This is a genomic window from Neobacillus niacini (genome assembly GCF_000759675.1).
GTDB classification, from domain to species: domain Bacteria; phylum Bacillota; class Bacilli; order Bacillales; family Cytobacillaceae; genus Neobacillus; species Neobacillus niacini_A.
Genome location: NZ_BAWM01000098.1, coordinates 115,344 through 173,014, shown reverse-complemented (window position 1 = coordinate 173,014; position 57,671 = coordinate 115,344). Strand labels below are relative to the sequence as shown.

Below are 57,671 nucleotides of genomic sequence, written 5' to 3'. Positions count from 1 at the left end.
TATTATCAGCTGGTAATTCTAGTTTATATGCTTCAACCCGGATGTTGTATTCGATGGCGAAGTCGGGACAAGCACCACTGATTTTTGGAAAACTTAACAATCGTGGAGTTCCGGTTGCAGGGATGATTCTAACCTGTGCTATAGGTGCGCTTGCCTTTTTGGCTTCCTTTTTTGGTGATGGTATGGTCTATATTTGGTTAATGAACGCGATCAGTATAACTGGATTTATCTTCTGGCTCGGTATTTCCATCAGTCATTATCGGTTCCGAAAAGCCCTTATCGCTCAAGGGCATTCATTGGACAAGTTACCGTATAAGGCAAAATGGTTTCCGATTGGGCCAATTTTCGCTATTGCTTGTGGAATTATCGTAATATTAGCTCAAAATTTCCAAGCCTTTCTTGCCGACCAGATTGATTGGGGCGGTGTTGTAGCAGCTTACTTAGGTATTCCGTTTTTCCTTTGTTTATATTTTGGATATAAACTGATTAAGAAAACGAAAGTGGTTAAACTTGAGGAAGTTGAGTTTGACTTTGACAAAAAATATAATTAATCGAAAACGGTTTTTTTGTTGAAGATGGAGAAGATTTCAGGCTCTTAGGAATGATCCCTAGAGCCTGTTTTTTATCTGAAAGAATTTTTAGGAAATAGTTTGTTGTTGCTGTTGGCGGAGTTTTCGTGCAGCTTTCACCATATTTTTTAATGATGCAATGGTTTCATCTTCATGACGTGTTTTTAACCCACAATCTGGATTCACCCAGAACTGTTCCTTTGAAAGAATGTCTAAGCTATCTTTTAATATGGTGTCGATTTCTTCTACACTTGGGACTCGTGGGCTATGTATATCATACACACCTAAACCTATACCAAGTTCATATGGATTTTGTTTTAGTGATTGAATCAATTCCCCGTGACTTCTAGACGTTTCTATTGAAATTACATCTGCGTCAAGGGCACGAATCGGCTCTATAAAGTTATTAAACTCGCAATAGCACATATGTGTATGAATTTGTGTTTCATTTCTGACACTTGAAGTAGCCAGCTTGAATGCATTTACTGCCCATGTTAAATATTCATTCCAGTCTTCTTTCCTAAGTGGCAAGCCTTCACGTAGTGCAGGTTCATCCACTTGAATAATTGAGATGCCTGCATTTTCTAGTGCTTGAATCTCTTCCTTGAGGGCTAAGGCAATTTGGTTGGCAACATGTTCACGAGAAAGATCATCACGGACAAAAGACCAATTTAAGATGGTGACTGGACCTGTTAACATCCCTTTAACATACTTAGACGTTAATCGCTGTGCCTCTACTACTTCCTTCACTGTCATTGGGGATGTCCACTCGACGTCACCATAAATAATGGGAGGTTTAACACAGCGTGACCCATATGATACCACCCAGGCTTTTTCCGTAAAAGCAAAACCTTTCAGCTTTTCACCAAAGAACTCGACCATATCTGTTCGCTCAAATTCACCATGTACGAAAACATCAAGGCCAATTTCTTCCTGGATTTGAATCCAGCGAGCAGTTTCATTTTTTAAAAACTCAGCATATTTAGTGTCCGTAATTTCTTTTTTACGCCATGCGGTACGTGTTCGTTTTACTTGCTCAGATTGAGGGAAGCTGCCAATCGTTGTTGTTGGGAAATCCGGTAAATGTAACGCAGCTTGCTGTAAAGATTGACGTTCATTAAAAGGCATTGGACGTGTAAAATGCTCTGGCTTGACTTGTAATAAAAGCTCCTTCACACGTGTATTTTTCCTCGCCTCATGCTGCTCTATTGCCTGAATTGCTACCATACTTTGTGACACACTTTTACTTCCTGACCAGTTCTCGTCTGAAACAAAGGATGTTATATGTGTTAACTCAACGATTTTCTCATCGGCAAAGGATAATGCATTTAGTATTGTAGCATCCAGCGTCTTCTCAGATTTAGTTGTTACAGGTACATGCTGTAAACTGCAAGAAGATTGAACCCAGGCTTCATTTACACCGCTTAAGGATAAAATAGCTTTTGTCATCATTGCTTTTTCAGCCAAATTTGCCCGCCAAATATCACGCCCATTGATGATACCAATCCCTAATACTTTATCTTGTGGGAAACCATATTTACGGAGTGAAGCCATATTCTCATCTGCACCATGAATAAAATCAAGTCCAATCCCTGCAACAGGTAATTGAATGAGCTCTTCATATGCTGATAGTTCTTCAAAATATGTTTGTAACATCAGTTTAGCTGCTGGTACTTCTTCTGCTAATTGTTTGTAAACTTGTTGTACTAGTTTTATATCTTCTGTTGTTAGTGAAAGGACTAATGCTGGTTCCTCCACTTGAATCCACTGTGCCCCTGCATCTACAAGTTGTTGAAGTACTTGAGCATATAGAGGTAAGAGTCTTAAAATAAAGGATGCTTTGGATATGGAATCGTAGCCTTTAGATAATTGCACAAAAGTATATGGACCAATAATGGTAGGCTTTGTAATTAGACCTAATTCTTCTTTCGCCTCTAAAAAATAGTCTAAAATGTAGTTTTGGGTTAATTGTAGTGATTTTCCTTCATACTCAGGTACGATGTAGTGATAGTTGGTATTAAACCATTTTGTCATCTCAGAAGCCACAACATCGTTTGCCCCACGTGCCATTGCGTAATAAGTTGTTAGATCTACCTTTTCACCTGCCCACTTATAACGGGCGGGAATTAAACCGAACATTGTCGCAAGGTCCAGCATACGGTCATAAAAAGTAAAATCTCCCACCGTAAGTATGTCTAATCCTAATGATTGCTGGTGCTTCAAATGATTCAAGCGAATTGTCTTCAACTCAAAGATGAACTCTTCCTCTGATTTCTCACCCTTCCAAAAAGATTCAACACAACGTTTCCACTCTCGATTACCACCAATGTATGGGTAACCAATGGCTGTACTAGCTAGTTTCATTTTCGATTCCTCCTTTTCATTTACATATTTCCAAATACAAAAAAGCCATCTCCGTGAAACGGAAATGGCTATACAATCAAGTTAAAGGTATGTTTAAAAAACAGGCATAAACAATACTACTCATAACTCGTTTGTCGTACAAATGAATGTCACCACCTATTTCCACGTAGGTATCTGGTGTGTACTAGAAATTGGCAGGTCTCCTGGCTTATCATCAATGATCCTCACACCTTCCCGTCAAAAGACAGTGGTATTTGTGATTCACTCCGAATTACAGTTGCGGGACAGCGACGGAATTACACCGTTCTTCCCTTTTAAGCCAAGCGTTAACTTGGCACCAATTTTTACACGATATGTAATTGCCAATTAATATAACATATAAAAAATCACAAGTACATAATTTTCTGAGAATTAATTTTGTTATTGTCAAAGTGAATTTTGTATATTATATTTGTTCATATACAATATTTAGTGTTGTTTGTGTAAATAGATACTAAATATAGATAATGACCAATTTAAATGATGTCTGTATAGACTTAATAGGGAATCTGGTGAAAATCCAGAACTGTACCCGCAACTGTAAGTGCTGACGAAATAATCATATCCACTGTCTTCGGACGGGAAGGGATTAGAGTAGGGAAGAAGCACAAGTCAGGAGACCTGTCATTTTTATTACGTATTATCTTCTTCGGGAGCTGGGAAGATATAACGAGGGTATTCCTACTATTACAGTGAGTTAGCTGTATTATAGATTATTCCACGTTATCAAACCCATCTTCATAGATGGGTTTTTTTGTTGTTTCACTCGCGAAGACTTATAGCTTTCATTACGAAAAGAAATGAGGAAATTGGTATGGTAGTAAATAATATTTATTCAGAAAAAGATACAGTTTTAGCAGCAGTGATAAGAGGCTCTGAAAAATATAATCTGGACACAACTGAATTAGTTGAAAAGATCAATAATCTTGAAGATTCTTCAATATATGAACAATCCCTTTTTTATGCATTAAATCAAATTTCAATGAGTGACCCAAACTGGACCTTTTTAGCAGCAAATCTCTATCTACAGGAACTTTATCGGAATGCTTCAAGCAGCAGGGGGTACAAACCGGAAAAAAAATATGGGGACTTTTACTCTCTGATTGCGGAATTAACCAAAATAGGGATCTATTCTGAGGATCTATTACAAGATTATACAAAAGAAGAGATTCAAATATTAGGCGCAGAAATAACGTCTGAAAGGGACCATTTGTTTAATTATATAGGGTTGTTTTTACTAGCAGATCGTTATTTGGCAAAAGATTACGAAGGAAATCTATACGAATTGCCTCAAGAACGGTTTATGATCATCGCCATGACATTAATGAGAAAAGAACAAAAGGGAACAAGGTTAAACTATGTAAAAGAAGCATACTGGGCACTAAGCAACTTGTATATGACCGTTGCTACCCCAACTCTATCAAATGCCGGAAAAAGTTTTGGGCAGCTCTCTTCCTGTTTTATTGATACAGTAGATGATTCACTAGATGGAATTTATATGAATAATTGGGATATTGCTAGATTAAGTAAAGACGGTGGCGGGCTAGGTGTTTATCTAGGTAAGGTACGTGCCTTAGGTTCAGATATCAAGAAGTTCAAGGGCAATTCTTCTGGGGTGGTACCTTGGATTCGTCTTATTAATGATACGGCTGTGAGTGTAGATCAATTGGGCCAAAGGCAAGGAGCGATCGCCGTTTATTTAGATGTATTTCATAAAGATATTATGAATGGCTTTTTAGACTTAAAAACAAATAACGGAGATGAAAGGCGAAAGGCTCATGATATCTTTACTGGTATTTCGATACCTGACTTGTTTATGAAGAAATTAGAAGAAGTAGATGAAAACGGCAGAAGTGTTGGAGAATGGCATACCTTTTGTCCTCATCAAGTAAAACAAATAATGGGATGGAATGATCAAGACGGGAATCCCCTTGGCTTGGAAGATTTTTATGATGAGTGTGATGAAAAGTTCTTTACAGAAAAATATGAAGAAGCAGTAAAGCACCCTCTTCTTCCGCGAAAAATATATCGAGCAATGGATATTATGGCAAGGATTATGATTTCTCAATTAGAAACAGGAACTCCATATATGTTTTATCGAGATGAAGTAAATCGTCAAAATCCAAACAAACATGTAAGAGGAAAGGGACGCGCGTCGATTTTTTGCAGTAATTTGTGTACAGAGATTACACAAAATATGTCTGCCACAACGATTGTTAAAGAATTTAAGGATGAAGAAGGAAATATTGTTATTGTTCGAAAACCTGGGGACTTTGTTGTCTGTAATTTATCATCTATTAATCTGCCGAAAGCTGTAAAAGGGAATGTACTAGAAAGATTAATTCCTATTCAAATGAGAATGCTAGACAATGTTATTGATCTGAATACCATTTCAGTCGGACAAGCCGAAGTGACAAATAAGAAATATCGACCAGTCGGATTAGGTACTTTTGGTTGGCATCACCTTCTAGCATTAGAAGGGATCTACTGGGAATCTGATAGAGCCGTTGAATATGCAGATCTACTATATGAGGAAATTGCTTATCTTACGATTCGTTCATCTATGGAATTAGCTAAGGAAAAGGGTGCCTATAATAAGTTTGAAGGTTCAGAATGGCAATCAGGCAAGTACTTTGAACGAAAAGGGTATAAATCAGACCGATGGAACCAATTGATGGGGGAGATTGCGAAGTATGGGGTTCGAAATGGCTGGATGATGGCAATTGCTCCAAACTCTTCCACCGCAAAGATTGGTGGTTCAACAGATGGGATCGATCCTTTATATGCTGTCGAATACGCAGAGGAGAAGAAAAATTTCAAGTTTAAAGTAACGGCACCTGATTTGGACCATAACAGTTACAACTTTTATCGACGTACCAGGCATGTTTTGGATCAGAATTGGAGTATTTTGCAAAACGCAGCTCGACAGCGCCATATTGACCAATCGATTAGCTTTAATCTCTATGTTCGTCATGATATTAAAGCAATAGAGTTATTAAATCTTCATATGCAAGCATGGAAGCAAGGCTTAAAAACAACCTATTACGTAAGAAGCACTTCACAAACTGAGATAGAAGAATGTGAAGCATGTCAAAGTTAGAAGAGATGATTGAGGAGGTTTGAATTTGATGATACATACACCATTAACCAAAATTAAATTACTAAATCCTGACTTTCCAAACAAATCCACTGGAATCATAAATGGAAAGTCATCGGGCATTCTTAACTGGAATGATATTGCCTACCCAAAAATGTACGACTTATATCAAACTCTATTATCAAACTTTTGGAAACCACAAGAAATTAATATGCAGGATGATATAAAACAATGGGATTCCCTTACTAATATAGAAAAGGATGTGTTTCTGCGTATTAATACGCAGCTTGCTTCACTTGATAGCTTGCAGACACCAACCATGACTCAAGTAATGGATTATGTGAGTGACTCTAGTTTCAAAGCCATCTTTGCGGTTATTTCACAACAAGAAGCCGTTCATAATGAATCGTATTCTTATATACTAAGCTCGCTTATTCCCATTGGCGAACAAAATGAACGATTTAATCAAGCGAAAAGTGATCACATTGTACGAAAACGAAATCAACTTATACTAGATGCTTATGAGGAGTTTAGACAAAATCCAACGCCACAATCTTTATTTAAGTTATGTGTAAACTCAATCAACCTGGAAGGTATCTATTTTTACGCAGGTTTTGCCTTTTTCTATCACTTAGCACGTCAGCAAAAAATGCTGAAAACAAGTACGATGATTAGTTATATTCAACGGGATGAAATGCAGCATGCCTACTTTATTGCTCAATTCATTCGAATTCTTTTAACAGAAAATCCTGAGCTTCATACAGATGAAAATATTAAATATGTCTATCAAACAGTTAGTGAAGCTGTTGAGCTGGAAAAAGAGTGGGCTCAATATATTTTAGCTGAAATAAAAGGAATCGATTTAGAGGAATTCGAAGGGTATGTAGAATATTTAGCAAATAAACGATTGAGACAGATTGGCTTGAACAATCTTTATGAAGAAAGAAGTAATCCGATGCCGTGGATTCAAATATTTGGAGATGAAATGATGAATGAGACAAAGTCGGATTTCTTTGAACAAAAGTCAAGAACCTATTCAAAGGTCTCACAGTCCAATGGATTTGACGAACTGTAAAATGAAAGTTGCCATTGTTTATGCGTCTGTATCAGGAAACACAAAAGAATTGGCTGAAGAGCTTTATCAAATCTTGTTAACGAAGTCAGTCCATTTATCAATTTATAGTATAGAAGAGTTTTCATTAGCTGATTTATGCCAATATAATGCAGTAGCTATCGGAACGTATACGTGGGGAAATGGTGAAATTCCAAAGGAAATGAGGCGACTCTATCAAGCGTTTGAATCACTTAATAGGAAAGAAATTACTACTGCCGTTTTTGGAACTGGAGATAGCTTTTATCCCATGTTTTGTGGAGCAGTCGATCAATTTCGAGACATGCTATACGTTCATACAAACTTAGCTGCGACCCTAAAGGTTGAACTTCGGCCACAAGAACAGGATTTTCATCGTTGTGACAAGTTTGCTGAAGCGCTGCTGTTGCGTGCAAGTATGGGAATTCCGGTATCGTAGTTTATAAACAAAAGTAAGGTTTAACTTCAAACGTAATTAATATGTAAACAACCAGCAAAACCCACTAAGTTAAATCCTAACGGGTTCACTTCAGAGGTGCAAACAAACAATTCTCAAGACAAAACACACTGTATTTCACATAAGAAATCACAGTGTGTTTTTTTGTTATCATATAAGGTTTGATGGTGTATTTGTGTCTTATTCTCATCAGAATTAGCAAGGTAACCCTAAAGAAGGAAATAATTATTAAAGTGTATGCGAATTTGGTGTGATTTATGGTGAATATGTATTGAAGTTTTATAGTACATCAAGAAAAATGTCCTTTATAGAGCCAATGAAGGACAAAACCCCGAAGGAAATCAAGAGAAATGTCCTTCATAAAGCCGATGAAGGACAAAACCCCGTAGGAAATCAAGAGAAATGTCCTTCATAAAGCCGATGAAGGACAAAACCCCGTAGGAATACAGGAGAAATGTCCTTCATAAAGCCAATGAAGGACAAAACCCCGTAGGAATACAGGAGAAATGTCCTTCATAAAGCCGATGAAGGACAAAACTCGGTAGGAGTACAGGAGAAATGTCCTTCATAAAGTTGATGGAGGGCAAAAACCACAGGATAGTAAGTTGGAAAAACATATATGAATTGTCCCACGAATTAGGTGGTGAAAAACTGGTGAATGAGCCATTGTTTTGACTTGTTATTTCCATTTTTGCACCCCACAAGTGAACCCGTTAGTTAAATCTTAGGGGGTTTGTTTTTTGGTCAACACTTTATAAAATAAAATTAGCAAAAATATATAAAATAACAATACTAATAAAAATCGTTATATTTGACATAGTGGCTATAAAACGGGTGCTGTTGGTACTATATTTAAATTCAACTGCAAATGTTAAGGCGGATGCTGCAACAGGCAGTAACAGTCCAATCAGAATGGTATATCGAAACATAATATCGAATGGAAGGATAAAGTATAAAACTAAACCCACGATAAGTCCTAAACCATATCGGAAGGTTAAGAATTTCACCATAGGCTTAATAAATTGTCTATCAAATTTAAAATTTAGGAAGAGTCCTAATAACAATAAAGACAACGGCATGTTAGCTCCAGAGATTTTACTTGCAACATTAATGATCGTGTCAGGTAATTGGATTTGACTAAGATTTAAAATACTAGCAATGATATAAGTCATTAACGGAATAGACTTCCCCAGTTTTTTTAGAATTTCCACTATGTTAAGTCGTAGACCTTCTTCTGAAAAATAACTTCCTAATATGTAGCTAATTCCAAAGACTACAAATGAGGCTCCAACATCAAACATACTAAAATATGTTAATCCATCTATCCCCCATATCGCATAAACCAAAGGAAATGCAAATAAGCCTACATTAAACCCGGAAGATAGCATTAGAAGAGAACCCTTTAATTCTCTATCCTCGTTTTTAAACACTAATAAGCCTAAAAATGCTGTTATGATTCCATAAACGAGTACAATAACGGGTAACAAAATTAAAGAAGTTTCTATCTTTACGGAATCGAATGTTACAAGAACTAAGGCGGGAAGGGTAATTTTAAAGATAATTTTTGAAATGACTTCTCCATCTTTTTCTTGTAAAATATTTATCCTTTTTAATAGATAGCCAAAGGCAATGATGATTATAATGTAAATAAATTCCTGATTCATAAAAAAATCTCCTCTAAGGTGTACATTCATTTATGTTTTTCTATGGATATAAATGTGATGAAATCTCATTAATATCCATAGAACTCATTATATATTAAAAAAGGATATTTAACCCGGCTGCTGGTCTAAATATCCTTGTATTATTATCTGAATTTATCCTAATTGATAATCCAGATAGCGGCAATAGTTCTTCTCAAATGCTAGATTAATAACACCTACTTCCTTCCGCGTCAAACGGATTTTCTTGGTGAATATTCGGCTAGCCAGGCAGGTAGTGGTCCTCGTTTGTTTGATTTATGATCGCATTCAATTCTCTCCCGTCCTTCCTTCATCCATTCCTGTAACGTGGCAGGAAAATGATTTTCTTCAAAGTTGAATACAGCAATATCACCAATCGCAGGAGGAAAGGGACTTTTCCGAATATGGTTTTTCAGATTCGTTAATATCTTCTCATAATCCATCTCAGAACAAAATTGAAACCATTGCTGAACCGTTTCGTCTTTAAATATGCAATTGAAATAAACCGATTCAATCAGTACTAAAAGTTTGACTACCTCTTCCTTGGTCATTAGATTTCCTCCTGTAACATAATTTTCCCTTCGTGAATCAACCGTTCAACCCGATCAGACAGGGATTCTTTCTTAGATTTTTTCTGCTGGTTGGCGTACTTCTACGCTTCTAGTTTTGTCCCAATAACCTTTTCACAATACGATACGCTGCTAATTTTCCCGTTTGGATACTTAGATGGTTATTTCTACACACTTTTGGAATATATCTACATATTCCTGTTCGGTATCTACACAAAATCCTAAGATATATACACACTTCTTGAGGATATCTACAAATACCAAGTAAAAAGGCAGCCTACCATTCAAAATTGAACGATAGGCTGCCCATTTTATTGACAAAATAAGCATAAAACAATATATTATCTAATAGTATTAGATAATTTCTTGAAGGAGTTTAGTTATGGATTACAAATTGTTAGCGGAAGAACTGTTTCATATTTTGACTAGGACAGCTAAACTGCCGTTTCAGAAAAAAGTTGACGACCTATCTCATGGAGAAAGGAGAATATTAGGGTATCTTACTTTTGGAAAAAACGGGGTTCCATCAGGTGACCTCAGTGATAAACTCGATCTCACCACCCCTCGTGTTGCATCCGCACTCAATAGTTTAGCTAAAAAAGGATTTATTGAGCGAAATAAGGATGAGATTGACAAACGAATGGTTATTGTTACGATAACTGAACCGGGTAAAAGCTTTATCATGGAAGAATATAATAAACTGATTTCGATGATGCAGCAAACACTTCAGAAACTTGGTGAAAAAGATGCACAAGAATTAATTCGAATTATTAAACGGATTAAGGAAATTACCAATGAAATGAATGATCAAGAATGCAGGCAGGAGTAGTGGATCTGCTTAATTTTTCAAAAGTATCTAACACTATTAGGTTTATTGCAAATGGTTCTCAGGAGGGATAAAACATGTTGCAAATTTTTAAATATTTACAGAAAAAAGAATACCTGTTAATTATGTTTAGTTTGGTATTCATTGTGACACAGGTGTATCTTGATTTAAAACTTCCTGATTATATGCATGAAATCACCATGCTGGTTCAGACAGAAGGAAGTAAGATGAGCGATGTTCTCCTTCAAGGTGGATATATGCTATTGTGTGCAATTGGTAGTATGATCGCTTCTATCATTGTTGGTTTCTTTGCAGCCAAAGTTGCTGCCGGTTTTTCTGTTCGTCTTCGAGCGATGGTGTTCGAGAAGACGATGTCTTTTTCTATTGAAGAAATCAACGGATTTTCAACAGCAAGTCTGATTACGCGATCAACGAATGATATCACTCAGATTCAATTACTTATTGCAATGGGACTTCAAGTAATCGTAAAGGCCCCGATTTTAGCTGTTTGGGCAGTCATTAAAATGATGGGAAAAAGCTGGCAATGGACAGCCGCTACTGGATTTGCGGTTTTATTCCTTATATTGATGCTCTGTATTCTTATTTTTGTTGCGATGCCAAAGTTCAAAATGATTCAGAGTTTAACAGATAACTTGAACCGTGTAACAAGGGAAAACTTGACGGGCATTCGTGTTGTGCATGCCTACAACGCTGGTGGTTATCAGGAAAAGAAATTTGAAGAAGCCAACAACATGCTTACAAATACAAATCTTTTCACCAGCCGAGCGATGGCGTTTATGATGCCGACTATGGGAATCATCATGTCAGGTATGGGTCTAGCAATCTATTGGATTGGTGCCTTCTTAATTAACGCTGCTGCACTGCCTGACCGATTATCCTTGTTCTCGGACATGGTTGTTTTCTCGTCTTATGCCATGCAGGTTATTATGGCATTTATGATGCTTTCATTTGTGTTTTTCATGCTTCCACGTGCATCCGTTTCTGCAAAACGTATTAAAGAAGTGCTTGATACCGAAGCAAAAATCATTGATGGAAACGTAACAGAAGGGAAAAATGGTCTTTCTGGAGAAATCGAATTCCGAAATGTAAGTTTTAAATATCCTGATGCAGCCGAGTATATCCTACGAAATGTAAGTTTCACAGCAAGTAAAGGAGAAACGGTGGCATTGATCGGCTCAACTGGCAGTGGTAAGAGTACACTACTCAACCTTATTCCACGCTATTTTGATGCAACAGAAGGAGAAGTGTTGGTAGATGGTGTGAATGTTAAACAATATACTCAGGAGTCGTTACGCAAAAGAATCGGTTATGTATCGCAAAAAGCAGTGTTGTTCAGCGGTACAGTTACTTCCAATGTTGCTTATGGGGACAATGGGGAAATTTCAGAACATGAATCAGTTGTCAAAAAGGCCATTGATATTGCACAGGGAACCGAATTTGTTGAAAAGATGGAAGACCAGTATAATGCGGCTATTGCTCAAGGCGGTACCAATATTTCTGGCGGCCAGAAACAAAGATTATCTATCGCTAGGGCAGTTTATAGAGAACCAGAAATTTATATTTTCGATGATTCATTCTCAGCGCTTGATTATAAGACCGATCGAGTACTGCGGTCAAAACTCAAAAAAGAAACACAAGATGCCACTACATTAATTGTGGGGCAGCGTATCGGTACCATTAAGGATGCTGACCGGATCGTGGTCCTGGACGAAGGGGAAGTAGTTGGCATTGGTACACATGAAGAGTTAATGCAAAATTGCAGTGTTTATCAGGAAATAGCTTATTCTCAGTTGTCAAAGGAGGAGCTTGAAATTGGGTAAGAAAAAAAGTGGCAATCACATGAAATCCCCACGAGGAAATGGAGGACCTGGTGGAAAAACCAAAGATTTCAAGAAAACGATCAGGCAGCTCATCTCCTATTGTAAGGTATATTTACCAGCTATCATCATTGCATTGATCCTTGCAATGGCAGGTGCTGTTTTCAATATTATTGGGCCGGATCTACTTAGTGAGATTACGGATTTGATTACAGAAGGAATGATGACGAGCATTGATCTTGACGCTGTTGTCAATGTCGCAACTGTATTGGCAATCCTTTATGGCCTAGGATTTATATTTAACTATATACAAGGGTTCATTATGGCTACGGTCACTCAGCGTGTTTCAAAGAACTTACGAAGGGATCTATCAACCAAAATAAACCGTTTACCTTTAAAATACTTTGATTCAACAAGTACTGGGGATGTCCTTAGTCGTGTTACGAATGATGTAGATATGATTGGCCAAACAATGAACCAGAGCTTAAGTACTCTAGTTTCAGCCATAACCATGTTTCTTGGGACGCTCATCATGATGTTCTACACAAATTGGATCATGGCCATTGCTGCAATATTGTCTACTATAGTAGGGTTTGGTTTTATGACATTCATTATCTCCAAATCACAAAGATACTTTGCTCAGCAGCAAAAAGAGCTAGGAAAATTGAATGGTCATATTGAAGAAATTTATTCAGGACACAATGTAGTGAAAGTTTATAACGGAGAGAAAGAAGCACGAGAAACTTTCCATGAGATTAACACTAGACTATATACAAGCGCATGGAAATCTCAATTCATGTCAGGGCTTATGATGCCGTTAATGATGTTTGTTGGTAATTTTGGCTATGTCGTTGTTTGTATCGTTGGGGCAGTTCTTGCCGTGAATAATATGATTTCATTTGGTGTGATTGTTGCCTTTATGCTTTATATCCGTCTGTTTACCCAGCCGCTTACCCAACTTGCTCAAGCAGCTACCAACCTCCAGTCTACAGCAGCTGCTAGTGAACGTGTTTTTGAATTTCTCGCTGAAGAAGAAGTTGCAAATGAAAGTGATAAAAAAGAGAAGCTTGAAACGGCAATCGGTGATGTCGAGTTTAAGAATGTACACTTTGGCTATAGTGAAGATAAAATGGTCATCAAAAACTTTTCGGCAATGGCAAAAGCAGGAGAAAAAGTGGCGATTGTCGGGCCTACAGGTGCTGGGAAAACAACATTGGTCAACTTGCTGATGCGTTTCTATGAATACAACGGTGGTGAAATATTGATTGACGGTGTTCCTATCAATAAATTAACTCGGGAAAACATTCATGAACTTTTCAGTATGGTTCTACAAGACACATGGCTGTTTGAAGGAAGTATTCGCGAAAATATTGTCTATTCCAGAAATGGCATAACGGATGAAGAGGTAGTGGCTGCATCCAAATCAGTTGGGCTGCACCACTTTATTAAAACTCTGCCAATGGGATATGACACGATTCTCGACGATAAAGCAAATCTTTCAGCTGGGCAAAAACAGCTTATTACCATTGCACGGGCGATGGTTGATAATAAACCATTACTGATTTTAGACGAGGCGACAAGTTCGGTGGATACTCGAACAGAAGTATTGATTCAACAGGCAATGGATAAATTGACTGTCGGAAAAACTTCATTCGTAATTGCCCATAGACTTTCTACAATTAAAAATGCGGACTTAATCCTTGTTATGAAGGATGGAGACATAATAGAAAGTGGAAATCACGAAGAATTACTTTCGAAAAATGGTTTCTATGCGGAGCTTTATAATAGTCAGTTTGAAAATGCATCATAGCAAGACCTCTCAATAAATAACAAAATTTATAAAAACTTATTAGTGAATATGTCAAAAAGTAATTTAAGTGACGAATTAATGACTACCATTGTTTATTAAAAAATAGTGGTAAAAATGAAAACCTAAGTGATGATTTCTGTATTAGCAGAGGTCATCTTTTCTATAAATGGGTTTCAAAAAATTATAAATATCTAAAGCACCATCCCACCCCCGCCAGCCAAAGTTAATAAAAGCCTTCGTGGTTAGGTTCAGAATTCATTATAGAAACTTGAATAAGTGTGTAACCGGTAGTAAAGATTTCCTAAATGTTAAAACTTTGTGATAATTATGATTTTCTTTGTAAGTTTAAGTAATAGCTTAGTAGAATATAAATAGAATAATTATAGACATCCAGTTTTATGTTCTCACCACTAGAAGAATAATTATTAATTTCATAGAAAGGGGACAAATTTATGGACGCTAAAAACAATGCTAATACTGGAGCATGCCCGTTTGGGCACGGAGGCGCTACTAGTAACACATCTAGTGGTACATCAAACCGAGACTGGTGGCCAAATCAGTTGAACTTGAACATTCTTTATCAGCATGACAGAAAATCTAACCCCATGGGAGAAGACTTTGATTATGCAGAAGAATTTAAAAGCTTAGACTACTATGCTCTTAAGCAGGATCTTCGTGATCTAATGACAAATAGTCAAGATTGGTGGCCTGCTGACTATGGACATTATGGTCCATTTTTTATCCGTATGTCTTGGCACGCAGCAGGTACATATCGGATAGGTGACGGCCGAGGTGGTGCTGGAACTGGTGCACAGCGTTTTGCTCCACTTAACAGCTGGCCAGACAACGGCAACCTGGATAAAGCTCGCAGATTACTATGGCCGATTAAGCAAAAATATGGCAACAAGATCTCATGGGCTGACTTGCTTGTTCTAGCAGGCAATGTTGCCATTGAATCAATGGGTGGCAAGACTTTTGGCTTTGGAGCAGGACGCCCAGACATTTGGCATCCAGAAGAAGACATCAACTGGGGGACCGAAGCGGAATGGCTAGGAGACAATCGGTACACAGGTGATCGTGAGCTTGAAAATCCACTAGCTGCTGTTCAGATGGGTCTTATTTATGTTAACCCAGAAGGTCCAAACGGTAAACCCGATCCTGTTGCTAGTGCTCGTGACATTCGCGAAACCTTTGCACGGATGGGAATGAACGATGAAGAAACTGTAGCACTAATAGCAGGCGGTCATACTTTTGGTAAGGCACATGGTGCAGGAGATGTTGCTCTTGTTGGTCCAGAACCAGAAGCTGCTCCAATTGAAGCACAAGGCTTAGGTTGGTTAAGCACTCACGGCAGCGGTAAGGGTCGTGACACAATCACCAGCGGTATTGATGGTGCTTGGACTGCTAATCCAACACAGTGGGACAATGGTTACTTTGATCTATTGTTTAAATATCAATGGTGGCTTACAAAGAGTCCTGCAGGTGCCTATCAGTGGCTTGCTGTTGATCCGGATGTGAATGATCTTGCACCGGATGCAGAAGATCCTTCCATTAAAGTTCCAACGATGATGACCACCGCGGATATGGCATTACGTTACGATCCCGAATACGAAAAAATATCTCGGCGTTTCCATCAGAATCCAGAAGAATTTGCCGATGTGTTTGCCCGTGCATGGTTCAAACTTCTTCACCGTGACATGGGGCCTAAAGAAAGATATTTAGGACCTGAGGTTCCTGAAGAGGATCTAATCTGGCAAGATCCTGTACCAACTGTTGATTATGAATTAACAGATGCGGAAGTAGAAGAGCTTAAAGGAAGGATTATAAACTCAGGACTTACAGTCAGCGAGTTAGTAACAACTGCTTGGGCTTCCGCTAGTACTTTCCGTGGCTCAGATATGCGTGGCGGCACTAATGGTGCACGCATCCGTCTTGCTCCACAGAAGGATTGGGAAGTGAATCAGCCGGAGCTTCTTGCCAAAGTGCTTCATGTACTTGAAGACATTCAAAGTAAATCAGATAAGCGGGTTAGCCTTGCTGATTTGATTGTATTAGGTGGTAGTGCGGCTGTAGAAAAGGCAGCGCGTGAAGCTGGCTTTGATGTGACTGTTCCTTTTGCTCCCGGACGCGGTGATGCAACAGAAGAGCAAACGGATATAGAAGGCTTTGCAGTACTAGAGCCTATCGCTGATGGTTTCCGCAACTATCAGAAAAAGCAATATAGTGTAAGTCCAGAGGAGCTCCTAGTAGACAAGGCACAACTTCTAAACCTTACTGCACCAGAAATGACTGTACTTATTGGCGGTATGCGTGTTCTAGGTACAAATCATGGTGGCACAGAACACGGTGTATTCACTGATCGTATAGGAACCCTCACTAACGACTTCTTTGTTAATTTGCTTGACATGGGAGTAGAGTGGAAGCCTGTAGAAGAAAACATATATGTAGGGCGTGATCGGAATACAGGTAAAGTAGTGCGTACAGCAACTAGAGTCGACCTCGTGTTTGGCTCAAACTCTGTTCTACGTGCGCTAGCAGAAGTTTATGCTCAAGATGATAACAAAGAGAAGTTTGTACGTGACTTTATAGCAGCCTGGGTCAAAGTAATGAATGCAGATCGCTTCGACCTTAAGTTGAAGAAAGCTCAATTAACAAGGAATTAAAGTAATAAATCAGAGTGGGTTAAAAAAGCGAATCAATAAAAGAAAAACTAATCGGAAAAAACTTCCGATTAGTTTTTTTGTGAGAATAGCAACTTAGGAATTAAATATATATAACCTTCCCACTACATATTATTTAACTAGATACCTGATGTGGGGTAGTTAACAGCTTTGCTGTTACAAGCCTTTTATAGACCGTGATACCAATCCATGATGCTAAAAATGCTTTAATTAAACCAACGATAATAAATGGTAAAACTCCAGAAGCAAATGCTGCGGTCCACGTCATATCAACCGCAAATTTCAGCCAAACGGTCCCAAAGATCAAGGTAACAAGCATACCGATTGTATTTGCAATCATAGCTTTCATGACAGTGAAGCCTGATTTTTCTAAAATAACACCAATTAAAAATGCTGCAGGAATGAATCCAACAATATAACCGCCAGTAGGACCAACAATCACCCCGAGTCCACCCGACATTTCACTAAAAACGGGAATACCTATAGCTCCAATTAAGGCATATAAAATAACGGCAAAAGTGCCATATCTAGAGCCTAAAATTGTCGCTGCTAAACCAACTGCAAGTGTTTGCCCTGTAATCGGAACAAGTGGCAATGGGATTGTAACTTGAGCCAAAATTCCGATAATAGCAGCAAATAAAGCACTCAAAATCCACATTTTTAATTGATATTGTGACGTAAACATCATATCCCCCCATATCGTTCGTGTTAACTTATATTATGTATTGGTTAACAATTAAAGTATAAAGTGCTCATTTTAGTTTTGTCAATCGTATTTTTTAGATTATAAGAGAATTGAATGCCTTTGAAAACAACGTACTAAATTAACTAATAGTTAATAATGGTTGATTATTATGTAATTTTCATAATGAAAATTCTAGAATTCTACTATAATAGTAGGATTAGGTAAAAAGGAACATTAAATAAAAAAGACTTAACACATTGGTTAAGTCTTTTTAATAAATTTCGCTGCTAATTTTTCCCTTTCCTAATTATTTTCAAATCTATTCAATCGAGAAGGATTATCTATTAATCCTTTTGTTTCGATTAGCTTCCTAGTATGAAATTGTGTATTCCTTTTTGGGCAAGCGCCTTTACCCTCCCCTCATGATAAAAATGGTTTGGTTGCGATCACCTGGACCGATAAAATCTAATGCGGCAGGAGAGAATACCATAACTTTTCTCTTGACGCCCTCCAAATACATTCGGATTGGATCTATAACTTCATTATCTTGAAAGACAAAGCCTCCAAAGAATACCTTATTTTTGGCCCTCCTTCCGAAGACAATCATTTTTTTCTTCCTAACAGTTTTAATTATGACACTTTCTTTCGACTCCTCATAAAGTTGCAATGATACTTTCTCTGTTTGTAAAACTTCTTCTTCAATCGAAGCGACTATTCCAATTTCACGTTTATTTAAAACTAAGATGAAGTCATATCCTGTTTCCGTTTTCTTTTGCACAACAGCCACTTCATCTGTAATAAACGTGACAAAATCATCGGACTCCTTCGTGAGTGAGTCTGGAGAGGTTTCTTTTTTCTTGATGACTCGAAAAAATGCTTTTGCGCCAATTTCTTCATCAGAGAAGTCAAACGGTTTTATACTCTGTGTGCGTACAAGGTATAAATTATTAACCTTCTCTTTGTTACTTAATTGGACACATAAAGCAACATCTTCATTCACCACCTTTCCCTCATTGTTGGAGAGCAAAGGGACATTCATTTTCATTCCTGGAAATTGAACGAAGATGTAGCTAAAGTTCTTCTTAGGCTGTACATCTAGAAGTCTCATAAACTCAATCACAACCTTTCCGATTAATATAAGGTTATTTACCTTGTAAATGTATAATTCAATACTCTTTCTTTCTTTCCTGTTTGAGTATGATGAGTTTTCATCGTCACTTTCTTATGAAATACGATGGATCCTCCCTATAATTGAGTAATTATGAGCAATTCTACTATCGAAAAACAAAGATAGACTAGTTTTTTGTCGTTTCAATCACCGATTTCCCTTTTACTTTTCTAACTGGTGGCAATAACCCCAATGATAATAGTGTTGGTTAAAATAAATGTTTTCCTTGTTGTTTTTAGTAAAGTGAAACCAAAACGCAAATGGATATCACAAGGTGAAAGTGAAGTTATTACTCCAAATATTCTTAAACGCGATTTTAATGCAAGTAAACCAAATGCAGTATGTAATAAACTATACAGGTATTCGAAAAGCCAGGCTATGAGCCTGGCTTTCATTTTAGGAACATTGTCCTTAGTTTATTTTTTCACCATATGTACTTTAGAAAGCAATGGTCGATCGTTATTCCAAATTACGCTAACTGGAAGCTCGAAAAACTGGGAAAGCCGTTCACTTGTTATCAACTCATTTGTGTCTCCAGAGGCAAAAACTTGTCCCTCTTTCAGTAGTAAAGTTTTATTGAAGACTGGCAAGATTTCTTCTACATGATGGGTGACATAAATCATGGTGGGTGCATTCGGGCTTTTCGCAATTTCTTCAATGGATTCTAACAATTTTTCACGGGCGATAAAATCCAATCCATATGTAGGTTCGTCGAGAATTAGCAAAGGGGGATCCGCCATTAATGCACGGGCAATCAGCACACGTTGTTTCTCCCCTTGGGAAAGTGTTTCATAATTCCGATTCGCATAATCGATGCATCCCAGGTTCTCGAGTAACGTAACGGCCTTTTTTCTCATTTCATCCGAGGGTGTTTCGTAAAGACCTATGGAAGCAAATGCACCACTTAAAACTACTTCAAATGCGTTATCCCCTTGATGAAATTTTTGTTGAAGGGAAGAGGAAACAAAGCCAATTTGTTTACGAAGTCGTTCAGCAAGATATTGTTTTCCAAATTCCATTCCCAAAACACTAATTTTTCCCTTTGTGGGGAAGTAGTAAGCATTAAGTAAATTTAAAATTGATGTTTTCCCAGCTCCGTTTAGTCCGAATAATATCCAGTTTTGTCCTTTTTCAATTTGCCAATTAAGATCCTTTAAAATCCATTTTTCTCCCCGTCTCAAAGAGAGATTTTCTAATTGAAGAACCAAATTTTATTACCCCCTATGAATTCTTTTACCAGATTCCCCTTATAATCAAATTGTGGTAGATAGTTATCTTAATAATAACATAATTCACCAATTCGCCTGTTAGTCAGACTGTCTGGCATAATAGGAGAGGTACATTCTATAAAAATCTTAAGAAATTCTTCATTTTTCTCCTACTATTAACTTAAGAAATATTACTTATACTAGAATCATTCATAACAAATGGAACGTTATACTTTGGAAAGGGGGTATGTTCTTGATGAATCAATATACTGTGTTGGTCGTAGATGATGACAAAGATATACGTGATGGGATTGAAATTTACTTAAAAAATGAAGGTCTAACAGTGTTAAAGGCTCATGATGGTTTTGAAGCACTTGAGATTTTAACTGAGCATGAAGTTCATTTGATTCTTCTCGATATTATGATGCCAAGAATGGATGGAATTGCAGCCACGTTTAAAATACGTGAACAAAGGAATATTCCGATTATTATTTTAAGTGCTAAAAGTGAAGATACAGATAAGATTTTAGGCTTACAGGTTGGTGCGGATGATTATGTGACCAAGCCATTTAATCCATTGGAGCTCATTGCTAGGGTAAAATCACAGCTCAGAAGGTACGTGACATTAGGACAATTTGATAAGAAAAACAAGACAATTGATTTGAATGGTCTTACGATTGATCAGGAAGCGAAGGAAGTTGCTGTAAATGGAGAGCAAGTTAAATTAACACCGATCGAATATAAAATTGTAGAATTGCTAATGGTCAATGCCGGTCGTGTGTTTTCTATCTCTGAAATATACGAAAGAGTTTGGAAAGAAGCCTGCTACAATGCGGAAAACACGGTTGCAGTCCATATTCGTAAAATACGAGAAAAAATCGAAATCAACCCAAAAAATCCAAGATATTTAAAGGTGGTATGGGGAATTGGATACAAAATGGAAAAATAAAATAAAAATTATCTCATGGCTCGTATTGTTTGCCTTTGGAGTCAGTGGTGTTATATCCGCTTTAATAAATGAAAATGACTATTATCAGCGAAGTTACTTTAAAACATCACAATTTCAAGTTGAACTCGATAATTTAACAAAATATATCCATGCATTTGAAATTAGTTACCAATCAAAGGAAGAAATGAAAGAGGCTATTACCGTTTCAGAGGATGAAATAGAGAACCAACGGTACCAGTATGGTAATTTAACAGACCAAATCAGGGACATAGAACTGCAGTATCAATCTAGAATAGATGAAGCAAAAGCAAATAAAAACCAAAATATTGCTGATATCTATATAAGGGAACGCGACCAAAAAATTGAAGAAATCTCAAAAAACTTTGAAAGTGATGAGAATATCAAGAAGAGCATCATAGAAGAAAAAGAAGAAAATATTGAAGAGTATTTCAAGGAGCTAGAAATTTATCGTGACGAATATGAAAATTATCAAGAGGCATTTGTTTATTATCTAAAAAATATAGAAACGGGTCAAATATACACCAATCTTTCTACAAAGGATAGGAAATTAGTTGATCAAAATATAAATGAAGAAAATATGTATTATATTCAGAGCTATCCAACCAAAAAACAAGGTTATCTTGAAATGAAAGAAGAACCAGTAGTCAACGGTTATGAGGATTTTATTGAACTGCCACGAACAAACTCAAATGCCTTATATGAAGGGAAAATAGGAGTTTCAAAGGATGCTCCTCACACAAACAGGATTATGCTTGATTATCATAGCTATGATAATCAAAGAATCGTCTTTTGGATATATACTATAGCTGGAATTATGGCTTTAGGAGCAAGTGTCATCATTGGAAAGAGAATAGGAATTATCCCGAAAATTGCACCTAGTGAATGGCAAAGTAAATATAATAGAATTCCATTCGATGCTGCATTACTGCTTCAAGTGATATTTGTTATAACTTCCATTGCATTAATTGATAATGTATCATATATCTATTTTAATATCGATTTAGATGATATCTTAATTAATCTTTTATTTTTAACACTATTTATTGGATTAACAATGATACAAGCCATTTACCTGTACACTAGAATTAAAATGATGCCAAATGAAAAGGGAGTTTGGCAAAACACGATAATCGGACGTGTATTAAAAGGTATTAGAAATTTCTTTGTGAGTTTGGTAAATACGTTTCGTAATGTCTTCCTCAATCGAAGAGTGGGAACTCAGGTTTTCTTAATTTTGACCATTGTGTTTTTATTTGGAATCTTAACGGCACTAATTTTCATTGATGAGGACTTCTTAGCGTTTTATATTCCCGCAATTTTGATTATTGGGGTGCCACTTTTTATCCTAATTATCAAAAGAACAGGCTATTTTAATCAAATCCTATCAAATGCAGCAGCATTGGCAAAGGGAGAGTTTAAGCCTGATTTAACTATCATTGGGAAATCAGTTTTCGCCAAGCTTGCAGGGGATATTAATCAAATGAAATACGGTGTTAAAACATCACAAAATGCCCAAGCAAAAAGCGAAAGGCTTAAAACCGAATTGATCACAAATGTCAGCCATGATTTACGCACACCGTTAACCTCTATTATTACGTATTCTGAACTCCTAAAAAATCCTGAGTTATCTGAGGATGAGCGAAATGCGTATATCGAAATAATTGACCGCAAGTCAAAACGATTAAAGGTGTTGATAGATGATCTTTTTGAAGCCTCCAAAATGGCCAGCGGGGCCATAGAGCTTACAAAAGCAAAGGTTGATATCGTCCAATTACTACAGCAATCTCTAGCTGAGTACAATGAAACAATGGAGGATTCTCAGGTCCAATTTAGGGTGTCAAATCCAGACACCCCCGTATATGCCTATGTTGACGGACAAAAGCTTTGGCGTGTTTTTGATAATATCATTGGAAACATAATCAAATACTCTTTAGATAACACAAGAGCTTATATTCAAGTTCAAGAGGAAAATCATCAGGTGAGGATTACCTTTAAAAATATCTCTAAATATGAGCTAAGTGAGGATATCGATGAATTATTTGAGCGGTTTAAACGTGGTGATGAATCACGCCATACGGATGGATCTGGCCTAGGTCTTGCCATTGCTAAATCAATCATTGATTTACATGAGGGTACTTTAGATATTGATGTAGATGGAGATCTATTTAAAGTAACAGTTATTCTAGGTCTTTTAGATAATTGATATGGACTGGCATTTACAAAAAACTAATTCCAAAACATAATGAGACCTGGATTCCAGGTCTCATTGGTTTGACTTCGTATTTAATTTAATCTCTTTTACCTTCTGATATTGTTCATCTGGCCACCATGCGCCGCAATCGTCTGAAACGACACATGCCGCACATTTTTCTAAGTCATAGACAATCATTCCGGTAACGGGTGGGGAATAAAGATGGAGAGTAACCATATCTGTATTGTTGGAGGCTTTCATTTTGTGGATAGCCTTTTTCGGTGCGTAAAAAAGTTGCCCTTTTTGATGGTACTGATAAAACAATTCTTTAGGCAAACCTTTCCCTTTTACCTCATAAATAGAATTTTGGGAAGTACCGGAGATAACTTGTATCCAGCCGTGGGAATTGCCATGATCATGAGGGGCACACTCCAGCTGAGACCAGTTCATCACGAGCAGCTCGACTTCATCATTCTTAAATAGAAGCTTTCGATTGTAAGGCTTTCCTTCGAACGGTATTGGCAGGTTAGCAAGATCTTCTAGTGTCAAATCTATTTGTAATAAAGCGTCTTTCAAGTCGATTTTAGATGGAATTTTTAATGGATCTAAAATATTCTTAATTTTAGCTGTCAATGTCATGATGCTTTCCTCCTATGGTCATTTTTTCTTAAAGAAGTTGAACAACATAGGCACAAGCTGACCATTTACGATAATCACTCCAATTATAATTATGATTCCTCCAGCAACACTTATGAGTGAAACTTTTTCTTGTAAAAGTAAAACCGCAGCAACTAACGTTGCGATGGGCTCCAAATATAGGAACATCGAAACCTTCGAAGCCTCTAACACTTCAAGTGCCTTTCCCCAATACCAATAGGCGATACCCGAAACGAAGACACCAAGAAATAACAAATGTGCCCACTCCGAATGGTTCAGCAACGAAAGGGACTCCCAGCCGCTGTTTCGGATAATAAAAGGTGTAGTAAGAATCAAGCCTAATACACACATATAAAACGTCACTACAAGAGGGGGATAAGGAATTTTTAAACTTTTTAATAGCACCGAATAAACAGCCCAATTTAACGTGCTCAAGATCATAAGAAGGAAGCCTATATTCATGGCGAACTGAAAGGATTGTCCGCTTCTTGTCGTGGTAACAATTACGACACCAGTAATTGCCAGCACCATACCCACTGCCTTCGGTATACTCATCTTTTCATGCAAAAAAAGTATCGACAGGATCACGGTAAAGATGGGGGAAAACGAAATGAGCCATCCAGCTGAAGAAGCATCAATCGTTAACAATGCTGTTGCCTGGAGCACCTGATGTATAAATACTCCCAGAATGCCCAGCACCATTAAATGAGGGAAATATGTAATGGAGACAATTAGCCGATTGCGCTGCATTAGTAAAAGTAACAGTAAAAATATGGCACCTATTCCAAAACGAATAACGAGTAACGAATAGGGGTCTAGCTTTCCTAGCACAGCCTTCGTAGATACAAATGAAACTCCCCAAAAACTAATTGACATCAATGCATAAAGCGAAGCCGTTAACTTCGACCTAGTATAAATCATGGCTGAGCAGTCCTTTCAGCAAAAAGATAGATATTTCATCTTATGTTTGTCCTATTAGAACATGATTTTTCTTTTTAGGGGAAAACTAACAAAGTATAGAGGAAATAATTTATTTTCAAATTAGGAACTGTATTTACTTAAAAGTGGAATAATCGGGAGGCTATCGAATGAGAAGGATAAATCCTGGCTCCGTCAATTCTTATATTAGATATGGGAATCTAAAAATACCAAAGAGTATACAAAGTGAGTGCCCAGAATGTCGAAAAACTACTGAGTTTATGATCAATGCTAACTTCCAAAGCAGCAAGAATGGATTGTTAACGGAGTCCAGTTGTCCTACCTGTAAAAAATCTACTGTTTTTATTATTATGACCAAGGATGCTCAGGATGAGCAGAATGAACACGCAGATACGTATATTTATGACGTCCATGCTTCAAAACATTTAATTAATCATATTGAAAGTCTCCCTAATATACCAAAAGATCTTATTAGAGCTTACCGATCAGCAATTAATGTATATGAATCCAGAGAAAATTCAGCGACCGCTGTTATGTCTAAACGTGTAATTGAGAGTATCCTAAAACACTTTCTTAAAGAAAAAAGTAAAGGCCAGCCATTATCACAACAACTTGAAATTCTTCCAAGTCATGTTGACCTAGCAAAGCCGATTCAATCTCTTAGTCATATTCTTGTAACAGATGGTTCCTTACATCGGATGCTTGAATTAGAAACAGAAATGGATTATGAGACAACCTCTTTATTAATGGATTTACTAGAAAGTTTAATTGAATATCTTTTTGTCTTGCCAGGAAAAATCGAAGTTACTCATAACAAAATAGCCAAGAAATTTAATTAAGCTAAAGTAATTTTATTTTTATTTAGCCTCCTAATTAATGCTGGTGTCATAATATCCTCATAAAACATAAACTGATGTTTAGATATCTATTGAGGGGATGGCTAAATGAAATTCGAGATGCAAAAAGCGATTATCTTGGCTCAAAATATAAATGGTTTTATAAAATTTGTTGAAAGTCAAAAAACCAAAAATAACTTCAGAATTGATACAGATAAATTGTATCAAGTAAAGCTTCTTATTGAAGAGTTTAACTTTCAAATTCTAGCAGATGAACTTCTAAGAATTAATCAGTTTGATTGGGATGGTAAGTACACACATTACTTAGTTGATCAATTCCAACAAGGTATAAATATTATTGATGAATACGTAAAAAAAAATTACAATGATTTATTTATTTTAACGGCTAGATTATATACATTAAAGAACCTTAGCACGACCTTTAGTATAATGGTATAATATATCTTTTCCTATTTTCCGCACGCATGTGCGGTTTTTTATTGTCTAAGCGTATGTTTTGATAAAGTAAGACAATTAGGAGAAAATAATATTCGGATAAGATAATTTAGTAAGGAATACCATAAATCAATTTGAAAAAGGCGGTCTTTTATATGTTTAAGAACTTATTCAAAAGTAAAAAGGTTGAAAGTGATTCTACGATTTTGCAGCCATTAGATGGGGAAATTGTTCCTCTAGATGTGGTTCCAGATCCTGTATTTTCTCAAAAAATGATTGGTGATGGTTTTGCAGTAAATCCAACGAACGGTACGGTTGTTTCTCCTGTTGATGGAGAAATAATCAGTGTATTTCCGACAAAACATGCGGTTAGCGTAAAGTCTGCTGATGGCAGGGAAATATTAATTCATGTTGGTCTTGAAACAGTTACTCTAAATGGGGAAGGCTTTACATCGTTTGTAAGTGATGGACAACGTGTCCAAAAGGGACAAAAGCTGCTTGAAGCTGACTTTGAATTAATTAAAGAAAAAGTACCTTCCATTATTACGCCTGTGATATTTACCAACTTGGCTGAAAATGAAAGAATAGTGATTGAAGAAGATGGAGTAAAAATTAAGAACTAATTTATCAGTTAAGCTGTATACGAGGACAAAAGAGGGTGGTTCCTAATCTGGAAACACACCCTTTTTGTCATTTAACATGCAAAAAATTTGTGGTATTAATCGTGTTTTCAGTTAAGTCATCAGAGTCAAAAAATTGCTTTCAGTAGCAAGAGTATTATAGAAGACCCAGCCTTCCATAAGCCTAGCTTTACAGGTTTGCTCTTTTTAATTTAGAAGTAGCATAATGACTAATGCTTTATATTTGTTTAACTAGCTTTCAAAAATTGACCTGGCGTTTCCAACTGAATCAGCTTACTTCTTGTCTTTGCCATCAATAATGACAAAGTGCGCATCCAAACAAAATCTACCTTCAATTATTCCTTCGCCCATCCGGTTTACAGTAATCGACTCTACCTGATCAACGGACACTGAATTCGTATTTCCAGGAGGGACAGTAAACGAAACTGGATTTTTTCCTTTCCGATTCACGATAACAAATATCTCTCCCAAACTCCTTGCACTATTGAATACAGAAACATCCACAATAGACTTAGTTCTAATTTGATTTTGCCAAATCTCCTGAATTGTCACTTCATCTCTAAATAAGATGTTTCCGCATATTTTGCTGGAAACAACTGTTTTTGATGGTTTCTTCTTTTCTTTCTTCTTTTTTACTTTCACTTTGCACTTTTGTTTGTCACATTTCTTTTTACATTTACACTTATTATCACCACAGCTGTCACATGTTTCCTGATCGCATCTGCACTTCGTAAACCAACATTGCTGGCACCTATTATGCTGGCACCTACACCTACTGTATCCACAAATTCTGCAATACTTTTTTTTACCCAATACCATTCACCTCTTTCAAGTTGATGCCATAATATGTAAGCTTAAATCGATTGGATTGGACACGTATCGTGGGTATATAAACAAAAAAGCCCATTATTAGGTAATCAAACCTAATAATGGACTTTTTAATCATCAAGAGTATAGCAAGTACTCGCTAATACAAATTGATGCAATAACGAATAGAATCGCCAAGTTCTAGGTCGATATCAAAAGAAGTTGGATTCACAACAGATATAGATACTATAGTTCCTACAGGAACTGGTGTAGTAGTATTTACACCATTAAATCCAAATTCAATGACAGTTGCTCCAGTATTTGTGACTGTGAAAGTGCCTTGAAAATAGTCGTTTGGTGTGGGTGCGATCCACACTGGTTAACAAAACAAAAGTAAACAAAAATAAATTACTGTTTTTGCGATCAAAGGTGCGATTTTTGTTATAATTGTTGAGCAGGTCGGCTATGATAATATCAGTTATTTTTACCGAATTTTTAAAGAGAAATATGGACAGACTCCAAAGTAATTCAGGACTAATAAAAGATATTATCAATTAATATTTTTACATCATAAGGAGATACATCATGAATTTTTCTGCAAAACAAATTGTCTTTATTAGTTTTATGTTATTTTCTATGTTTTTTGGTGCAGGTAATCTTATATTTCCGCCTTTCCTCGGGCAATCAGCGGGGGATCACCTTTGGACTGCTCTTGCTGGTTTTATCGTTTCCGCAGTTGGGCTGCCAATTCTAGGTGTGATTGCTGTTGCTAAGGCGGGAAGTTTAAACGAGTTAAATCTAAGGGTTCACCCTATTTTTGCTTTACTATTTCCATTTTTTATTTACATCGCAATCGGTCCGGGACTGGCGATACCTCGTGCTGGAAGCCTTGCTTTTGAAATGGGGGCGGCGCCTTTCATGCCCAAAAATTTGGTAGATAGTCCTGTCTCTTTATTCGTCTATAGTATTGTCTTTTTTGGATTAGCTGCATTGTTAAGTTTGTACCCCTCAAAACTGATTAATCTTTTTGGGAAGTTATTGACGCCTATTCTCTTAACTCTAATTGCGATTATATTTATAAAGAGCTTAATGGATCCTATAGGTTCATTTGAATCACCGATTGGGAACTATCGAGAGAATCCTTTATTCCAAGGGATATTAGAAGGGTATTTAACCATGGATGCCTTGGCAGCCCTCGCATTTGGTATTGTGATCGCCAACACATTGACAGCACAAGGTGTACTCGATTCCAAAAAGAAATCGCGCTATATGATGTACGCAGGTTTGGGTGCTGGATTGTTATTAGCAGTGATTTATCTTATTTTAGGATATCTAGGAGCTGCTAGTTCTTCTTTAGGACAAGCAGAAAATGGAGCAATTATTTTGTCCAACATCATGACTTACCTATTTGGGCAAAGCGGAACACTTTTATTAGGTATCGTCTTTACGCTGGCGTGTTTTTGTGTGTCAATTGGATTAATTACATCATGCAGCCAATTCTTTTCCACTGCAATTCCAAGAGTCACTTATAAAATATGGGTCATACTCTTAGCTGTTCTAAGTACTGCGATTGCAAATTTAGGTTTAACGCAAATCCTTCAGATTTCTGTACCGATTCTTGGCATGATTTACCCAATTGCCATCGTACTTATCTTCTTAGGGCTGTTGGATGATATGATTAAAAGAAAATCATATATTTATAGCTCTGTTATCGGCTTTGTTGCTCTTTTTAGTATCTTAGATACGATTAACAAGGTATTCTTCAAAAATACATGGAGCGGGGCATTTGAAATTCTTCCTTTTTATATCGAAGGAATAGGGTGGCTAATCCCTGCATTTGTTGGATTAATTGTTGGATATCTGTTAGGAAGGTTAAGAAGTACTTCACATGTAACAAGAACAAATCGATAGTATATGTCAAAAAAACGAGAAACCCATGAATACAGTGGTTTCTCGTTTTTTTATGTATTTCTTTATTAATACATTTCATTATACGTTGGTGTGATGGAGTTGTATATGGGGGTATTTATAAGTGACTTTTATCTTAACTAATGGTGTGAAATAAGTGAGAAATCCGTCGAATGATTTGTTTACTAGGAAAAAGTACTCAATTCATAACCCCCATAGCTAATTGATAATAAAGCAAATAAAATATGTATTGAATAAATATTTTGATTTTTAAAAAATCTTTTATTTATTTAAGTAGATTGATAGTTTTTAAAGGCGAAGGGGAGTGTTGCAAAATGAAAAAGAGAAGAAGGTTTCCATATAAGGTATTGGCAACCACAACATTGGCTGCGATGTTGATAACGACAACAGGATTTGCGGAAGGAATTGGTAATAATCCGGTTCCAGCTCCTAGTGTAGATGAGATTGTGAAACAAGGGCAGAAAATATTCTTGGAGGAACAAAAACAAGCTACGGAAAATGCAGCAGACCAGTTTGGGTATAAGGATTTGAAGAAAAATGGTCTGGCAAAACCGTATCAGCCAAATGATAAGGTGCGTCTAATTGTTGAAGTAGAGCAGCCTGATACAGTAGGGGATTCTAAACAAAACAAAAAGGCAAAGTTTAAACAAAAGCAAGATCATGTGATTGCACAAATTTCTAAGACTAAATCTGCACCGAAAGTAAAAAATCGTTTCTATGAAGGCTTTAACGGTTTTAGTATAGAAACTGAGTTTAGTAATCTAAAGGAAATTCAAGCGACACCTGGTGTGACAAATGTACATATCGCGAGAACGTTTCAACCATCTATGGGGGCAAGCAAAGAATTAGTACAAGCCCAAAAGGTATGGGAGGAATATGGTTACGAAGGGGAAGGATTGCTTGTTGCGATTGTCGATTCCGGAATTGACTTTAGTCATCAGGATATGAAGTTAACAGAAAAAGGAAAAGAAAAACAAAAGTGGACCCAAGAGGGGATTGAAGGTGAATTTTCTGAAACCGAGATAAATGAAGTATGGTACACCGACAAGGTTCCGACAGGATATGACTGGGCAGATAAAGATACGGATGTCATTCCTCGCGGGCAAAACGGATCTTCGCATGGTATGCACGTAGCGGGAACAGTAGGGGCAAATGGGGATGAAGCAAATGACGGTGTACAAGGTGTTGCTCCAGGTGTGCAGCTATTAGCGGAAAAAGTATTCTCCGATAATGGCGGCGGTGCATATGAGGATGACATTATTGCTGGTATAGAGCATGCAGTCACAATGGGAGCAGATGTCATTAACATGAGTTTAGGCTCCGATGCAGGATTTGTTGGTGAGGAAAACGATCCGATTCAAAAGTCAATTCGTGAAGCAACAGAACAAGGGACTCTTGTAGTAGTGGCTGGCGGTAACTCTGCTTACAGTACAAAAACCAACCTCTTACAGTCTGCCGTGAAACCATATGCTGAAAATCCAGATATTGGGACAGTAGGAGAACCGAGCGTAAGCCCTTTTGCATTGTCAGTCGCTTCCTATGAAAATACGAATATCCATATGAATACATTAGCAGAGGAAAACGGCTTGCAGCTTCCGTACCAAGACCAAACTCAATATAATTTCAAGCTTTCTAGAGTGTTAACACCAGGTGAAAGCTATGACATGGTCTATGTAGGAGAAGGAAAAACAGCAGATTTCGTTGGAAAAGACGTCACTGGTAAAATTGTAGTTGCAAAACCGAAGCAGCCATATGCTACGTACTCGTATGTACAAAATGAAGCAAAAAAGAAAGGCGCAAAAGCAGTGATCATTGTGCCGCCTAGTGAAATGGCTGACTATCCATACGTATATCTTAGTTCTTTCTTTATTCCTGCCGCAACAACAAGTAAAGAAGCTGGAGATGCGTTAATCACGAAGCTTACAGCTGGTCAAAGTGTGAAAATGAAAAGGTCAAAAGGAACATATATTGCTAATCCAGATAAGAATACCATTTCAGATTTCTCTTCTTACGGAGCGCCGCATACATTAGACTTTAAACCGGAGATTTCTGCACCAGGAGGCAACATTTATTCAACGGTTCCGGGTAATGAATATGAGATCATGAGCGGAACATCAATGGCAACTCCGCATGTGGCTGGCGGTTCAGCCTTATTGCTGCAAGCTTTATATGAAAAAGGTTTATCTCATGCTAAGGAAACTGCTTTAAAAGCAAAAATTGCTTTAATGAATACATCTCAATTAATACAAGATCCACGTACTAATGATGAAATCCCATACTCACCACGTGTACAAGGATCGGGCTTAATGCAAATTGAAAATGCAATAAAGACACCAGTACTTGTCACAAGTGAAAAAACTCCGCTTGAACAAGCTGGAGCAGTTGCTTTAAAAGAGATTACTAGCAATAAAGCACACTTCAAGTTAAATGTAGAAGCCCTTCAAAACTTAGATGTAAAAGACTTGGAATACAGTGTTTACGTTGATGTATTGACGGATAATACAGAAACAAAAGAATATGACTTAGACAATGATGGAACATTGGATTCTAAAGAATATTTAACGTTAACAAGCAAGCGGGTACAGGGTGCTTCCGTTTTGGTAAACGGGGAAAAAGTATCTCATACAGAAGGAAAGACATTAAAGATTAAACCGGGGCAAGAGAAGAACTTAGACATCCAAATCTCATTACCAGAGAGCTTAAAGAAAGGTACATTTGTTGAAGGATATGTACGTCTTGTGCCAACTGGCAAAAACAGTGATGCGGCCGTTCCATTAACAGTCCCATATATGGGCTTTTATGGAAAATGGGATCAAGCACAAAATCTTGACCCAGTTGCCTGGGATAAAGATGCATTCCTAGGATATACGGTGATGTGGAATGATGAACCATTTTCAGAAGGCACATTCCCATTAGGTTATGATCCTAGAAAGGGAACGTTCAATATTGACCGTATCGTGATATCTCCAAACTCGATCTATCCAGGTGTATTCCCAACCTTCACCACTCTTCGCAACTTAGCGAAAACAGAAATGTACGTAGAGAATGAAAAAGGAGAAATGGTTCAATATCTAGGCGACTTTAGTGAATATACTGGGAAGCCATGGAAGTTCCGTAAAAACGTTATGTCTTTCGGTGACTATATGAATGGCGGTTATTTATGGAATGTTAAAGATCAAGCCGGACAAGTTGTCAAAGATGGCAATTACAACTATGTAATAAAAACAACACTAGATTACAAGGATGCAAAACCGCAAGAAATAAAGATTCCAGTTAATGTAGATTCTGTAGCTCCTGTCGTTTCCGATATCCAAGTACAGCCGAAGGATGGTCAATATGAAATTTCCTTTAAAGCTGTGGACAACGAAGGTGGAAGCGGCTATAACGGTGCGATTGTCTGGTATAACGGAAAGTACCAGCCGTTACAGCAGGGACAAACGTCTGTTCTAGTAAAAGAAGACCCTAAGAGTGTGATAGTTTTGGGTGCCGATTATGCTCTTAATCATAGCTATACCGTTTGGGGAGACCCTTCTTATATTAATGAAGGAATGCTTGTAAGCTGGTTCAGCGTTTATCCAAATAAAAATGTTAATGCAGCTACACCTGCAGGGATTAATGCTTTTGCTAGTAACCGAGTGAACTGGACGATCAATATTAAAGATGAAAACGGCAAGGTAGTTGACACGATTGTGGTGGAAAATGAGCATGAAATTCACTTACAGTGGAAACCGGAGGCAGATCTTCCTAACGGTACCTATACAGTCTATGCAGAAGTAGAGAACAAACAAGGTTTTACAGTTACGACAAGTCCGCAATCTATAACAGTATTACAGCAGGAATAGAATTATACAAAAAAGTCGGTTCTATATTAAGGAACCGGCTTTTTTGCAATTATTCAAATAAACCGATATAAATATATTTTCGATATATATACTAAATGGTATTATTTAGTAATCAGTTATCAATTAAAGGGAGGTGTAGGGGTGTCATATAAACAAGATAAATCAGCTGCTATAAATAAGTTGCAGAATTACATTGACTCGCCAGAAAAGCAGGAGGCTCTTTATAGACGGACCTTGGTTATCGTTGTCCTATCACAAATTTTCGGCGGTGCAGGCCTTGCAGCAGGTATAACGGTTGGAGCACTTCTAGCTCAAGATATGCTGGGAACAGATAGCTTTTCAGGAGTTCCAACCGCGTTATTCACCCTGGGTTCTGCAGGGGCAGCACTTCTTGTTGGGCGGCTATCCCAGCGTTTTGGTCGCGGGTCAGGGCTGGCTGCCGGTTTTCTCGCTGGAGGTATTGGTGCAATCGGAGTTGTAGTTTCAGCAATAACAAATAATATTTTACTACTTTTTGTCTCACTACTAATCTATGGTTCTGGGGGTGCCACAAACTTACAAGCCCGTTATGCAGGAACCGATTTGGCAAGTCCAAAGCAGAGAGCGACAGCCATTAGTATTGCCATGGTATCAACAACATTTGGAGCTGTTGCGGGTCCAAACTTGGTTGATGTTATGGGGCGATTTGCCACAAAAATTGGTGTTCCAGCATTATCCGGACCGTTCATTTTAGCAGCAGCAACTTATATTCTTGCTGGTTTGGTGCTACTAGTGTTAATGCGTCCAGACCCACTCATTGTTGCAAAAGCAATTGCAGATGAAAAGAGAAAGAACAAGAACATACTATCAGAAAGTAATACAAATACACTAACTTTTAATAAAAGAGGAATTATTGCCGCAGCAACATTAATGGTGTTAACCCAATTGGTTATGGTTGCAATCATGACGATGACACCAGTACATATGGGGGAGCACGGTCATGGGTTACGTGAGGTTGGAATGATCATTGGATTCCATGTTGGTGCTATGTATCTTCCATCTCTCCTTACAGGGATCCTTGTGGATAAGATTGGACGCACTTTTATGGCAATCGCTGCAGGTGTCACTTTACTTTCTGCAGGAATACTGGCTGCTATGGCACCCGGTGAATCAATAATCTTACTTACCTTGGCACTTATTCTTCTCGGACTAGGTTGGAACTTTGGTTTAATTAGCGGAACCGCCATGCTTGTGGATTCAACCAATCACACCAATCGGGCAAAAATGCAAGGAACTGTTGATGTTATGGTTGCATTATCTGGAGCATCGGGAGGGCTACTTTCTGGCGTAATTGTAGCGAATTCCAGTTACGCAACACTTTCAATTGCAGGAGGGATACTCTCGCTACTCCTAATACCAGTGTTAATTTGGTCGAGCACAATGAAAATAAAAGTTCATGCGTGAATCCACATAGGAATCACGCTTGTTTTTGTTGGTATCTACTGTTTTGTATTTTAAATATTTAAATTATTTCATTATCTTATTGACGATGTATCAAAGAAGATATTATACTGATTAAAAAATGAATGAGCGTTCATTCGTCAAATGATGTTCATAACGCTGTGGTGTTTACATACCACTCAGTATAGTAATCAAAGGAGAATTTTTCATGGAGAATTTCATGCCAATCCCACAACCCAAAACGCTTGGCCCACTTGGCAACTTGCCTTTAATTGACAAGGAATCACCCACCCTATCACTCTGTAAAATTGCAGAGGAGTACGGTCCAATTTTTCGCATGGAATTCTATGGCGGATTCTCAACTATTTTTCTTTCCAGCCACGAATTAGTTGCTGAGGTTGCAATGGATCTAAATTTGATAAGAGTCTTGTAGGTGGATTAAGTAGGGTGCGTGCCTTTTCTGTCACCAGCAAAACAAGTGAGCCTAACTGGCAAAAAGCACATAATATCCTTGTCGCATCATTTAGTTAACAAGCCATGAAAGGCTACCACTCTATGATGGTAGACATCGCGGAACAGCTTGAGCAAAAGTGGGAACGTTTGAACCACAATGAGAGTATTTATGTAGCAGATGATATGACTAGGCTGACGCTGGACACCTTTGGTTTATGCGGCTTTGGGTATCGGTTTAACAGCTTCTATCGAGAAAACCATAATCCTTTTATCGTAAGTATGGTAAATTCTCTCAATGAAGCCATGCACCAAAGTACACGACTTCCTATCCAAAATAAACTAATGTATATAAAAGAAAGAAGCAGTTCGAGAAGGACATTCAATCCATGTTTTCTTTAGTAGATCAACTGATTGTGGAGCGCAAAGAACGAGGAGATAAGGGGAAACCGATATGCTGGCCCGAATGCTGAGTTCTAATGACCCGCAAACGGGGGAGAAGCTGGATGATGAATATATTCGTTACCCAATTATTACTTTCCTAATAGCAGGACATGAAACAACAAGCGGCTTATTATCATTTGCACTATACTTGCTTACATACCCCCATACACCTGCAGAGCATCTTCAATTTTTGTTCCTGTTACGGAGGTAGCAACGAAAACGTTCAATCCTAGTGGAGGATGGATCATTCTAATTTCAGCCATAACAGTAGCTACTATTCCAAACCAAATTAAATCAAATCCTAAGTTTTCTATTAAGGGATATATTAATGGAACGGCTAAAACTTCTAAAAATAATCTATTTATCTGAATTTTATAAATTCTAATTGATTCTGTAAGCGTTTTCAAATATAATGTTAATAGGCAGATAGCGAAGGTCGCTATCTGGTTTAAATCAACCCTAGAATATCAAAAGGCTTTCAAAGAACAACTTAGCACATTCAGAAGAATTTTTGAGTTGCTTAAATTGTACTAGGAGAGGAGAATTTGATATGGGTAAGGCTGAAAGTTGTTTGATTAATTCTTGGAGGAATTTATTTTATAAGGTAAAAGTTGATTACCGAGAACTAACTGACGAGGAACAATGGGAAATCATTATGAATGCTTTCAAATATTAATTTAAATATTTAATTTTATATTAAGGTACAAACAATTAGAGCGAATCTCATTTGAGGATCGCTCTTTTTATTTAAATGAAAAGGGAAAGTTTTAATTAAAAAAATAAAAACTATCATAAATTGGAAACACGTCAATCGATTGTAATTAGAAAACTTAATATATATAATTTATCATCAACTCATTATTAGGTGAGCATTATAAAATATTAGTCGTATTTCTAGGAAGTGTACGGAATCCCTGATCCCAATGGAGAATGGTTCCGTGCACGTTTTTTTATTTATATCCACTACCTTTTTCAAGACAAGCTTCAAGTTATTTTAATAGAGATTTTTCAATTGGAAGCAGATAGTTTTAAGTACAAAATTCCTTAGTTCATAACATATTAAATTATGCTAAACATACCATTAAAAACACTAAATTTACGGGACAATACAATAGAGTTATGATTAATAATATTCAATATATTTTGAATGAAAAATGGTTCGTTTAGTAATGAACTATTCTTAGAGATTATCAAATAAATAGCTTGAAGTAACAGAATGCTGGAGATATGAAAATGAGAATAGGATTCAAACTAATGAACTGAAGTGAACAAAAGCTCGTTAAATTGTGTAGTGCCTTTTAAAAAATAACCTGAAAAGGGGATATAAAAAAATGAACATTTTAGTTTTGATGAAACAAACGTTTGATACAGAAGAAAAAATTGTGCTCCAAAACGGCACCATTAGTGAAGATGGGGTAAACTTCATCATCAATCCTTACGATGAATACGCGATTGAAGAAGCGATTAAATTGCGGGAAGAGCACGATGGTGAAGTAACTGTTATAACAATAGGACCGGAACGTGCAGAGAATGCACTGCGTACGGCACTGGCTATGGGTGCAGATAAAGCGGTTATTGTTGATTCTGAAGATATTGATCTTGATGAATTCAGTGCAGCCAAAATCCTTACGGCCGTAATAAAAGAAAGAGAATTTGATATTATTTTAGGTGGGAATGTAGCAGTTGATTATGGTTCTGGACAAGTAGGACCACGACTTGCAGAAGAACTTAACATTCCACAAGTAACAACGATTACAAAGCTAGACATAAACGGCACTAAAGCCATAATCGAGCGTGATGTAGAAGGGGATAAAGAAGTAGTCGAGGTATCACTTCCTGTTTTGGTCACAGCACAACAGGGCTTAAATGAACCACGTTATCCATCACTGCCTGGCATAATGAAAGCAAAGAAAAAACCAATCGAGCGTTTAGAGATAGATGATTTAAATATCGAGGACGATGCAGAAGCAAAAACGACTGTCACTGAGACGTTTTTTCCACAGAAAAAGGAAGCTGGCCGTATCCTGAACGGGGATATCAAAGATCAAGTTGCTGAACTAGCTGCACTTCTTCGCAGTGAAGCGAAGGTAATCTAATCACATAGGAGGATAAATGAATATGAGAAAAGTACTGGTTTTGACGGAAGCGAAAGCTGGAAATGTAAGAGGTGTGTCACTTGAGGCATTGTCTGCAGCGCAGCGCATCGCTGAAGGCGGAGAAATTATTGCTGTTGCGATAGGCAGTGATTCGACTCATTATGCAAATGTTTTGGGGAAATATGGCGCAAAAAAAGTATATATTATTGGCAACGAGGAACTAAATGTATATACAACGGATGCTTATTTACAAGCGTTGCGTCAGGTAATAGATTCTGTAGAGCCAGAAGCGATTCTAATGTCTCATACGGCTATCGGAAAAGATCTTGCCCCGCGCATTGCAGCCCGTTTTGGGCTTGGTCTTGTATCTGACGTCATTGATGTTCAGGTTGATAACGGTGAAGTAATCTTTACGCGTCCTATTTACTCCGGAAAGGCGTTTGAGAAAAAGAAAGTAGTATCTGGCATACCATTCGCAACGGTTCGCCCGAATAATATTCCAGTGGAAGAAATTGGCGGAACGATTGAGGTTGTGCGATTTAATGTTGAAATCAAAGATTTACGGACGATTGTAAAAGAGGTAGTACGTAAAACTACATCCGGTGTAGACCTAACAGAAGCAAAGGTAGTCATCTCTGGCGGGAGAGGGGTCAAATCATCAGATGGATTTAAGCAACTTCAGGACCTTGCTGAGATGCTTGGTGGTGCAGTAGGAGCATCCCGCGGTGCATGTGATGCTGAATACTGTGATTACTCGTTACAAATCGGACAGACTGGAAAAGTCGTAACTCCTGATTTGTACATTGCCTGTGGAATTTCAGGAGCCATTCAGCATCTTGCTGGGATGTCTAACTCAAAAGTAGTAGTTGCGATTAACAAAGATCCGGAAGCCCCAATCTTTCAGGTAGCTGACTACGGTATTGTGGGTGACTTGTTTGAGGTGGTTCCACTGCTTACGGAAGAATTCAAAAAAGTCCTAGTAAACTCATAATAAGGTTAACTAAATTAATCAGACATTCCTTTGTTAGTAATTATGGGATGTCTGATTACTTAATTATTAACTATAAAAAGTGAAGGAAGGAAATACGAAATATTAAAAAATGGAGAATATCTGAAATTGAAAAATACTGATAGTCTTCTATTGTTTGTAAACGTATACCAAAAATGTACTTTAAGAACCCCAGCTGTGACCGATATTTTATTAAATGTGGGAGGGGATAATCCCTTTAGCTAACCTTTATAGGAGGATTTAACTTGTTCTTGTTTTATTTTTTCTCTTATATGTAATTTACATATATAAGTAATGTGGGTTATAATTAATGTGAATCTTCAAACATTTATTATAAAACCCCTTAGATTAAGCACTGTGAATTTTGGATAGATTATTCAGAGATTTTGCAAGTATAAGTTGAGTTTTCTGTTTAAATTTAAATGTAAGCATTTTAAAAAAATTGGAGGAGGTATTTTTGTGAGTGATCAAGAAAAAAATTTAATGTATAAAACCTCTAATATTTTAAAGAAAGATACTAGCATGATGAAGTTAAACGATATTATTGAAGAACTTGTTCGTGTTATTGAATCAAAAACGAAAGATGAGTAATTTGTTATTATTGAATAGAAAAACTAAATTAATAAGGGCAGTCAATGTAATTTTTTTGATTTATATGCATTTGTGAATTTCCGCTGATGAAGCAATGGTGGACACATCGTTTGGCATTTACAGGGAGAGGAGAATTTGATATGTGTAAATTTGAAAAGTGTTTGTTTAAATTTTGGAGAAATTTATTTTATAGGGCAGAAGTTGATTACCGAGAATTTACAGACGAGGAACAATGGGAAATAATTGCAAGGGCTTTCAAATACTGATTTTAAATTAAGGATTATTTACGGAAAGAACAAGGGCAGGGAATGGTTTAGGTTTATCGATTGTAAAAGAGATTATTTATGCACATGGAGGGACCATAGAAGTTCATAGTGAGCTAGAAAAAGGAACAGAATTTGTTATTAAACTTCCAATTTATGATGACGAAAGCGAGTTTATTTAAATAAAGGTCTATATAAATGTTAGTAAATAGACTCCTATTACTTTTTGTAATAAGAGTTTCAGATTTAGAAAAAAGGCATCCGAATGGGCTTATTCGGATGCCTTTTTTCTATTCATATTATTTAGAGATTATTCATCCTTAATATTAGACGTGCGGCAATTTATCTTTCTTTTTAAATTATTCTTTGAATTTATTAGCTTGAACACGTAGTTCTTTCAAAAATTCCTGGCCCGCTGCAGAATAATGTTGGTTTTTTAGTCTAATACAGTAATAGGAGAGTGTGGATTCGATTCCTAATATTGGCTTTACAACAATATCTTCACTTTGATAAAACGGATCCGATTTAAAAGTTAAGTCAGTTTCAAGTGAAATTGCTGTTCCCTGTGAAATAAAATATTTTTTTGTATCAGAATTTTGTGATTGAATAAAAGTATTTAATTTTCTATTTTTCCCAAATACCTTAGAATAATATTTTATTGTATCATTTGTTTTATATGATAAAACAATAGGATGTTTAGTTACATCGTCAAAGTAAATATTTTTTAAACTTGCCAATTCAGAATCTTTTCTAAAACAAACCATCACTTGGGAATCTATAAGATGTGTTGTAGAAAATAGCTGATTTTCTTCAAGAGTAGAGGAGGGATAAAAATTTATTCCTAGATCAGCATTTCCGTTCAGAACATCTTTTCTAACTTGATTTGCTTTATTTTCATTAACTTCAAGTGTTATTTTTGGAAATTTTGCTTTGACTTCAGCACATGTTTTAGGGATAATCCCTTTACAAAAGCTAGAAACTGCTGAGATAGTTAGATGTCCTTCAATCTCAGCAGAATCCGATTTTGCCTCGTTTTTTAAATCCTCAATCCTATTAATAATCTCTTGTGCTATTATTATTATTTTTTTTCCAGTGTCCGTAGGCTCTAAACCAGTTCTAGAGCGTTCAAATATCTTTGCACCAAGTTCCTCTTCTAAGCTTCTAATCGCTTGACTTATTGTAGGTGAAGATACGTAAAGCCGTTCAGACGTATTCGCAATAGATCCAGTTTTTGCGATTTCAGTAATGTATAAAAGCTGATCAATACGCATAGTTTCACCCCTTGTAGACAGATAGAAAATCATGTTGGTTTATAAATTTTTATCTTTATGTATAGTAAGCGCTAACATTTTTGCCGTGATAATAAACCATTTTTTTGTCCCTCATAAAATATAGAGATGAATTTAAGTTTTTTTACTCTTCCCTATTATATCATCTTTATATTTAATGAACGTACCTTTAAATTCCTGAACTTTAAAAAATTATAATATGAAATTATGATAATTGTAAATATAAATATTATTTTGAATTCGGGAGGGGCCAATGATGTATCACGATAGATCTTCATAATTAAGCAAAAATTGCATCCTATATCATTCTGTTTAATCAATTTAAAAACAGTTTTAGGATAACAGACTGTTTATTTTAATATAGCAACTCAATTTGTGTTTATAAAGTTATATTGGAATTTTACTATACTTACCAACACTATTTTTAATCATAATCATTTTTGGAGAGGGGAAAAGCCATGGTTAAAACAACAAATTCAACAACTAAAACAACATTTGACTTGTTTAATACTGATCGACCTTTTTGTAGTCAAGAACATGAAATGTTTAGGACTTCACTAAGAAAATTTATTGAAAAAGAAGTGAATCCCTATTATGAAGAGTGGGAAGACAAAGGTTCTATCCCTCGTGAAATTTACAAAAAAATGGGCGAACAAGGCTTTCTCTGCCCACAGGTGGATCCAGCATACGGTGGTCTTGGTCTAGATTTTGGCTTTAATTTAGTCCTTTCTGAAGAAATGTCACGAGTTGGAGGAGGTCTTGCCGGGGTAACCATTCACAGTTCCATTGTTGTTCCTTATCTTGAGGCATACGGAACGGAAGAACAGAAGAAAAAGTATTTACCAAAGTGTGTGAATGGTGAAATTCTTACAGCTGTTGCCATGACAGAGCCGGGTACTGGATCAGACTTGGCCAGCGTTCGTACGACAGCAGTACGTGATGGTGAAAATTACGTTATTAATGGACAAAAAACGTTTATTACCAATGGAATTAATGCTGAATTATTTTTTGTTGTAGTTAAAACAGATCCTAATGCAACTCCAGCCCACAAGGGAGTTAGCGTCATCATGGTTGATGGAGATAGTCCAGGTTTTTCGCGTGGTCGTAAATTGAAGAAATTGGGTATGCGTTCTTCGGATACTGCTGAACTTATTTTTGAGGATGCTCGTGTGCCTATTTCCAATTTGCTTGGAGAAGAAGGCAAAGGCTTCTATATTTTGATGGATAAATTACAACAAGAGCGGATTATGGCTGCAAATGGAGCATTCGCTCAAGCACAAGAGATGTTAAAGTCAACGATTACTTATGTAAAAGAAAGACAAGCATTTGGTAAACCTATTAGTTCTTTCCAAAACACTCAATTTGAAATTTCAGAAATGGCTACAGAATTATCAATGGCCCGTTCTTTCCTTGATAATCTCGCTAATCTGCACATGAAAGGTGAAAATATCGTAACCCAGGTATCAATGGCGAAGTGGTGGATTACTGATATGGCGAGACGGATGGCAGCCCGTTGCTTACAGCTATATGGTGGTTATGGGTTTATGGAAGAGTATCCAATAGCCCGTCGATATCGCGACATTGCTGTTTTACCGATTGCTGCAGGATCTAATGAAATTATGAAAAACATTATCGCAAAAAATCTAGGGTTGTAACAAATAATTCTAAAAATTCTTAGCTTTAAAAGGCATCTGATTATGTTTGTTGTTACAAGTAGTGATAGTAAATGGCGACGTCATTGCACAAGTAATTTAATTCCCAAGCACAGTTCATTCGATGACAATATGATATTTAGCAAATGCAATAAGGAGAATAGAATGCCAGAAATAAACAATGAGTCCACTATTGCATACAAATTATTTGAAAAAATGCTAAATAGAAAAATTAAACGCTTTATCAATTGTCATCGATTCGTTGTGCTAGTAGATAAGTTACTTAGATACCATCTAAAACAAGTCCGTATAAACAGATTTTTTGTGAAAAAATGGTTGGAATCCAAGGGATATTCTAATAAAGAAGAGATCGCTGAAGTGGCTAAGAAGTATATTTCAATAGAGGCAAAACTTGATGATTGTGACGACAGTTTATATAGCATCACACAAAATTGGAACTTAAAAAAACAATCACTTGCTTCGGTAAGAAGTAACTTAAATGAGTTACAGATGATTTTTAAAGTAGGGCAAGATGAAAATAGAATAAAAAAGATGATCCAAATTAAGGACGATATAAAAAAATAGATTCACTAATTAAGTAGATTTAATTCTATTAAAACGGAGGAATAGTAATGGTTGAAACGAAGGGAATAGAAAAAAATATTACAAGTTTAGAGCTTCTTTGGAATCATGCGTTCCAAAATTTGGATGATTGGGTTGAACGTGAGAAAATTCGTGAGGACAATCTTCTAAAAACTACAAAACTTTTTGCTGAAAATGTTAAACGTAATCAATCTAATTTAAAGGAACTTGTCAACCAATTCTCTAAGGAATTATTTGATTGGGAAAAAACTTCAAGAGAAGAATTATTAACAGCAACTATAAGCTTGCAGACCTTTTTTCCTATTAAATCATATGAGGAAATTAATGATAATCTTGATACCATACACAATAAATCTTCAGAGATCATCTCAAGTCCTTTTACTAATTTAGCAAAAAGTGAATATGCAGATCAATATGTTGCTGCGATTGAAAAATTTATTGAATTTAGAAGAAATAATAGAAATTGGTATATAAAAAATGTGAAAGAAACAGCATCTATTATTCAAACTAATCAAAACAAATTCCTTAAAATTATATCAAAACAAGTTAGAAATGTGTTTCTTCCTTTTAATAGATATATTGAACAATCAAACGAATTAACAAAATAACAACCAAAGACGAGGAGGCCCACTAATGACAAATCAGAAGTCATTCGATCCCTATGATCTATTTAATAAATTCAGTACTCAATGGGAAAAACAGGTAAATGATCTTATTATGACAAATACAAATAATCCTAGGTTTACTCGGTTATTACAAAAATCTACAGAGACTTCTGCAATATATAAAGAAATGTTTAAGAAAAGTCAAGATCTTTTAGGAGATCATTTGCATTTACCTACTAAAGATGATGTCACAAATGTGGCGAAATTAGCTTTACAAACGGAAGAAAAACTAGATTCACTTGAAGAACAAATCTGGAAACTACAAGACTCCATTTCCTCTACAAATAAAGAAATTGAAAGTATCGTAGGCGTCTCTAGTGACATTATAAAACTAACAAAACAATTAAAAACAGAATTAACGAAGACGAAATTAGAATTAGCTGAAACAAAAGAGCTGCGTTCTGACTTAAAAGTAATGAAAAATGAGTTAGCTGATGTAAAAGGTTTAAAAGAAGAAATTTCGATTCTTTTACAAATTATGAGTGAAAAAAATATAGATAAAAAAAATCAAGCAGTCAGTGAATTAGTATCAACACAATCTAAATGACAGACGGTAAGGAGGAAAAATTTTGTCAAGAGATACTCTTTACAATAACGTAATTCCAGCCTTAGATATAGAAAAAGAAATAAATCGTTGGAATAGAGTGTTAAATATTACGAATCAACCAAAGCTAAGTATAAATCAGACTCCTAAACAAGAGGTTTGGAAAAAAAACAAAGCGTCTTTATGGCTTTATCCCGCTGTTGAAAAGAAATATGATGTTCCAATCTTTTTAATAAACTCGTTAGTGAATCGCGCTTATTGTTTTGATTTTACACCTGGTGCTAGTGTTATTGAAATTTTGGTAAACGCTGGATATGATGTCTACTTATTAGATTGGGGATTTCCAGGATACGAAGATAAAGATATCAATTTAGAAGATTATATTGATGATTATATAAGAAAGGGTGTCCAGCGTTCACTACGACATTCGGGTGCTGCATCAATTTCTTTAGTCGGATACTGTCTTGGCGGCGTACTTGCAGCTGTTTATACTGCCATTGCAGAAGAACCTATAAGAAATCTTGCATTAGTGGTACCTCCAATTGATTGGGATGTTAATACTTTTATTCCTGACAAATGGTTGGAAGGGATAAAAAATGGAACCCTTAATTTAGACAGATTTATAGATGGTTATGGAATTATCCCTAAATTTTACCAAGAACAAATGTTTAAAGCTTTGAATACACCAATCAGCTATACTCCATATATAAACCTGTTAAATCATGCAGATGACAAACGATTCGTAGAAAAATGGTGTACCATGAATAATTATTTGACTGATACAGTTCCTTTTACAAGAGCAGCATATAAACAATTAGTAAATGATTTTATTAAAGACAATAAACTTGTTAAAGGAGAGTTTGCTGTTCATGGAAAAAAAGTCGATTTTAGGAATATAAAAGAGAATTTATTGGTACTCTCTTCAAAATACGATACTTTAGTTCATCAAGATCAAAGCAGTCCCATTATGGATTTAGTTTCAAGCGAAGATAAAACGCTTGAGGAAGTTAAAGCTGGACACCTTAATATAGCATTATCTGGCAAGCTTGGTGTTGAATTAGATAAATGGTTATGTCATCGCTCATAGATTAAATTGATGGTACAGTTCTTAATTATAAAAACATAAGAAGGAGGGGGGACAAACCTCCTCCTCCTTTATTAACTCACTTTCGGTACATTGGTGTGCTTCCTTAAAAATTGGAGCAATTTTTGATTGAATTCTGTTGCAGCTTCAAGCTTAGCAATATGTCCTGCTTTATTTAAAATAACGAATTCAGAACTTGGGATTTGTTTGTGCATATATAGGGGAATCCAAAGTGGAATTAACATATCATATCTAGCACCGATCACAAGTGTTGGAACTTGAATTTTCGATAAGGAAAAGCGGTAATCAACTTCACTAAGGGCATCTATTGCTTTAAACATGCCCTCTTTATTGGGTCTTAAACTTTTTTCTAAATCTTGGAAATTCTCCGTATTCCATGAATAAAAACAACTTCTTTCTACAATAATTTTTCTGTGTTCTGCAGACAGTATGGATGATCGTGCTTTAAATAATTTACCAACAATTTTACCTATAACATCAAAAAAATATGGGGTTGTACATGCAAAAACTAGTGATTTACATCGCTCGGGAGCTTGAAGATACAATTCTTGAGCTACAACTCCACCCATTGAAAATCCACAAATGTGTGCGCTTTCAATATTAAGGAAATCAAGTAAAGCTAATACATCACTTGCATAATTTTTAATTGAAATTCCTTCCAATGTGGAATTGCTCCCATGTCCTCTAAAATCAGGAATAATCAGATCATACTGATTCGCCAACTCAAACTGTTTGAACCATCCTTCTTTACATTCTGAGAGACCGTGAAGAAGGACTAATGGTTCCCCGCTTCCCATCCGTAAAAAAGGCATCTTGATTTGGCTAACAACTGCTTCATTCATACTTATTACCTCCTAAATTTGATATGTTTGATTTTATTGCCTATTTGCAAAAATCTTAAACACTGTTTATTCAGAGGAGTATATTTTACATAAGTATTTAAAGCCTAGATGTAATAATACATATATATGTAAAAAACATATATTACTGATATTATATAGTAAGGTAATTTGGAAGGCAAGGAATATATTACTATGGACATAGTATTAAATTATCGTTTTTTATATATTTATTGAATTTTCTTAAAATTTAAATTGACATACTTTAATCTAATCTAGATTCCAATGGGAATTCTGTCTAATTTTTGAATAATGATAAATCAGCGTCTAACCATTTATATTTGATGAACATACCTTTCAATTCCTGAACTTTTAAAAATGATTATATAAAATTATCATAAATATAAATATTTGTACTATTAAGAGTTTTAATGAACAATCTTTTCAAAAAAGAAGTGGTGACAAAAAAGCAGTAAAAGTTGATTTATGAAATTACAAAAGCGTTCAGAAAAAGTTTTTTTCAATAAGGAAAGGATGATTAGTTTGTCATTAGCTTTAGAATCTCTACGAATATTAGATTTAACAAGATTGTTACCAGGGCCATTTAGCACAATGCTTCTTGCCGATTATGGTGCAGAAGTGATTAAGATCGAAGACACTGGACCTGGCGATTATGCAAGAGCAATGAATCCAAAAATCGGAGAAGATAGTGCAATTTTTCATTCAGTAAACCGTAACAAAAAAAGTATTTGTTTAGATTTAAAAACAGAACAAGGTAAAGAAATCTTTTTGAAGCTTGTTGAAAAAGCAGATGTTGTTGTAGAATCGTTTCGTCCGGGAGTGATGGACCGCCTTGGTGTCGGCTATGAGGTGTTAAAAAAGATTAACCCTAGACTAATTTATTGCGCCATAACGGGGTACGGACAAACAGGTCCTTATTCCAACATGCCTGGACACGATATAAATTATATTAGTTATGCAGGGATACTTGAGTATATGGGTGTAAGTGGTAGTAAACCAGTGGTCCCATCTGTCCAAATCGCGGATCTTGGCAGCGGACTCATGAGTACGATAGGAATTTTAATGGCTCTTTTTGAAAGAGGCCGTTCTGGAAAAGGACAGTTTATTGATGTTTCGATGTTGGATGGAGCTCTTTCTTGGTTACAACTCTTTCTTCCAAACTATTTTGCGACAGGTAAACAACCAGAACGTGGAAACTTAAATTTAACTGGAAGAAAAGCTTATTACACCGTATACGAAACAAATGATGGTCTTTATTTATCAGTTGGAGCAGGGGAACCTAAATTCTGGATGGAATTTTGCAAAATCATAGAAAGAGAAGACCTAATTAAAAAAATGTATGTACCAATGGAAGAGCAAGACCACGTGAGAGAAGAAGTCCAATCCGTTATCATACAAAAATCAAGGCAGGAATGGATGGAAAAATTTGATGGAGTAGAGGCTTGCGTAGCCCCAGTAAATAGTCTTGGAGATTTAGAGAAAGATCCTCAGTTTATTGATAGAAAAATGTTTCAAACAGTTATTGACACAGAACTTGGTGAGGTTAAACTAATTTCTCCGCCGATCAAGTTATCAGAAACACCAGGGGTAATTCGTAACTTAGCACCGAAGTCGGGGGAAAATACAATTGAAATACTGTCAGGAATTGGTTATTCTGACCAACAGATCGAGGCTTTAACAAGTCAGGGTATCATAAAAAATAGAGTTGGTAAATCTACTTCTAAAACAATGTAAACTTGATTAAAATCTAAATCAAATAAGTATCACTCTATGAACTAAACATCATTGAATATAAGAAATAATTAAACCAAAAGGGATTCACTTTTATAGTGAATCCCTTCTTTTGTTAAGTTGATGCATCCTAAATTCTGCAGACGCCTGAGAAATTCCTTTTTACTTTGTAAAAACCAAAATTTATATTTTTCATTTTTTTATGGATTTTCCCTTTGTATGTAAAGCTCTTAAAATTTACTTAACGTACCTTTTAGTTCCTGAACTTTTAAAAATGAAAATATAAAATTATCATAATTGTTAAGATTCTTATTATTTAGAATTTTTTCAGTTATCAAATCGAAACGTTTGAGGGGAGAAAAATAATTAAGATCCATCTAATCTCGGAAAGCGTTTACAATGTCCGACTCAAATTGAATGTGTCAGTCATTAGCTCTAGTCATTTAACTTATTTGTTGAGGGGAGTTTAATATCATGAAAAAACCATGGTATGCCTTTTATCCAAAAACCATACCGTTCGAAGTAGAAATACCATCTTGTTCCATATACCATTTTCTAGAACGTGCTACTCAAGATTTTCCTAATCATAAAGCCATCATCGATGGTGACGTAGAGCTCACCTATACCGAACTTAAACAAGCAGTTGACCGCTTTGCTGCTGCATTACATCGACGTGGATTTAAGAAGGGTGATCGATTGGGTATTATGCTGTACAACTGCAAAGAATACATAATCGCTTATTTCGGTGTTCAACGATTGGGAGGTATTGTCGTTCAGTTGAATCCAATGTATCAGCAGCACGAATTGAATTTTATGCTGGGTGATTCAGAACCATCGTGGTTGGTTTGTGAGAGTAATCAGATTGAGAAATTGGACCGTATTAGTTATAGAAAGAAGCTTTCAATCGTTACAATTGATAAGGATAATAATCGTAATCCATATTTATACAATTGGATAGATGAAGAGAACGATGATATTCCCTCGCTGCAAATCAATAGTAGAGAAGATGTTGCTGTTCTCCAGTATACTGGGGGAACAACTGGCACTCCAAAAGGAGTTATGAGTACCCATTATAATACTGCAGCCAGCGTGTACCATACGTATCTCACAGACGCCGGGGCTCTTCAACGCCCAGGGGAACGCTTTTTTGGTATATTCCCGATGTTTCATGGTGCTGGTTTGATGGTAATGTTGTCCTGTATCTTCTATGCAGGAGCCTATATTCCAATAAAGCACTTCCGTCCTGACGATGCCCTCTACATGATCAGAAAATATCGTCCATCTCAAATTTCTGTGCCACCAACTGTCTTTGTTGCATTGTTAAATCATCATGATTTTAAGGAGGATGACTTAAGCTCTTTGAAAGTATGCAGAACGGGATCTGCTCCTATTCCTCTAGAAGTGCTGCAAGCTTTTGAACAAAAATCTGGTGTGCGAATTTCTGAAACATATGGATTGACGGAATCCAACGCTATTTGCATTCGAACATTTAGTAAAGATGTTATCAAAACAAGGAGTACAGGCATACCTGTTCCAAACACGGAGGTTAAAATCGTTGATCTCGAAACAGGTATGAAGGAACTGCCAATTGGCGAACCCGGTGAGATACTCTTAAAGAGTCCACAAATTATGAAGGGTTACTGGAAAAAACCAGAAGAGACAGCACGTAGCCTACGGAATGGGTGGCTGTATACAGGTGATTTGGGCACGCTGGATGGAGATGGGTTTTTGTACGTTGTCGGTAGGAAAAAAGAAATGATTATTGCTGGAGGTTACAATATCTATCCTAATGAGGTTGACGAAGTACTTTATCAACATCCAGCGGTAGCAGAAGCGTGTACATTTGGTATTCCAGATGCCTATCGTGGAGAAACAGTCAAAGCAGCCATTGTTTTAAAGGCAGAGCATTCAACTACGGAAGAAGAAATCATTGAATGGTGCAGAGAGCGGATGGCCAAATACAAAGTACCCAGAAAAATAGAATTCAGGGATCAATTACCAAAATCAGGCGTTGGAAAAATTTTGCGTCGTGAATTGGTTGAGGAAAATCTTGAACAAATGAATAGAAAATAATCAAAATTATTGGCTTATTATTTGGGTGGCGTTATGGGCACCTGTTTATTTAACAAAAGTCGTAAAGTTAGCTCCAATGAAGATGGCCTATACCATCTCAGGTACTTAGTACAAGCTGCCGGAGCAAACCTTGCACTTGGTTTCAATTATTCCATATACGTCATGGTTGGGTTATTTCTTCTAATAGCTATTCTCAACTTATTGATTGTTAGACCTGATAACAATAAAGAAACGACTGTCTCTGAAGAGATGACTGCGTAATAAAAGAATAGATCTATTTATTTCCAACTGATAAAAGCTGGTGAGAGTTCTTGGAAGAGCCGATGACTGCCTTTGAATTGAGTAGACGTTTTCCTAAAAGCTATAAGTCACGACTGGGGTTTTCATTGTTTGAAACAATTGGACAACTCGATTATTTATTAGCTCTTAATTTAATAATAGAAGAGCGAAATAATGGTGGGCTTATATATTCAGTTAATAGATTAAGGTGAATAAATATTGTTCCTTTGGCACTGAAAAATTGGGAGCATATCATCGCCGAGGATAACGGATATTTAAACTAAAGAGGGGTTCCCTACATAGGGTACATCCCTTCTTTTGTTTAGAAGATATATATAAAGTTTGTGGTAGCTTTTTTAATTAAAGTTACCGGTGCATTTATGAGCATTTTTTTGTTGGCAATATTAAATCATTAATATTTACTTAACGTACCTTTAAATTTCTAACCTTTTATAAATCATATTATAAAATTATCATAATTATAAAGATTCGTATAATTGAGAATCTTATTAAATTATCTTTATATAAAAAAAGAGGAGGGGAGATTGTATGGGTAAAAAAGCAAAAATAATCGGAGTAAATATGATCCCTTTTAAAAAGCCTGGTCTGCAAGAACCGTATCCAGTGATGGCAGCTAAAGCAGTAAAGGGAGCATTAGAAGATGCAGGAATAGATTATTCCGAAATTCAGCAGGCGTATGCAAGTTACATCTACGGTGACAGTACTTGTGGTCAAAAAGCATTATATATGGTGGGAATGACAGGGATCCCAATTATAAATGTTAATAACAACTGTTCATCTGGTTCAACAGCGCTGTACTTGGCTAGACAAGCGGTTGAGTCTGGTGCAGTCGAGTGTGCACTCGCGGTTGGATTTGAAGAAATGCAGCCAGGGGCATTAAAATCTCACTGGGATGACCGGATTTCACCGGTTGAATGGCTTCAAGAACGATTAGTGGAGTTGTGGCCTGAGGTGCCTCAAACACCTAGAGCGATCAGGCTTTTTGGATCTGCTGCTGAGGAATATATTGAGAAATACGGGGCAAATCCAGACATTTTTGCAAGAGTAGCCGTGAAAACAAGGAGTCATGCAGTTCAAAATCCATTTTCACTTTTCAGTAAACCGTTAACACTCGAAGAAGTTATGAGTGCTCCTAAGTTAATGCCAAATATGACACGCCTCATGGCCTGCCCGCCAACTTGTGGAGCTGCTGCTGCGATTGTATGTAGTGAGGAATTCGCCAAGAAGCATGGTATTTCCCAAGCTGTTGAAATTGTAGCTCAAGCATTAACAACCGATTTAAGCATTACTAACGATAATATTATGAATTTAGTAGGAGCAGACATGACCCGACGTGCTGCCAAACAAGTTTATGAAGCTGCAGGTATTGGTCCTGATGAAATAGATGTATTAGAACTGCATGATTGCTTCACACCAAGTGAGGTCGTTACATATGAAGGACTTGGTTTATGTGAAGAAGGTGGAGCTGAAAAATTTATTCATGACGGAGATAACACCTACGGTGGAAAAGTCGTGGTTGGTCCTTCCGGTGGTTTGATGTCAAAAGGGCATCCAATCGGGGCAACGGGTCTGGCTCAGTGTACCGAGCTTGTTTGGCAGCTTCGTGGTCAAGCACAGAAACGGCAAGTGGAAAATGCGAGAATCGCGCTACAACACAACCTGGGTCTTGGTGGAGCTTGCGTCGTAACGATGTATCGTATGGGATAATAGCATCCACATTTATTAGATTTATGTGAGATGAAAAAATAAATAATTGAGAATAGAGAGGAAGAAATATAATGGGGAAATTATTGGAGAATCAAGTAGCAATTGTTACAGGAGCAGGATCTGGAATCGGTAAAGCAACTGCACTGATGTTTGCTGAACATGGTGCGCGTGTGGTAGTAGCAGATCTAGATGAAAAACTTGCTTCTGAGGTAGTAGAGGAAATCAAAGGAATCGGAAGCGATGCCATCTCAATCTGTGGAAATCTTAGAAATCCTGAATTGCCGAAGCAAGTGGTAGAGGCGGCCATTTCTACCTTTGGTCGATTGGATATTATCGTGAATAACGCAGGCTATTGCCTTGACGGTTTACTTCATAAGATGTCAGATGAACAGTTCCAGGAAATTTTAGACATCCACTTGCTCGCTCCATTCCGTTTAGTTCGTGCGGCATCTCCATATATGCGCGACGTGGCGAAAAAAGAGATTGAGCAAGGCATCGTTCATCATCGAAAAATTATCAACGTTTCCTCTGGTTCAGGTGTAAGAGGGAATATGGGACAGGCCAACTATTCCTCAGCTAAGGCGGGAGTTATCGGATTTACTAAAGTGGTTGCGAAGGAATGGGGACAATTTAACATCAACAGTAATGCAGTAGCTTTTGGATTTATTGATACGCGTTTAACACGACCTAAAGAAGAAGGAACGGTAATCAATGGAGAAGTAGTAGGTATACCTGAAAAAGTACGTAACATGTTAATTAACGGTATTCCACAAAAACGTGTTGGTAGTGCCGAGGAAGCAGCGGCAAGTATTTTATTCCTAGCTTCCCCATTGTCCAACTATGTAAATGGACAAGTGCTAGGTGTAAACGGTGGTTCATTAACCTAGTAATCTCTTGTAAAACTAGAGTTATTTGGTAACTAAGACCGCGTGTCCTTAAACAAGATATTAATTATTCAAAAGAGGTGACTGAACGTGTCAAACGTGAAAGATCTAATTGGCCTTGAATTTGAACCATACAGCATGGCTGTGGAAAAAGGAAAAATCAAAGAACTAGCACTCGCCCTTGGTGATGATAACCCAATTTACTTTGATTTGGAAGCAGCAAAAAAAGAAGGGTATGAAGGTATTCCAATGCCACCTACTTTTTTACAAGTGATTGACCTGTGGGGCGGAATGGGCTCAGTAGAAAAAGTAGAAAAGCTAGGATTAAACTTAGTTAGAGTGTTACATGGTCAGCAAGCCTATGAATATCTGGGAGATATTGTGGCTGGAGATGTCCTGTCCGTAACCAGCAAAGTGGTAGAGGCTGAAACGAAGACAGCAAGTTCCGGTGCCATGGATATCATCGTAACGGAAAATCAATATCGTAATCAACGAGACGAATTGGTTGCGCTTACGAGAAACACATTATTGCACCGACATTAATTTCGTATAAATGAAAGGAGAAATGTAGCATGTTTTATGAGGATGTAGAGGAAGGCTTTGAGTTCCCAGTATTGAAAAAGGAACCTATCACCCGCGTTCAACTTGTAAGGTTTGCAGGTGCTTCTGGTGATTTTCATCCCCTTCATCTGGTGGAAGAGGTCGCTGAGAAAGCAGGTATGAAAATTCTCGCTCATGGAATGTTGATTATGGGGATGTTATCCCAAGGAGTTACCTCATGGGTTTCTAGAAAAAATATTAAGAAATTACAAGTACGTTTTAGTAAAATGACTTTCCCTGGCGAAGAAATCCAAATCGTGGGTAAAGTGTTAGAGAAAAAGGCTGACAATATTGTGGTAGCAGAAGTACTAGCGAAGAACAGCGAAGGCGAAGTAAAAGTAGCTGGAATTTTTGAAGCAACTTTGCCATCTAGGAATTAGTAAATCATCTACTTTTCTAAACTGACCGTATTGAGTAATGTGAAATTAGGTACAGCTATGACCTTTCACGGTACTCAATTACGGTCTTTATTCATTACTGATTAAATGGGATTCATTTAAACCAGCCATTCATTTTATAGTTTTATATTTTTCCTAATGTATCCCTCAATGTTCCACATAGATTATTTTTTCATCCGAAGTTTAACTTCTTACAACTGGTTTTTCAAAATAAGTAATAAACAGGAGGGATAAACATGGAAAAGTACGAACACTTAAACGCTGTCGGTGAAATTACCGAAATGCTTTATTATGCTTTGCATGATGAGGAAGAAGAATAGTCCAAAAATTATAATTCTCGATTCCATTTATAGTTATATATGTTTTCCTAAAGTATCTCTCAATGTCCAGGCTTTTATAAAGTCTACTAGATTCTATAACCGTTTGGATATTTTTCCTTCTATATTATTGAGGGTTTAATCGTTGGTCATACCAAATTGAATTAAGAAATCAATGTGTATATAAGCTCATTTAATATAAAGCTGCTCAGGATAATGTTTTCCTGTGTATTTCATGGTCGATCAAAATAGATTAAGGAGAACTAAAGAATAAAGTGAGGGAATACCATGTTTGTGAATAATTGGATGAATAGGGCAGAACTTTGTAATAGTTTCGATGTTTCATTGGGATTTGATATGATTCAATTGGATGGTGGGGAGATAATCCTGCAGCTGCCTGTTTCTTCATCCAAATTGAATCCCAATGGAACACTGCATGGTGGGGTTTACGCTTCACTTCTGGATATAGTAATAGGTGTGAATCTTCGTAAACACGCAGGTCATCCTTTGGTAACAGTTAATTTAAATATTAGTTATTTCGCACCTGCAGTTGAAGGTGAAAAAATAATTGCAACTGCCAAAATACTTCATCAAGGTTATAAAGTTGTTTCAGCTGAAGGAGAAATTAGGAATTACGAGGGGAAACTCTTGGCTAAGGGAATTGGTACCTTTAAAATCTTAAGAAGCTAATACTTGGTGGGAAAGATAGGTTAAGGATTGACTAAAACATAAAACGAAATTTATCAATCAATGAAAATTGCAAAGCGGATATATATAAAGTATTAAGAACAATTATAAAAAGAAGGGGTTCATTTCGAATTGAATCCCTTTTTTTTTTTACTATTTTTGAGGCGGCAGTATTCAGTAAAAATTTCATTAATTTTATCCAAATCATGAACTTAATTTAGAATGATTTTCAATTTTTCGAGACTTTTCCATCCTGCTAGGACATTAATATTTACTTAACGTACCTTTCGATTTCTATCCTTTTAAAAGAGAAAATATAAAATTATCATAAATTTAAAGATTCTAACTATACTGAATCTTGGTGGATTTTTGAAATAAAATAATCTATTTATAGAAGGACAAATATTTACTAGGTCTTGATTTGTAAACATATTTTGGAGGGATACATTTTGTCAAAATCAACTACATCAACTAAAGAAGTAAACTATGATTTATTTAAGAGAAACAGATCTTATCTTACTGATGAACATGAGATGTTTAGAACATCTCTGCAAAAATTCCTCGAAAAAGAAGCAGTCCCTAACATTGAGAAATGGGAAGAAGAAAAATATACCCCACGAGAATTCTATGAAAAATTAGGAGAACAAGGTTTTCTTTGCCCGCAAATCGAAACGAAATATGGCGGGCTTGAACTGGATTTTGGATTCAATTTGGTGTTAGCGGAAGAGTTATTCCGCGTTGGAGTAGGTACTTTAGCAAGCACGAGCAGTTCTATCATTGTCCCTTATCTAGAAAGATTTGGTAACGAAGAACAAAAGAGCAAGTATTTGCCAAAATGTGTGAGTGGAGAAATTACAACGGCCGTGGCTATGACGGAACCTGGAATAGGCTCTGATCTCGCGAATATGAGTACCTCAACTGTACGCGATGGGGACCACTATATCCTTAATGGGGAGAAAACCTTTATCTCCAATGGAATCAATGCAGGGCTGTTCTTCGTTGCAGTTAAAACAGATCCAAAAGCGATTCCAGCTCGAAAAGGAATTAGTATTATCATGGTTGAGCCTAATACAGCTGGATTTTCATGTGGAAAAAAATTGAAAAAACTAGGACAGCATTCTACAGATACTGTTGAATTAGTTTTTGATGATGCGCGAGTTCCAGTTGCTAATTTACTAGGTGAAGAAGGTCAAGGCTTTTACTATCTGATGGATCGGCTGCAACAGGAGCGCCTCTTAATCGCAAACAGTGCATTAGTTGTTGCTGAAGAAATGCTAAAGTCTACTATTGGCTATGTAAAAGAAAGACAAGCTTTTGGAAGACCGATTAGTTCATTTCAAAATACTCAATTTGAAATTGCTGAAATGGCAACCGAATTGACAATGGCGCAAACCTTCCTTGATGATTTAGCAAGTAAACATTTGAATGGCGAAAATATCGTAACACAGATTTCTATGGCTAAATGGTTCATAACTGATATGGCAAGACGGATGTCTGCACGTTGCTTACAGCTTTATGGCGGGTACGGTTTTATGGAAGAATATCCGATTGCTCGTCGTTACCGAGACGTTGCAGTCATGCCAATTTATGGTGGAACATCGGAAATAATGAAAAATATTATCGCTAAAAACATTGGTTTGTAAATAAGTTACTTTCATATATTCGTAGAAAACATAAAAGTTCGTTTCAACTATTATTGAAGCGAAATTGACCGCTATTTAAAAAAACGGTTCAAGCCAAACTGACCGTTTTGAGTAACGTGAAATTCGGAAAAAAAAACCGTAGCACGGTGCTTAAAGTGGTCTTTTTATCTAATCATTAATTCAGATTAGTAGAGTATTACAAAAAAGGATATATACATGCATTTTATCTTTAATCTAATTAACAGTAAGGGATGAGAGGAAATGAAATTCGAAACGAAAATTGGGATGTCTAAACCAGAGGCGATTTATGTTCATGGCTATAATTTGACGGAAGATTTAATAGGTAAAATAACACTAGCAGATATGGCGTTATTAGGTGCTCTTCATCGTCGTCCTACAGATGAAGAGTCAAAAATGCTCAATGCCTGTATGGTAGCTATTTGTGAACACGGCTTTACGCCAAGCTCGGTTGCCGCCCGTTTGACTTATTTAGGGGCACCTGAGGCAGTACAAGCAGCCGTAGCTGCTGGTTTATTAGGAGCAGGTTCCGTTTATCTTGGGGCGATGGAAAATACGGCACAAATGCTTCAAGAAGGCTGGGAAACATATGGTCATAACCACGACGTTGCCTTCGTCGCTACGAGTATTTTAGAAGAACGAAAAGCAAAGAAATTACAAGTGATTGGATTTGGACATCCAATCCATAAGCCAGTTGATCCGCGTACACCTAAGTTATTTGCTTTAGCCGAAGAATTAGGATTTAGTGGGAAACATACCACTTTAATGAAAGAAATTCACCGTCAAATGAATGAACAAAAAGGTAGACAAATTACTTTGAATGCTGCTGGGGCAATCGGGGCAATTCTCTCGGATATGAATTTGCATTTCAGTATTGTAAGAGCATTTGCTGTCGCAGCACGTGCAGTTGGCTTAATTGGCCATATTGCTGAAGAAATGGAAGCGGGACGA

General features: G+C 36.6%; 48 protein-coding genes, 2 pseudogenes and 2 riboswitches (2 of these 52 cut by a window edge). Of the genes and pseudogenes, 38 read left to right on the top strand and 12 right to left on the bottom strand.

Annotation, left to right across the window (positions count from 1 at the left end; all coding sequences use genetic code 11):
• Positions 1 to 551: the 3' end of an amino acid permease gene (locus TR08_RS22760; RefSeq protein WP_045522351.1), read on the top strand. Its footprint begins 919 nt before the window's first position; only the last 551 of its 1,470 coding nucleotides appear in the window; its start codon lies off the left edge, out of view; it ends in the stop codon at positions 549 to 551.
• An 87-nt stretch (positions 552 to 638) separates the two neighbouring features.
• On the opposite strand, the gene metE is transcribed toward TR08_RS22760, so the two are convergent.
• Complete coding sequence (metE, locus tag TR08_RS22755; RefSeq protein ID WP_045522101.1) at positions 639 to 2,933, bottom strand: 5-methyltetrahydropteroyltriglutamate--homocysteine S-methyltransferase; 2,295 nt, start codon at positions 2,931 to 2,933, stop codon at positions 639 to 641.
• A 176-nt stretch (positions 2,934 to 3,109) separates the two neighbouring features.
• Positions 3,110 to 3,290, bottom strand: a riboswitch (cobalamin riboswitch).
• A gap of 146 nt (positions 3,291 to 3,436) precedes the next feature.
• Positions 3,437 to 3,615, top strand: a riboswitch (cobalamin riboswitch).
• A 171-nt stretch (positions 3,616 to 3,786) separates the two neighbouring features.
• Between metE and TR08_RS22750 the strand changes: the two genes are divergently transcribed.
• Genes TR08_RS22750 through TR08_RS22740 form a run of 3 tightly spaced genes read left to right on the top strand, consistent with a single transcriptional unit; the run spans position 3,787 to position 7,598 of the window.
• A complete protein-coding gene (locus TR08_RS22750; RefSeq protein WP_045522099.1) occupies positions 3,787 to 6,072 on the top strand; it encodes a ribonucleoside-diphosphate reductase subunit alpha in 2,286 nt (761 codons plus the stop codon).
• A gap of 28 nt (positions 6,073 to 6,100) precedes the next feature.
• Positions 6,101 to 7,144, top strand: a complete 1,044-nt coding sequence (locus TR08_RS22745; RefSeq protein WP_193747833.1) for a ribonucleotide-diphosphate reductase subunit beta — start codon at positions 6,101 to 6,103, stop codon at positions 7,142 to 7,144.
• Positions 7,125 to 7,598, top strand: coding sequence for a flavodoxin domain-containing protein (locus TR08_RS22740; protein WP_238579219.1), 474 nt, complete (start codon positions 7,125 to 7,127; stop codon positions 7,596 to 7,598). The genes TR08_RS22745 and TR08_RS22740 overlap by 20 nt, the downstream gene beginning before the upstream one ends.
• A gap of 770 nt (positions 7,599 to 8,368) precedes the next feature.
• Here the strand turns inward: TR08_RS22740 and TR08_RS22735 are convergent.
• Positions 8,369 to 9,280, bottom strand: coding sequence for an AEC family transporter (locus TR08_RS22735; protein WP_045522092.1), 912 nt, complete (start codon positions 9,278 to 9,280; stop codon positions 8,369 to 8,371).
• A 230-nt stretch (positions 9,281 to 9,510) separates the two neighbouring features.
• Complete coding sequence (locus TR08_RS30500; RefSeq protein WP_052427592.1) at positions 9,511 to 9,849, bottom strand: replicative helicase loader/inhibitor; 339 nt, start codon at positions 9,847 to 9,849, stop codon at positions 9,511 to 9,513.
• A 400-nt stretch (positions 9,850 to 10,249) separates the two neighbouring features.
• Between TR08_RS30500 and TR08_RS22725 the strand changes: the two genes are divergently transcribed.
• The 4 genes from TR08_RS22725 (at position 10,250) to katG (ending at position 17,004) form a co-directional block, all read left to right on the top strand.
• Positions 10,250 to 10,696 (top strand): MarR family winged helix-turn-helix transcriptional regulator, encoded by a 447-nt coding sequence (locus tag TR08_RS22725; RefSeq protein WP_045522090.1) that lies wholly within the window; start codon positions 10,250 to 10,252, stop codon positions 10,694 to 10,696.
• A gap of 74 nt (positions 10,697 to 10,770) precedes the next feature.
• The gene (locus TR08_RS22720) at positions 10,771 to 12,534 is read left to right on the top strand and encodes an ABC transporter ATP-binding protein (RefSeq protein ID WP_045522088.1); all 1,764 of its coding nucleotides are present in this window, start codon (positions 10,771 to 10,773) and stop codon (positions 12,532 to 12,534) included.
• Between the two features lie 19 nt (positions 12,535 to 12,553).
• Positions 12,554 to 14,341: an ABC transporter ATP-binding protein gene (locus TR08_RS22715; RefSeq protein ID WP_081954633.1), complete on the top strand. Its 1,788-nt coding sequence runs from the start codon at positions 12,554 to 12,556 to the stop codon at positions 14,339 to 14,341.
• A gap of 452 nt (positions 14,342 to 14,793) precedes the next feature.
• Positions 14,794 to 17,004, top strand: coding sequence for a catalase/peroxidase HPI (gene katG, locus TR08_RS22710; protein ID WP_045522079.1), 2,211 nt, complete (start codon positions 14,794 to 14,796; stop codon positions 17,002 to 17,004).
• A 133-nt stretch (positions 17,005 to 17,137) separates the two neighbouring features.
• Here the strand turns inward: katG and TR08_RS22705 are convergent, their stop codons facing one another.
• The 3 genes from TR08_RS22705 to TR08_RS22695 form a co-directional block, all read right to left on the bottom strand.
• A complete protein-coding gene (locus TR08_RS22705) occupies positions 17,138 to 17,707 on the bottom strand; it encodes a biotin transporter BioY (protein WP_045522077.1) in 570 nt (189 codons plus the stop codon).
• Positions 17,708 to 18,116: 409 nt separating this feature from the next.
• Positions 18,117 to 18,815, bottom strand: coding sequence for a hypothetical protein (locus TR08_RS22700; RefSeq protein WP_045522075.1), 699 nt, complete (start codon positions 18,813 to 18,815; stop codon positions 18,117 to 18,119).
• Positions 18,816 to 19,291: 476 nt separating this feature from the next.
• Complete coding sequence (locus tag TR08_RS22695; RefSeq protein ID WP_045522073.1) at positions 19,292 to 20,083, bottom strand: ABC transporter ATP-binding protein; 792 nt, start codon at positions 20,081 to 20,083, stop codon at positions 19,292 to 19,294.
• Between the two features lie 256 nt (positions 20,084 to 20,339).
• Here TR08_RS22695 and TR08_RS22690 point away from each other — a divergent pair, with 256 nt between their 5' ends.
• Positions 20,340 to 21,032 carry a response regulator transcription factor gene (locus tag TR08_RS22690; RefSeq protein ID WP_045522072.1) on the top strand — a complete coding sequence of 231 codons (693 nt, stop codon included), beginning with the start codon at positions 20,340 to 20,342 and terminating at the stop codon, positions 21,030 to 21,032.
• The gene (locus tag TR08_RS22685) at positions 21,010 to 23,256 is read left to right on the top strand and encodes a sensor histidine kinase (protein ID WP_045522070.1); all 2,247 of its coding nucleotides are present in this window, start codon (positions 21,010 to 21,012) and stop codon (positions 23,254 to 23,256) included. Before TR08_RS22690 ends, TR08_RS22685 begins: the two co-directional genes overlap by 23 nt.
• 60 nt (positions 23,257 to 23,316) lie before the next feature.
• Here the strand turns inward: TR08_RS22685 and TR08_RS22680 are convergent, their stop codons facing one another.
• Both TR08_RS22680 and TR08_RS22675 read right to left on the bottom strand, forming a co-directional pair.
• Positions 23,317 to 23,883, bottom strand: coding sequence for a cysteine dioxygenase (locus tag TR08_RS22680; RefSeq protein WP_045522067.1), 567 nt, complete (start codon positions 23,881 to 23,883; stop codon positions 23,317 to 23,319).
• A gap of 18 nt (positions 23,884 to 23,901) precedes the next feature.
• Positions 23,902 to 24,822 (bottom strand): DMT family transporter, encoded by a 921-nt coding sequence (locus TR08_RS22675; protein WP_045522065.1) that lies wholly within the window; start codon positions 24,820 to 24,822, stop codon positions 23,902 to 23,904.
• Positions 24,823 to 24,989: 167 nt separating this feature from the next.
• Between TR08_RS22675 and TR08_RS22670 the strand changes: the two genes are divergently transcribed.
• From TR08_RS22670 to TR08_RS22660, 3 genes are all read left to right on the top strand, one after another.
• Positions 24,990 to 25,679: a hypothetical protein gene (locus TR08_RS22670; RefSeq protein WP_045522064.1), complete on the top strand. Its 690-nt coding sequence runs from the start codon at positions 24,990 to 24,992 to the stop codon at positions 25,677 to 25,679.
• A 105-nt stretch (positions 25,680 to 25,784) separates the two neighbouring features.
• Positions 25,785 to 26,135, top strand: a complete 351-nt coding sequence (locus TR08_RS22665; RefSeq protein ID WP_045522062.1) for a hypothetical protein — start codon at positions 25,785 to 25,787, stop codon at positions 26,133 to 26,135.
• A gap of 152 nt (positions 26,136 to 26,287) precedes the next feature.
• The gene (locus tag TR08_RS22660) at positions 26,288 to 26,755 is read left to right on the top strand and encodes a PTS sugar transporter subunit IIA (RefSeq protein WP_045522061.1); all 468 of its coding nucleotides are present in this window, start codon (positions 26,288 to 26,290) and stop codon (positions 26,753 to 26,755) included.
• Positions 26,756 to 27,046: 291 nt separating this feature from the next.
• Here TR08_RS22660 and TR08_RS22655 read toward each other — a convergent pair whose 3' ends face one another.
• On the bottom strand, positions 27,047 to 27,415 hold the full coding sequence (locus TR08_RS22655) for an S-Ena type endospore appendage (protein ID WP_152597497.1): 369 nt from the start codon (positions 27,413 to 27,415) through the stop codon (positions 27,047 to 27,049).
• Between the two features lie 572 nt (positions 27,416 to 27,987).
• Here TR08_RS22655 and TR08_RS31420 point away from each other — a divergent pair.
• The 5 genes and pseudogenes from TR08_RS31420 to TR08_RS31415 all read left to right on the top strand — a co-directional run.
• Positions 27,988 to 28,107, top strand: a complete 120-nt coding sequence (locus TR08_RS31420; RefSeq protein ID WP_370576396.1) for an AraC family transcriptional regulator — start codon at positions 27,988 to 27,990, stop codon at positions 28,105 to 28,107.
• Between the two features lie 58 nt (positions 28,108 to 28,165).
• On the top strand, positions 28,166 to 29,491 hold the full coding sequence (brnQ, locus tag TR08_RS22650) for a branched-chain amino acid transport system II carrier protein (RefSeq protein ID WP_045522057.1): 1,326 nt from the start codon (positions 28,166 to 28,168) through the stop codon (positions 29,489 to 29,491).
• Between the two features lie 332 nt (positions 29,492 to 29,823).
• On the top strand, positions 29,824 to 33,351 hold the full coding sequence (locus TR08_RS33710; protein ID WP_045522056.1) for a S8 family serine peptidase: 3,528 nt from the start codon (positions 29,824 to 29,826) through the stop codon (positions 33,349 to 33,351).
• Positions 33,352 to 33,492: 141 nt separating this feature from the next.
• Complete coding sequence (locus TR08_RS22640) at positions 33,493 to 34,794, top strand: MFS transporter (protein ID WP_045522054.1); 1,302 nt, start codon at positions 33,493 to 33,495, stop codon at positions 34,792 to 34,794.
• Between the two features lie 205 nt (positions 34,795 to 34,999).
• Positions 35,000 to 35,839 (top strand): annotated as a pseudogene (locus TR08_RS31415) (cytochrome P450); the annotation flags it as partial.
• Here the strand turns inward: TR08_RS31415 and TR08_RS34060 are convergent.
• A complete protein-coding gene (locus TR08_RS34060; protein ID WP_193747827.1) occupies positions 35,838 to 36,092 on the bottom strand; it encodes a TRAP transporter large permease subunit in 255 nt (84 codons plus the stop codon). The pseudogene TR08_RS31415 and the gene TR08_RS34060 sit on opposite strands and share 2 nt — an antisense overlap.
• Positions 36,093 to 36,235: 143 nt before the next feature.
• Here TR08_RS34060 and TR08_RS33705 point away from each other — a divergent pair, with 143 nt between their 5' ends.
• From TR08_RS33705 to TR08_RS31405, 5 genes and pseudogenes are all read left to right on the top strand, one after another.
• On the top strand, positions 36,236 to 36,361 hold the full coding sequence (locus TR08_RS33705) for a hypothetical protein (RefSeq protein WP_274521045.1): 126 nt from the start codon (positions 36,236 to 36,238) through the stop codon (positions 36,359 to 36,361).
• Positions 36,362 to 37,016: 655 nt separating this feature from the next.
• Positions 37,017 to 37,781: an electron transfer flavoprotein subunit beta/FixA family protein gene (locus tag TR08_RS22625; RefSeq protein WP_045522050.1), complete on the top strand. Its 765-nt coding sequence runs from the start codon at positions 37,017 to 37,019 to the stop codon at positions 37,779 to 37,781.
• A 22-nt stretch (positions 37,782 to 37,803) separates the two neighbouring features.
• Positions 37,804 to 38,772: an electron transfer flavoprotein subunit alpha/FixB family protein gene (locus TR08_RS22620; RefSeq protein ID WP_045522049.1), complete on the top strand. Its 969-nt coding sequence runs from the start codon at positions 37,804 to 37,806 to the stop codon at positions 38,770 to 38,772.
• Between the two features lie 477 nt (positions 38,773 to 39,249).
• Positions 39,250 to 39,381 (top strand): hypothetical protein, encoded by a 132-nt coding sequence (locus tag TR08_RS33700; protein WP_274521044.1) that lies wholly within the window; start codon positions 39,250 to 39,252, stop codon positions 39,379 to 39,381.
• A 301-nt stretch (positions 39,382 to 39,682) separates the two neighbouring features.
• A pseudogene (locus tag TR08_RS31405) lies at positions 39,683 to 39,826 on the top strand (ATP-binding protein); the annotation flags it as partial.
• A gap of 177 nt (positions 39,827 to 40,003) precedes the next feature.
• Here the strand turns inward: TR08_RS31405 and TR08_RS30495 are convergent.
• Entirely contained in the window at positions 40,004 to 40,915 is a 912-nt protein-coding gene (locus tag TR08_RS30495; RefSeq protein WP_052427591.1) for a LysR family transcriptional regulator, read from the bottom strand.
• A gap of 476 nt (positions 40,916 to 41,391) precedes the next feature.
• Here TR08_RS30495 and TR08_RS22610 point away from each other — a divergent pair, with 476 nt between their 5' ends.
• From TR08_RS22610 to TR08_RS22590, 5 genes are all read left to right on the top strand, one after another.
• A complete protein-coding gene (locus tag TR08_RS22610; protein ID WP_081954612.1) occupies positions 41,392 to 42,588 on the top strand; it encodes an acyl-CoA dehydrogenase family protein in 1,197 nt (398 codons plus the stop codon).
• Positions 42,589 to 42,750: 162 nt separating this feature from the next.
• Complete coding sequence (locus TR08_RS22605) at positions 42,751 to 43,170, top strand: hypothetical protein (protein WP_045522047.1); 420 nt, start codon at positions 42,751 to 42,753, stop codon at positions 43,168 to 43,170.
• Between the two features lie 47 nt (positions 43,171 to 43,217).
• A complete protein-coding gene (locus tag TR08_RS22600) occupies positions 43,218 to 43,796 on the top strand; it encodes a hypothetical protein (RefSeq protein ID WP_045522045.1) in 579 nt (192 codons plus the stop codon).
• Between the two features lie 25 nt (positions 43,797 to 43,821).
• Positions 43,822 to 44,400 carry a hypothetical protein gene (locus TR08_RS22595; protein WP_045522043.1) on the top strand — a complete coding sequence of 193 codons (579 nt, stop codon included), beginning with the start codon at positions 43,822 to 43,824 and terminating at the stop codon, positions 44,398 to 44,400.
• A gap of 22 nt (positions 44,401 to 44,422) precedes the next feature.
• The gene (locus tag TR08_RS22590; protein ID WP_052427590.1) at positions 44,423 to 45,484 is read left to right on the top strand and encodes an alpha/beta fold hydrolase; all 1,062 of its coding nucleotides are present in this window, start codon (positions 44,423 to 44,425) and stop codon (positions 45,482 to 45,484) included.
• Positions 45,485 to 45,555: 71 nt separating this feature from the next.
• Here TR08_RS22590 and TR08_RS22585 read toward each other — a convergent pair whose 3' ends face one another.
• Positions 45,556 to 46,344 (bottom strand): alpha/beta fold hydrolase, encoded by a 789-nt coding sequence (locus TR08_RS22585; RefSeq protein ID WP_045522041.1) that lies wholly within the window; start codon positions 46,342 to 46,344, stop codon positions 45,556 to 45,558.
• A gap of 540 nt (positions 46,345 to 46,884) precedes the next feature.
• On the opposite strand from TR08_RS22585, the gene TR08_RS22580 reads away from it, so the two are divergent.
• From TR08_RS22580 to TR08_RS22535, 10 genes are all read left to right on the top strand, one after another.
• Positions 46,885 to 48,096, top strand: a complete 1,212-nt coding sequence (locus TR08_RS22580) for a CaiB/BaiF CoA transferase family protein (protein WP_045522339.1) — start codon at positions 46,885 to 46,887, stop codon at positions 48,094 to 48,096.
• A gap of 471 nt (positions 48,097 to 48,567) precedes the next feature.
• Positions 48,568 to 50,166 (top strand): long-chain-fatty-acid--CoA ligase, encoded by a 1,599-nt coding sequence (locus tag TR08_RS22575; RefSeq protein WP_045522039.1) that lies wholly within the window; start codon positions 48,568 to 48,570, stop codon positions 50,164 to 50,166.
• Positions 50,167 to 50,199: 33 nt separating this feature from the next.
• Complete coding sequence (locus TR08_RS22570; RefSeq protein ID WP_045522037.1) at positions 50,200 to 50,427, top strand: hypothetical protein; 228 nt, start codon at positions 50,200 to 50,202, stop codon at positions 50,425 to 50,427.
• A 567-nt stretch (positions 50,428 to 50,994) separates the two neighbouring features.
• Positions 50,995 to 52,173: a lipid-transfer protein gene (locus TR08_RS22565; RefSeq protein ID WP_045522035.1), complete on the top strand. Its 1,179-nt coding sequence runs from the start codon at positions 50,995 to 50,997 to the stop codon at positions 52,171 to 52,173.
• 71 nt (positions 52,174 to 52,244) lie between these two features.
• Positions 52,245 to 53,060: an SDR family NAD(P)-dependent oxidoreductase gene (locus TR08_RS22560; protein WP_045522033.1), complete on the top strand. Its 816-nt coding sequence runs from the start codon at positions 52,245 to 52,247 to the stop codon at positions 53,058 to 53,060.
• Positions 53,061 to 53,147: 87 nt separating this feature from the next.
• Positions 53,148 to 53,600 (top strand): MaoC family dehydratase N-terminal domain-containing protein, encoded by a 453-nt coding sequence (locus TR08_RS22555; RefSeq protein ID WP_052427589.1) that lies wholly within the window; start codon positions 53,148 to 53,150, stop codon positions 53,598 to 53,600.
• 29 nt (positions 53,601 to 53,629) lie between these two features.
• On the top strand, positions 53,630 to 54,037 hold the full coding sequence (locus TR08_RS22550; protein ID WP_045522030.1) for a MaoC/PaaZ C-terminal domain-containing protein: 408 nt from the start codon (positions 53,630 to 53,632) through the stop codon (positions 54,035 to 54,037).
• 623 nt (positions 54,038 to 54,660) lie between these two features.
• Positions 54,661 to 55,062 (top strand): PaaI family thioesterase, encoded by a 402-nt coding sequence (locus TR08_RS22545; protein WP_052427588.1) that lies wholly within the window; start codon positions 54,661 to 54,663, stop codon positions 55,060 to 55,062.
• A 443-nt stretch (positions 55,063 to 55,505) separates the two neighbouring features.
• A complete protein-coding gene (locus tag TR08_RS22540; RefSeq protein WP_193747832.1) occupies positions 55,506 to 56,702 on the top strand; it encodes an acyl-CoA dehydrogenase family protein in 1,197 nt (398 codons plus the stop codon).
• Between the two features lie 261 nt (positions 56,703 to 56,963).
• Positions 56,964 to 57,671: the 5' portion of a citryl-CoA lyase gene (locus TR08_RS22535; RefSeq protein ID WP_045522028.1), read on the top strand. It continues 78 nt past the right edge of the window; only the first 708 of its 786 coding nucleotides appear in the window; the start codon lies at positions 56,964 to 56,966; its stop codon lies off the right edge, out of view.

Bases quoted from the DNA above. Each gene is read 5' to 3' on its own strand.
- metE (WP_045522101.1), bottom strand. From the start codon at position 2,933: ATGAAACTAGCTAGTACAGCCATTGGTTACCCATACATTGGTGGTAAT.
- TR08_RS22750 (WP_045522099.1), top strand. From the start codon at position 3,787: ATGGTAGTAAATAATATTTATTCAGAAAAAGATACAGTTTTAGCAGCA.
- TR08_RS22745 (WP_193747833.1), top strand. From the start codon at position 6,101: ATGATACATACACCATTAACCAAAATTAAATTACTAAATCCTGACTTT.
- TR08_RS22740 (WP_238579219.1), top strand. From the start codon at position 7,125: ATGGATTTGACGAACTGTAAAATGAAAGTTGCCATTGTTTATGCGTCT.
- TR08_RS22735 (WP_045522092.1), bottom strand. From the start codon at position 9,280: ATGAATCAGGAATTTATTTACATTATAATCATCATTGCCTTTGGCTAT.
- TR08_RS30500 (WP_052427592.1), bottom strand. From the start codon at position 9,849: ATGACCAAGGAAGAGGTAGTCAAACTTTTAGTACTGATTGAATCGGTT.
- TR08_RS22725 (WP_045522090.1), top strand. From the start codon at position 10,250: ATGGATTACAAATTGTTAGCGGAAGAACTGTTTCATATTTTGACTAGG.
- TR08_RS22720 (WP_045522088.1), top strand. From the start codon at position 10,771: ATGTTGCAAATTTTTAAATATTTACAGAAAAAAGAATACCTGTTAATT.
- TR08_RS22715 (WP_081954633.1), top strand. From the start codon at position 12,554: ATGAAATCCCCACGAGGAAATGGAGGACCTGGTGGAAAAACCAAAGAT.
- katG (WP_045522079.1), top strand. From the start codon at position 14,794: ATGGACGCTAAAAACAATGCTAATACTGGAGCATGCCCGTTTGGGCAC.
- TR08_RS22705 (WP_045522077.1), bottom strand. From the start codon at position 17,707: ATGTTTACGTCACAATATCAATTAAAAATGTGGATTTTGAGTGCTTTA.
- TR08_RS22700 (WP_045522075.1), bottom strand. From the start codon at position 18,815: ATGAGACTTCTAGATGTACAGCCTAAGAAGAACTTTAGCTACATCTTC.
- TR08_RS22690 (WP_045522072.1), top strand. From the start codon at position 20,340: ATGAATCAATATACTGTGTTGGTCGTAGATGATGACAAAGATATACGT.
- TR08_RS22680 (WP_045522067.1), bottom strand. From the start codon at position 23,883: ATGACATTGACAGCTAAAATTAAGAATATTTTAGATCCATTAAAAATT.
- TR08_RS22675 (WP_045522065.1), bottom strand. From the start codon at position 24,822: ATGATTTATACTAGGTCGAAGTTAACGGCTTCGCTTTATGCATTGATG.
- TR08_RS22670 (WP_045522064.1), top strand. From the start codon at position 24,990: ATGAGAAGGATAAATCCTGGCTCCGTCAATTCTTATATTAGATATGGG.
- TR08_RS22665 (WP_045522062.1), top strand. From the start codon at position 25,785: ATGAAATTCGAGATGCAAAAAGCGATTATCTTGGCTCAAAATATAAAT.
- TR08_RS22660 (WP_045522061.1), top strand. From the start codon at position 26,288: ATGTTTAAGAACTTATTCAAAAGTAAAAAGGTTGAAAGTGATTCTACG.
- brnQ (WP_045522057.1), top strand. From the start codon at position 28,166: ATGAATTTTTCTGCAAAACAAATTGTCTTTATTAGTTTTATGTTATTT.
- TR08_RS33710 (WP_045522056.1), top strand. From the start codon at position 29,824: ATGAAAAAGAGAAGAAGGTTTCCATATAAGGTATTGGCAACCACAACA.
- TR08_RS33705 (WP_274521045.1), top strand. From the start codon at position 36,236: ATGGGTAAGGCTGAAAGTTGTTTGATTAATTCTTGGAGGAATTTATTT.
- TR08_RS22625 (WP_045522050.1), top strand. From the start codon at position 37,017: ATGAACATTTTAGTTTTGATGAAACAAACGTTTGATACAGAAGAAAAA.
- TR08_RS22620 (WP_045522049.1), top strand. From the start codon at position 37,804: ATGAGAAAAGTACTGGTTTTGACGGAAGCGAAAGCTGGAAATGTAAGA.
- TR08_RS30495 (WP_052427591.1), bottom strand. From the start codon at position 40,915: ATGCGTATTGATCAGCTTTTATACATTACTGAAATCGCAAAAACTGGA.
- TR08_RS22610 (WP_081954612.1), top strand. From the start codon at position 41,392: ATGGTTAAAACAACAAATTCAACAACTAAAACAACATTTGACTTGTTT.
- TR08_RS22605 (WP_045522047.1), top strand. From the start codon at position 42,751: ATGCCAGAAATAAACAATGAGTCCACTATTGCATACAAATTATTTGAA.
- TR08_RS22600 (WP_045522045.1), top strand. From the start codon at position 43,218: ATGGTTGAAACGAAGGGAATAGAAAAAAATATTACAAGTTTAGAGCTT.
- TR08_RS22595 (WP_045522043.1), top strand. From the start codon at position 43,822: ATGACAAATCAGAAGTCATTCGATCCCTATGATCTATTTAATAAATTC.
- TR08_RS22585 (WP_045522041.1), bottom strand. From the start codon at position 46,344: ATGAATGAAGCAGTTGTTAGCCAAATCAAGATGCCTTTTTTACGGATG.
- TR08_RS22575 (WP_045522039.1), top strand. From the start codon at position 48,568: ATGAAAAAACCATGGTATGCCTTTTATCCAAAAACCATACCGTTCGAA.
- TR08_RS22570 (WP_045522037.1), top strand. From the start codon at position 50,200: ATGGGCACCTGTTTATTTAACAAAAGTCGTAAAGTTAGCTCCAATGAA.
- TR08_RS22565 (WP_045522035.1), top strand. From the start codon at position 50,995: ATGGGTAAAAAAGCAAAAATAATCGGAGTAAATATGATCCCTTTTAAA.
- TR08_RS22560 (WP_045522033.1), top strand. From the start codon at position 52,245: ATGGGGAAATTATTGGAGAATCAAGTAGCAATTGTTACAGGAGCAGGA.
- TR08_RS22550 (WP_045522030.1), top strand. From the start codon at position 53,630: ATGTTTTATGAGGATGTAGAGGAAGGCTTTGAGTTCCCAGTATTGAAA.
- TR08_RS22545 (WP_052427588.1), top strand. From the start codon at position 54,661: ATGTTTGTGAATAATTGGATGAATAGGGCAGAACTTTGTAATAGTTTC.